The sequence below is a fragment of the Propionivibrio soli genome (assembly GCF_025770765.1).
GTDB classification, from domain to species: Bacteria; Pseudomonadota; Gammaproteobacteria; order Burkholderiales; family Rhodocyclaceae; genus Propionivibrio; species Propionivibrio soli.
Window position 1 is genome coordinate 1 of the sequence record NZ_JANZKY010000012.1, and the last position, 56579, is coordinate 56579.

Here is a 56579-nt window from a genome sequence, read left to right on the forward strand (position 1 = left end):
AAGGCAGCGCCAAACAAGCCGTCGACAGCATGGTCGCCGCCGTACGCGAAGTCGACGTCGGCGTCGAGAACGCCCAACGCGCCGGCGAATCCATCCAAAGCATCAAAGAAGGCTCCAACTCCGTCGTTGGCGCCGTCGAAGAGATCAGCGAAGCCGTGCGCGAACAGAGCGCTGCCAGCACCTCCATCTCCCAGCGCATCGAACAGATCGCCCAGATGACCGAGCGCAACACCGCGGCGGCCGAGAGCACCGCCCAGGCCGTGCATCGCATGAGCGAGATGAGCCGCGAGATCGCCCAGGCCCTGGCGGTGTATAAGGTCTAGACGACCGACGACCTGACTCTCGGCAAACGAAAGGGCCGCGGGAAATCCAAACCCGCGGCCAGGCAAGCCTACGGCCAGAGACTACGGAACGGGGCGGCGCGCGGGCGGGCCAGCTAGGGGGCTCAATCGAGCGATAGCCGGTGCCCCTGCCGCAACAGGTGTTCGAAGGCTTCCGGTGCGACGGGCGGGCTGAAGAGATAGCCTTGCAGCTGATCGCACCCGAGGTTGCGCAGGAAATTCATTTGCGCATGTGTTTCCACCCCTTCGGCAACGATCTCCTGGCGTAGCTGTTTGCCCATGGTCACAATGGCTTGAGCAATAGCGCAGTCGTTCTCGTCGTCGGGGACACCGATGACGAATGTGCGGTCGATCTTCAGCGTGGTGATCGGAAACTTCTTGAGGTAGGCCAAGCTTGAGTAGCCGGTGCCGAAGTCATCGAGCGCAAGAGTGAAACCCAGGGCGACCAAATCGTTCATCAGCGGGATCATCTTCTCCGGATCGCGAACCAGTAGGCTCTCGGTAATTTCAAGCCGTAATAGTTCGCACGGAATGTCGTAGCGCTCGGTCGCCACCTTTAGCCGCTCAGGCAACTGCGCATCGAATTGCCGAGCGGACAAGTTGATCGCGATCGGAACCAAGTCGAGCCCCGCATCAAGCCAAGTACGGATCTGTCGGCAGGCGGCGTCGAGAATCCAACCTCCCAGATCAAGGATCAGCCCTGTTTCTTCTGCTAGCGGGATGAACTTGGCCGGTGGAACCATACCGTGTTTGGGGTGGCGCCAGCGGACCAAGGCTTCGGCCCCGACAATGCGCCCGGTACGCAAGCTCACTTTTGGCTGGAAGTGCAGCAGGAGTTGCTGGGCAGCGAGCGCTTGCCTGAGCTCGGTCTCCAACTGCCATTGCTCCTTCGCCAGCACATTCATTTCGGGGCTATAGAAGAGGTGGCTGGATTCACTGGCGTGCGCGCGTTTCATAGCCACATCGGCGAAGCGCAACAGGGCGGCGGTATGCAGTCCATCCTCGGGGTAGATCGCGATTCCGATGCTGGCCCCAATATGGACCGCATGCGATTCAATGATGAACGGGGTTGCCAGCGACGCGAGCAGCTTTTCGGCCACTAGGCCGCTGTGTTCGCGCTTGTGGATCGTGAATAGCGCAACAACGAACTGATCACCGCCGAAGCGCGCGAGGATATCTTCTTCGCGCAGCACTTCACGGAACCGATGACCTACCTGCTTGAGGAGTTCATCTCCAACTTCGTGGCCCAACGTGTCATTTACCGTGGCAAATCTATTGAGATCGATGACCAGCAGGGCGCCGTGATCGTTATTCCGGCGGGCGGTCGTCAACGCCTGCTCGACGAGTTGTTGGAAGAGGGTACGGTTGGGCAGACCGGTCAGACTGTCGTAGTTGACGATCCGCTGCATGCGCTCTTCGGCGGCGCGAAGGACGCTGATATCGGAGAAAATGGAGAAGGCGTGAGTAATCCGGTCTTCAGCGTCGCGCACGACGCCAATCGATACTGACTGCGGAAAGAGTTCGCCGTTCTTCCGCTTGCCAATAATCTCTCCGTGCCAGGCGCCGGCGCCGCGCATGGCCGACATTACCTCGGCCCTGAAATCGGCGCTGTGGACACCGGAACGGAGGAGGTCCGGTGTCTGGCCGATGGCTTCGGCGGCCGTGTATCCCGTAATGCGCGTGAAGGCGGCGTTCACCGAGACGATCCGGTTGTTCGTGTCGGTGATCATGATGCCTTCTTCGCTGTTCTCGATAATGCTGGCGTGCAGGCGACGCTTTTCTTCAGCGGACAGGCGATCCTCGATTTCGTAATAGTGAGCCGTCATGCCGACGGGTTCCCCGTTCTCGTCGCGTACGTGCCCGAGCGAAAGGTTGACCCGGAAGGTCTCACCCGATTTCTTCCGGCGGCGCACTTCCATCAGCGAACTGCCGTGGTCGAGAAAGAGCTCGTGGATCCCATTGTCACGGTCTGCCGGTTCGTCGGCATACAGGAACAGGATATGTTGCCCGATTGCTTCTTCGGGCGTGTATCCGAAGAGCATCTGAGCACCACGATTCCAGCCGGTAACGTAGCCGGCCAAGTCGGTCGTAATCAGCGGTTCTTTGATCCACTGTTTCTCGGGACCGCTCAGGAACTCGGCAGGAACCCCATTGCGGTCGTGACTCAATAGTTCGAGTTCTTGCTTGAGTGAGTCGAGCGTTTGCGCGAGATCGTCGCCTTGCGCTTGCCGGGCCATGGCGCAGAGGTCCAGACAGCGATCGATGCGCGCGTCAGTCATCGGCCTCGTCCCGCTTGTCGTGCAGCACGCCGAGCATCCAAAGGTGCGCGGAGAGCACAAGCTCGTTATAGCGCGATATGGGTATGCCGGCTTGGTCCAGTTCTATCGCCAGCTTTTGGTCCTCTTGCTGACGGAGCTCCGTGATCTTCAGCAGGCGACCGATCGGACCATCGTGATGGAGCACGGCGGAGGCCAGCCCCTCTGGCAGCTTCAGGGGCACGAGCACATCAGCGAGCGGCATTCCAAACAAAACACCGATGAGCGAAAACATCCCGGCCATGAATGCCTGTTCCTGCGCGGAGCGATCCAGACCAACGAATTCAGCGGCGAGTTCAGTCGTGCGTGCGCGTACGGCAACGTGCGCGGTCAGCATGGCAGAGCGGTGATCGTCGCGGCTGGCAGCAAAAAGCATGAGGTGAAGCCAACGCTTTAGCTGCTGACGACCGAGGATAAGAATGGCCTGCGAAAAGCTGGAAATCCGCCGGGCCATGCTCACGCCCAGCGAATTTACAAGGCGGATGAGGTGGTAAGCGAGGACAGGATCCTGACGGAAAAGAGCTTCGATCTCGCCCGTCTCCGCGTCCGTTGCGACAAGATGCAGCAATTTGAGCGACAGGATGCGGGAGGCGCTCTGCGCGCTGGATACATGCACTGGGGGATTGAAGGGCCAGCTGCCCGCCAGCCATAGGGCGGAATCGGGAAAGGTAGGCTTTCCGCGTGCTTCGGAGCGATAGAGTGATTGTTTATTGAGCGCTTGGCACCCCGCCGCAGTTGCCAAGTGAAGAAGCCCCTCAGGCAGCCTTGCCATCAGGCCAGGAGCGATGAAGCAGGGAAACTCGGTCGCGAATGCCGAGAAACGGGTATTGTCGATAAGCGGCGACCATTCGTTCAGGTCTCCACTTCCTGCGTCGAGGAGGGCGGCTGCTGGCTGCAAGTTGCGATCAGCCAGTAGTTCGACATGAAGTATGGGCACGTCGCTCATAGCGCTCTCGTAGTTGCGTCTGCCGTCGCGTCTCGGTCTTCGTTGTTAATGAGGTTGGGCGATGAAACACAAGTTACGGTCGCCTACGGCAAAAAAACTCAAAGTTGTAACCGTAGAGTCTCGCTATCACCCCGCTTGGTTCCTTTTCTCAAATATACACTGGCCGGACCCTGGGCGCTTGAAGAAAAACCGCCAAACCGTACCGCGTGTACTGACGAGCAGTTACGAACGGGGTTCAACGAGCGGAAGAACAGGGGTTACATGTGTAGGAGGGAACGCAAATATCGTTTCGGCATCAACGAGTTGCCCGCCCTAAAAATCTTTGGTCATTTGCTGACCGCGGCTATATGGCCCCGTCATCGATGCAGAAACGGTTGCGACCGGTATCCCGTGCGTGAACCAGCAAGGCCGTGCTGCGCTCGACCAACGCCGCGCCGTGTTCGCCGGTGAATTCCGTGATGCCGCCGCTTATCGTTATGCGCTCGCCGGTCTTGGCGAGTATCTCAGTCTCGATGAGCGCACGTAGCCTTTCCAGCGCGCCAAGCGCGTCGGTAAGATGGGTATTGGGCAGAATCAGCAAGAACTCATCGGTTCCGATGCGGCCCACGATGTCGGTTTCGCGCAGAGCTTTTGACAACAGGTAGCCAAGTGCCGCTAGGATGCCATCTGCCACGCTTTGACCCCGCGTAGCCGCGAGTTCATGGAAGTGATCGACATCGATTTGCGCGAGCGTGAAGGGGGTGCCGTAGCGGCGCCCTCGCTGGACTTCGCTTTCCAGCAAACGCATCACTTGCCGCTCGTTGAATACGCCAGTCAAGGAATCGTGTACTGAAAGGCGTTCAAGTCGGCTCTCCAGGAATTTCTGCTCGGTGATCTCGGCGAGCACGAGCAGGGCTCGCCGGATGGTGCCGCGATCGTCAAGGATGGGTAAGGCATTGGTATTGAGCCAGGTTACATGGCCTTCGTTGTCACGGACGGCGACGATTCTCTCCAGCACAGGCTGTGTTGTCCGTAGAACCGAACACAATGGCATCTCGTCGTCCGAGAGTGATTCGTTTTTTTCGTTTTCCCAGGCGAGAGCTGGGTCGTGCAGGAGCTTCTCGGCGGTGGCATTGCGCCACAAGGGAGTTGCGTCAGCTGCGTGGACCGACAGTCCTATGCCGAGGATGTCGAGGAGAATGCCGTAGCGTTTGATTTCGTCATCGTCGGCATGTTTTCCGGGGAGGGGCTCGGGTGGAGTGGCCAAAGTCATGAAGAATTACGTCTAGTGCTATTACTTTAGTAATAGCACTAGGGTAACCGAAATTGCCCCGGCTGCGTGTGCAGTTGTCTGCACTTCATCGCAGGGCCCAGCGCCAAGCGGCGTCAGGCGGCGGCGAGCGCCTGATCGAGGTCTTCAAGCAGGTCGTCGATATGCTCGATGCCGATCGACAGTCGGATCATGTCTTCCGATACGCCGGACTTCACTAACTCTTCGGGAGAGAGTTGCCGGTGGGTCGTCGAGGCCGGGTGGCACGCCAACGATTTCGCATCACCGATGTTAACGAGCCGGGTAAACAGCTTGAGCGCGTCCTGAAAACGGGCGCCACCAGCCAAGCCGCCCTTGACGCCGAAGGTGAGAACACCCGAGGCATGACCACCCATGTATTTCTGGACCAGCCCATGGTCCTTGTGGTCCGGGAGTCCTGCGTAATTTACCCAGGAAACTTTCGCATGCGTTTTGAGGAACTCGGCGACCTTGACCGAGTTCTCGCAGATCCTTTCCATGCGCAGGGCCAGCGTTTCCAGTCCTTGCAGAATCAGGAATACGTTGAATGGGGAAATCGCCGCGCCCATGTTACGCAACGGGACGACGCGTGCACGGCCGATGAAGGCCGCTTCGCCGAGAGCCTCGGTGTACACGACGCCGTGGTAAGACACATCCGGCTCGTTGAGCCGCCGGAAACGCGCTTTGTGCTGAGCCCATGGAAATTTCCCACTGTCGACGATGATGCCGCCAATCGAGTTGCCGTGCCCGGCGATATATTTCGTCAGCGAATGGACGACGATGTCCGCACCGTGCTCGAACGGGCGACAAAGGTAGGGGGACGGCACGGTGTTATCGACGATTAGAGGGATGCCGTTGCGGTGGGCAATGTCGGCCAGCCTTTCAAAGTCGGTGATGTTGCCCAGCGGATTACCGACAGATTCGCAGTAGATGGCCTTCGTTTTCTCGTCGATCAGTTTCTCGAACGTCGCGGGATCGCGATAGTCGGCAAAGCGGACGGCGATTCCGTACTGCGGGAGCGTATGCGCGAAGAGGTTGTACGTGCCGCCGTACAAAGTCGAGGCCGAGATGACATTGTCGCCGGCCTCGGCGATCGTCATGATCGTGTAGGTTACAGCCGCCTGACCCGAAGCGAGGGCCAGAGCGCCGACCCCGCCTTCCATCGCGGCCACACGCTTTTCCAATACGTCCTGCGTCGGATTCATGATGCGCGTGTAAATGTTGCCGGCGACTTTTAGGTCGAAAAGATCGGCTCCGTGCTGTGTGTTGTCGAACGAGTACGAGGTCGTCTGGTAAATCGGCACAGCGACGGCTTTTGTCGTGGGCTCGGGAGAGTATCCGGCATGGATGGCGAGGGTTTCGATTTTCATTCTTCATCCCTTGGCGAAAGTGGGGGAGGGCCGCATCTTAGCATTCGGTTTCGCGTCCAAATAGAACGAGAATGCATATCCTAATTACCGCCTCTATAAAGGAAAAGCGCCCCGCTGGGGCGCTTTTTTGCGGTTCGGGCCTCCTTGCGGCCCGAGGGCGATTTTACAGCGCGACGAGTTGGCCGTTGCTGATCCGTACGCGGTCACCACGCTGCCATGTCGGCGCCTGCGATTGAGTGAAGAGACGCGTATTGCCATTTTCAAGACGTACCGTTACTTCATATTGTGTCGTGCTGCGCACACGCTTTTCGACTTCGTTCCCCGCGTAGGCTCCGCCCACGGCGCCGACCACGGCACCGACGATCTTGCCACGACCGCCGCCGATCTGATTACCAAGCAATCCACCGAGAACGCCACCGCCGACTGCGCCGAGGCCGGTACCGTCCCCGTTCTGTTTCACTTCGCGCACATTCTCTACGACGCCACAATCGCGGCAAGTATTCGCGTACGACGGATTCGACGTGCTGTTTTCTACATAGATGCCGCTATCGTTGATCGGGTAGCTCGGGGACGTGGCCGGGCGTTGCTCGTCGGATGTGCGGACGTAGCCAGCCGGACGTTCGCGAATCGGCTCACGGGTGGCGGTTTGCCGTACGGGAGCGGTTGTCTTGGCCTTTACCGATGCTTTGGCCGGTGGCTCGGCCGGAACGACGGGTACGGAGGGAGCAGCCGCGAGCGGTTCCATCTGAGTGGTCGTTGCTCCGCTTTGGGGAATCCAGCCGGCGAACGAAGCAGCGGCCGTCAAGCTTGCGATCGTTACGGCGGTCGCGGCGACGATAATCATCGGGTGCGGTCTGCGGGTTTGGTTTTCCATTGTGGCCTCACGCTGTGGTTGGTACTGAGCAAACAACGAACAGGCCGAGCCCCAGGACGACTGGGGAAACAAACGATTACAACTTTGGGGCCGCCGTTACGGCGAGGCCTGAAAAGAGGTGAGTACGAGACCCGGTAGTTCGATAAGGGCCGGCGGCGAAAAAAAACGCCTCGGATAGCCCGAGGCGTTTTTTTTACCTCTTGGTAATGCGAAGCTGCTGCCAGCTACTCCGGCCGCATCTGCGGGAAGAGGATCACGTCCCGGATATTCGGCGAATCGGTGAGCAGCATTACCAGACGGTCGATGCCGATTCCGCAACCACCGGTCGGGGGAAGCCCGTATTCAAGAGCGCGAATGTAGTCAGCGTCGTAATACATTGCTTCTTCGTCGCCCGCGTCCTTGGCTTTGGCTTGCGCCATAAAGCGCTCAGCTTGGTCCTCGGGATCGTTGAGCTCGGAGAAACCGTTGGCGATTTCCCGCCCGACGATGAAGAGTTCAAAGCGTTCGGTAATCTCAGGGTTCGCATCGCTCGAACGTGCCAGCGGGCTGATCTCCGCCGGGTAGTCGATAATGAACGTCGGATCCCACAGATCGGCTTCGGTCGTTTCTTCGAACATCAGGAGCTGCAGCGTACCGAGTCCCATACCGGGCTTCAGTTCGACCTTCATCGCGGTGAGCCTCTGACGGAGCCAGTCGGCGTCATTCAGTTGCTCCAGCGTGTACTGCGGACGGTATTTCATGATCGCCTCGACCATCGTCAGGCGATCGAATGGCTTGGAGAGATCGAGCGTACGACCCTGGTATTCGAAAACCTCAGCGCCCAGAGCTTCTCGCGCCGAATGGCGTAGGACGCCCTCGGTGAAATCCATCAGCTTGTGATACTCGCTGTAGGCCTCATAGAACTCCATCATCGTGAACTCGGGATTATGGCGCGGGCTCATGCCTTCGTTGCGGAAATTGCGGTTGAGTTCGAAGACCTTTTCAAAACCACCGACGACAAGCTTCTTGAGGTACAACTCCGGTGCAATGCGCAAGTACAACGGCATGTCGAGCGCGTTGTGGTGAGTCATGAATGGGCGCGCCGACGCACCACCGGGAATGGGGTGCATCATCGGCGTTTCGACTTCGAGGAAGCCGTGGCTGCACATGTAGTTGCGGATCGATTGCACAATCCGGCTGCGCGCGACGAAGGTGAAGCGCGACTGCTCGTTCATGATCAAGTCGAGGTGGCGCATCCGGTACTTCTGTTCCTGGTCCGTGAGACCGTGGAATTTCTCCGGAAGCGGGCGCAACGACTTTGACAGCAGGCGGATATCGTTGGCTTGCACGGTCAGTTCGTTGGTCTTCGTGCGGAAGAGCGGGCCGACGACGCCTACGATGTCCCCGATATCCCAGCGCTTGAATGCCGCGTATTCCTCCTCGCCTACCTTGTCGCGTGCCACGTAGATTTGGATGCGGCCACCGACATCGGAAATGGTGATGAACGATGCTTTGCCCATCACCCGTTTGAGCATGATGCGACCGGCGACCTTGACTTCGACAGGATTCGCTTCCAGCTCCTCACTCGTTTTCGAGTCGTACAGCTCAATGATTTTGCCCGAGATGTTTTCACGCTCGAAGTCGTTGGGATAAGCCTTACCCGTCGCACGCCATTCGGCGAGCTTCGCGCGACGCTCGGCGATGATATGGTTCTCGTCTTGTTCGGAGGCGGTGGTGGTCTGGTCGGACATGTCGTTCTCTTGGATGGATTAAATTCTTTGTTTCGCAGCGGACAGCGGGTCGTCAGACACCCTGTTTGAGGCTCGCTTCGATGAAGGCGTCGAGGTCGCCGTCGAGAATACGCTGCGTGTCGCCGAACTCGACGTTGGTACGGAGATCCTTGATCCGCGACTGATCGAGCACATAAGAGCGAATCTGGTGGCCCCAGCCGATATCGGTCTTGGAATCCTCCAGCTTCTGTTGCTCCGCTTGGCGTTTGCGCATTTCCGCTTCGTAGAGCCTTGATTTCAGCATTGCCATTGCCTCGGCCCGGTTCCGGTGCTGCGACCGGTCATTCTGGCACTGGACGACAATTCCCGACGGCATATGGGTAATCCGGACGGCCGAGTCCGTCTTGTTAATATGCTGCCCACCAGCACCCGAGGCGCGGTAGGTGTCGATGCGCAAATCAGCGGGATTGATCTCGATCTCGAACGAGTCGTCGATTTCAGGATAGACGAATACCGACGCGAAACTCGTATGGCGGCGCGCGTTCGAGTCGAATGGCGACTTGCGCACGAGCCGATGGATACCTGTTTCCGATCGCAGCATGCCAAAGCAATATTCGCCGGAGAATTTGATCGTTGCCGTCTTGATGCCGGCCACGTCGCCTTCCGAGTCTTCCAAAACTTCGACGCCATAACCCTTGCGTTCGCCGTACTTGATGTACATGCGAAGCAGCATCGATGCCCAGTCCTGCGCCTCGGTGCCGCCGGCTCCTGCCTGGATGTCGATGAAGCAGTTGAGTGGGTCCGCCGGATTATTGAACATACGGCGAAACTCGAGCGCAGCCACTTCCTTCTCGATGCCGTCGATATCGCCCGCAACGGCTTGCAAAGTGTCGTCGTCGTTCTCGTCGCGCGCCATGCCGAACAACTCCTCGGCATCCTTGAGATTGTCGGAGACCCGGTCCAGTGTTAGTACAACGTTCTCTAGCGATTTCTTCTCTTTGGATAGTTCCTGCGCGCGCTCGGTGTTATCCCAAACGCTTGGGTCTTCGAGTTCGCGATTGACGGCATTCAGTTGGTCAGATTTCTGATCGTAGTCAAAGATACCTCCGCAACTCGTCGGCGCGCTTGGCGATATCCGAGAGTCGGTTGGCGATGGCATTGAGCTGTTCTGCTTCCATAGCTTTAGGGGACGATAAGCGACAAACGTTGAATTATATACGGAGGCTGTGGCGTATTTCGGGAATGGCCGGGCAGCTTGTAAGATTTGATGCGCGGCTGCTACCATCCGCGCCATATTCGGATGAAGCGCGAGACATGCCAAGAAAAAAATCGGCGCCGCTTCCCCAGATCGGGGCCATCGTGACGTATGTCGGCAAAAGCCGAACGCTGGCGCGCGGTGGTTACAACGTCCGCGTCGTGGCGGAAACCTGTGGGGGCCGCATGATGGTCGAGGCGATCGGGCGCAGCGGACAACCTGTGCGCTTCTCCGTCAAGAATGAGAATCTCGCGCCGCTGCAACCCGGGCTGTTCGACTAAGAAGCGTCAAGTCGTTTCAGCGCCGCCCCCGCTTTAACGCTCAGGCTTGGTCCTCTCGTTCGCCGCCGAGCGCTTGCATTAGGTCATCCAGCAAGTGCGCGACTTCACCGGTCATGAGCGTGAAGTCGATGTCGAAGCGCTCATCATCGTTTTCAGCCTGCTCGTCTGCTTGTTCCTTGAGGATGTCGAGAAAGGCCAGACGCTTGATCTGCATTTTTTCGTCGAGCTGGAACGATACCTTGTCGTTCCATGTCAGCGCGACGCGCGTCACGACCTTGCCTTCGGCGATGTGTTTCGGAATCTCCTCGCCTTCGAGCGTGTGCTTGACGTAACGGACCTTGGCGTCCTCGGCCGAGCGGAGTTCAAGGTCCTGATCCAGCGTGAATCCTGCGGGAGCATCGCCATCCGCCAGCCAGCCCGTCATTGCGGCGGAGGGGGACTGGTTGACATTGACTAACCGCACGGGCAATCCGTCGACGGACTTGTGCAGGTGTTCAATGAATTCCTCGGCTTTGGCGCGTGCGGACGCGTCAATTACGAGCCAGCCGTTGATCGGGTCGATCCAGCCGTACGTGGTACGCCGGTGCGTGAACGCACGGGGCAATAGTTCGAGTGTAATCGCTTCGCGCAGGTCACGCATTTCTTTGCGGCCAACGCGGCGGCCCTCGGTTTCGGCAATCTCCTTGGCGCGTTCATTGGCAAAGTGCTTGACGACCGAGGATGGCAACAACTTCTTTTCTGTGCCGAGACCGATCAGCCACTGGCGATTCACGCTATGGACGAGCGGGCCGCCATCTCTGGGCGCAACCCAGCCGAGGCTCTGCGCGTCCGTGGCATTGCACGGTTGTAACGTGAACGAGGCTAGGCGTTCCTCCAGTTGGCCGACGTCCATTTCCCAGTTTTTCGGCAAGCGATACGCCTGCATGTTCTTGAACCACATGGTGCGATCCGGAAAAAATCGATCATTATAGGTCGGTTCGCGCACGAAGCCGACGCCCAGGCATAAACCCTGACTACATCGCGAGTATTGAACGAATACGCGCGAGTAGTTCATAATGTGCCTATGAATGATCCGCAACCAGTTGATTTACGCCGCCGAATTCGAGAACTTCAGGCGATTCCAGAGCGCGACCGTACCGATGAGCAGTGGGACGAGTTGAACGAGCTCGAGATCCGGACAGCGCCAGGCAATCGCGAATCGGAACGGCCGCTTGACCGGCAGACGGGCGCGCCCATGCCTGGCCGGCGACCGGAGCGCAATCAACCCAAGAATGGGGGAGGGCGCCAAGAGCCACGGCAGCCGCAAGAGGGCCGGCCGGAAGGGCGGCCGCCTAAGCGGCAGCATCGGCGCCCCAAACGGCAACCAGAAAAGGAAAACGCCGGCAATTCCTGAAGGAATCGATCAAGCGGAGAAGAAAACCCGGGATGTCAGCCCGGGTTTTTTATTGCAGCGCAGCCCCCGGGAACTAACGATCTCTTTCGGGCGCGAGAGTCGGCCCGAAGCCCCGATTCTCCGCTATGCAGTTACGCCGCGTTCTCCGTGCTTTCCGCCTCCAGCCACAGGCATTTTCCCTTGCTTTCCTTTTGTATGGCGGCCAGAAGCGCTTCGTGGGCAGCGATTTCGTCGACATCGGCACGGATAACGCATTGCGCTCGCCGTGCCACTTCAATGCCCACCTGGGTTCGTTCAAGGACTGGCGCATTCGCGAGGGCCTCTTCACCGAGGTCCATGATCAGGCTTTCCTGCCCGCGCGTCATCGAGACGTAGACTTCAGCCAGGATCTCGGCGTCGAGCAAGGCACCGTGCAGCGTTCGATGCGAGTTGTCGATTCCGTAGCGCTCGCAGAGGGCATTCAGGTTGTTTTTCTTTCCCGGGTGCAACTCCTTGGCAAGAACCAACGTGTCCTGTACGGCGTGGCAGACCGTCTCGATCGGCGCCATGTCGAGCCGAGCGAGCTCGGCGTTGAGGAAGCCGATGTCGAAGGGCGCGTTATGGATGATCAGTTCCGCGCCCCGCACGAAATCCAGGAATTCAGCGGCAATCTCGGCGAAACGGGGTTTGTCTTGCAGGAACTCGAGGCTGATGCCGTGTACCGCGAGCGCTCCGGCATCAATTTCTCGCTCCGGATTGAGATAGCGGTGAAAATGCCGATTGGATAACCGCCGGTTGCGCATTTCCACGCAGCCGAGTTCGATGATCCGGTGACCGAGCTTGTGTTCAAGGCCGGTGGTTTCCGTATCCAGAAAAATCTGACGCATATTTTGTCCCTTTATCTCTTCTCTAGCACCGAAGCGCCGCCGCTATACCATCGAGTCGGAACCGTGCTTTTTACGCCTCATGCCGCCAATAGTTCGTCTATGCCGCGGTTCGCAAGGCGGTCGGCGCGCTCATTGCCGGCATGCCCGGCGTGTCCCTTGATCCATTCCCAGCGGATCACATGGAGCTGGACCAGCTTGTCCAGTGCTTGCCAGAGGTCAGCATTCTTGACCGGTTTCTTGTCGCTCGTCCGCCAGCCGTTGCGTTTCCAATTGTGAATCCAGGCGCTGATTCCCTTTTGCACGTACTGTGAGTCGGTGAAGATCGTGACCGCGCTGGGACGCTTCAGGGCTTCCAGTGCCCGGATGACCGCGGTGAGTTCCATGCGGTTGTTCGTCGTCGGTGTCTCGCCGCCCCAGAGTTCTTTTTCGGCGCCCCCTGCCTGCAGGAGGGCTCCCCAGCCCCCAGGGCCCGGGTTGCCGCGGCAAGCGCCGTCCGCATAGATAGTCACTTCTGTTTCAACGGCCACGTTCGATTTCCTTTTGGGTTACGGCGGTAAAGGGTTTGCGCGCGAGTTTCTTCTGGCCCCATGGCGGCAGGATAAGCCGCATGCTGCGCACGCGTTTGACAGCTCGCAGCAAATAGACGCCGCCGGCAAAACTCCACCAGCGATCACCGGCCGCTTCCATGAAATGCCACCGCTTCAGCCAGCGCTGTTCGTGACACGGTGGCGCGTAGCATCCGAAATTTCCGCGGTCGACCTCGAAACTAAGCAATTGCAGCCAGTCCTTGAGACGTAAGACCGAAATGTAATTCCCATTCATGGGAAAACGCCGCGAATGCTTGGGAAGACGGCGGCGTAGGCCCCACAGCGAGAACGGGTTGAAGCCGGTAATGACTAATTGGCCGTCGGGGATCAATACCCGTTCGACTTCGCGCAGGATCTGGTGCGGGTCTTCGTAGAACTCAAGGACATGCGGCAGCACGACCAAGTCGATGCTGTTTGCGGCGAAGGGTAACTCGCGGAAATCGCAAAGGACGTCAACACCGCCGGAGTCACCAGCGCTTTGCCGTAGCGGGATGCGGTTTTGAGCGAGGAGATCGTATTGCGGCAAACCGAGCTGGAGCGCGTTGTATCCGAACAAGTCGGAAACGACGCTGTCCACCTTCTCCTGTTCCCAGGCCATGACGTAGCGACCTTGCGGGGTCTCCAGCCATTCGTCGATACCTGGGTTTGACATTTTTCGCGGTTCTTCCACAATCAGCGCATGTTCGACATCGTCAGGATTCCGGCTTTCAAGGATAACTACATCTGGCTGCTGCGGAAAGGCAGCGCGGCCGTTGTCGTTGATCCGGGAGATGCCGCACCCGTGCTTTCCTTCCTGCAGCGGGAAGGGCTAACGCTGACGTCGATTCTCATCACACACCACCATCGCGATCACCAGGGCGGCGTATCAGAACTGTTGGCGCACTATTCGGCGGAGGTCTTCGGGCCGGCCGCGGAGTCTATCACGGGTTTGAGCCAGCCTCTGCGCGGCGGCGAGACGATTTGTCTGACTTCCTTAGGCGTCGAAATGCAGGTCTTCGCCGTGCCTGGCCATACCCTCGGGCACTTGGCTTATTACGGGAGTGGCGTGCTGTTTTGCGGCGACACCCTGTTCGGGGCAGGGTGCGGCCGTCTGTTCGAAGGCTCGCCGGCCCAAATGCAGGCATCGCTCGCGAAACTTGCTTCGTTGCCGGATGACACTCGGGTTTACTGCGCACACGAATACACCGAGGCCAACCTGCGGTTTGCGCTGGCGGTCGAGTCGGGCAATCGAGCTCTACGCGACCGCGTCGACGACGTAGCGGTGGCCCGGGCCAAGGGCGATGCCACAGTGCCATTCACTATCGCCGGGGAAAAAGCCACGAATCCATTTCTACGCTGCCGGGAGCCGTCAGTCATCGCTTGCGCGAAAGAAAGAGGGGCCGCGTCGGACGATGCGTTGGCCGTATTCACGACGCTTCGTGCGTGGAAGAACGATTTTTGAGCGGTACGGTTTTAGCCCGAAAGACTCAGTTCTTCAAAACTCACGAAGCCGCTCAACCTCGCTCCTCGCTAAGCAACTTGCCAGGCGCGATCGAGGGTATCGAGGACTTTTGCCGAGTTGAACGGCTTCACGATGAATCCGTCGGCGCCGTTCTGTATGGACTCCTGCACATTCTCAACGCTCGGGTTGCCGGTAATCATGATGACGACCGTTTGCGGATACTTGCTCTTTATGTTCTGCAACGCTTCGAGCCCGTCCATCTCCGGCATCATGACATCGAGAAAAACGATATCGGGCTTTTCCTTCTCGATGAATTCGAGCGCGAGTGCGCCATTTTTCGTTTCGCCGATGACCACGTAGCTCTCGCTGCGCAGAATGCCACGCAAGAGCGCACGCATGAGGTCGTTGTCATCGACGATCAGGATTTTTGGGGAATTGGTACGAGCCATGGGGGCTGATTCAAGTAAGTTGGGGGTCGAGCGAGGCGATGTGGCAAACCTGATTGCCGCCGCGCTGTTTTGCCGTGTAAAGAGCGATATCGGCAACGTCGACAAGGTCTTGCGCGTACGTCTCCGGCATGGCTACTGCCGACGCGACGCCGAAGCTTAACGTCACGCGGCGATTGGACGCGTCGATATTCTCGAGTTCGAGCTGATTGACGGCCAGCCGCATCTGCTCGGCTACACAAGTCGCACCCGCCGCCGCAGTGGCCGGTAAAACGGCGGCGAATTGTCCGCCGCCGTACCGAGCGAGGAGGTCTCCGCCGCGGTCCGTCGACTGCGCCAGGGTCTTCGCTACTCGGCGCAGACAATCGTCACCAGCGGTCGTGCCGTAGGTCTCGTTATAGCGTGTGAAAGCATCGACGTTGCACATGAGAACCGATAGTTCCTCACCTTGACGCATGGCGCGCCGCCACTCGCGTAGAAGCATGATGTCGAACTGGCGCCGGTTGGCGATGCCCGTGAGGGGGTCGAGTCCGCTCACGCGCTTGAGTTCCTGGTTGGCTGACTCAAGCTCCTTGGTTAGGGTGACCAAATACTGGCGCGCCGCCACGATTCGCTGCGTGGCCCTGATTTTCGAGGCCAGGATCGTTTCGTTGACGGGCAGGCAAAGGTAATCGTCGGCCCCGGCCGAGATCGCTCGTTCGAGCCAACCGCTGTCTCGCGGGCCGAACAAGTACACCGGCGTCCATTCGCCAGCGCGTTCTGCATGACGTATTCGCTGGACGAGTTCCAGGCTGTTGATATCGGGGATGGTGGCGTCGAGAAGAACGAGGTCGGGCCGCTGCTGTTCAAAGAGAGCTATGCCTTGGTTGCCGCTCACCGCTGCAATCGGCGCAATTCCTATCTTGCGCAGGTAGTCGCAAAGGAGTTGCCGGCCGCTGGCACTATCTTCGATGACGAGGGTTCTCATCCATGGTCCAAAACAAAAGTCTGCTGCGCCGGCAATTCTAGCTTGAACAGCGGGGTGTTGCTCGCATCCTGGGGCCGAGCGTGATTTCAGGGCGTGTGTTCATGATAAATTGGGTATTCCCAAGGAAAATTACGGGTGGATAAGATGATGGACAAGGCAGATCTGCAACGAGCGCTCGCATCGCCAAGAACGCGTAAGTACGGTGTGCGCTTCCTGATCGCGCTGGTGGCTATTGGAGTCCTCGGTTTTCTTGTCTTGCCTCCGATCGTCAAGGCGGTTCTGGTCAATCAACTGAGCGCCGCTTTGCATCGACCGGTTGCCATCGAATCGTTGCGCATGAATCCCTACGCGCTCTCATTGACCGTGGAAGGATTCGCGGTTAAGGAGCGCGCTGGCGAAGAGACATTTCTAGGATTCGATCGGCTCTATCTCAATGTTGAGTCATCGTCGATCCTGCGCGGCGGCCCTGTTCTCAATGAGGTTCAACTCGTCAACCCACGTGTGCGTCTGGTACGTGGAAAAGACCGGCGGTACAACTTCTCCGACCTCCTTGACGAGTTTATGGCCAAACCGGCGAGTGACGAGCCGCCGCCCCGGTTTTCGGTCAACAACATCCAACTGTCCGGCGGTTCGGTCGAGTTCATCGATGAACTGGTCGACGAAAAACACATGGTGAGCGATATCGCCTTGACCCTGCCTTTTGTGTCGAGCATGGCTTACGCGACCGATACCTTCGTCGAACCGGCATTTTCCGCCAAGGTCAATGGCGCACCGCTTGATCTTTCCGGGCGTAGCAAGCCCTTTGCCGACTCGCTCGAGAGCGAGCTTGCTCTGGATCTGGCCGATCTGCAGCTCAGCAAATACCTGGACTATCTGCCGTTCGACCTCCCGATCAAAATGTCCGGCGCATTGGACACTGACCTCAAGCTCGTTTTTCGTCAAGAAAAAGACAAACCCGCCGCCCTGACGGTGTCGGGTATGGCGGTCGTGAAGAACTTCGACGTGAAGGAAGCGTCGGGTTCGCCATTGGCCGCATTCAAGAAACTTGAGATCGCGCTCGGTTCGGCCGACTTGCTGCACCGGAGATTTACCGTCGAACACGTACGCCTGGAGTCACCGGACGTCAGCGCAAGTGCGAGTAAGGATGGCACCCTCAACTGGCTGGATTTGCTTGAACGGGTCCAGAGCAGCGGAAGCCAGGCGGCCCAGCCGGCCGCTAATCCGCGTTCCCCGGGTGCGCCACAGGCATCCCCCGTGGAATGGTCTGTCGGTGAAGTTCGGGTAACGGATGGAGTCTTGCGTTGGCTCGATGAGTCGAATGGCGTGCCGTTCAAGGCGAGTGTCGAAGCGATCGACGTTGCGGTCAAGAAACTGTCGAGCAAAGGCGCGGCGCCGGCAACGTTCGAACTCGGCCTGCGAGCCGCTGCCGCAGAGTCGTTGGCGGTGGAGTCGTTGGCCGTGAAGGAGGGGCAAATCGATATCGCCAAACGGGAGGTCGTCGTCGGCGACCTGCTTGTTCGGGGAGTGCGCGGCGGTGCTAAACGTGATGCCAAAGGCAGCATCGCCTGGATAAATACGCCTAATTTACGGGCCAAATCGGCTTCGTCGATACCCGCACCCGCAACTCCACCAGAAGGTGAGGCGAGCCCGTGGAAAGTGAAGGTGGCCCACGCCGCGGGCGAGTCGATCGATCTTCGGTTCGACGACGCAGGAGTCTCGCCCGCGACGGCTCAGACCGTGAGCGGCCTCGGGTTTGAGGTACAGAACTTCAGTGTCGGTTCGACGGAACCTGCTCGAGTATCTTTGCACTTTAAGCTCAATGGCAAAGGCGAAGTCGCGGCAGAGGGGAACTTGACTCCTGCTCCATTGAACGCCGACATGAAGGTCGATGTGAAGACGCTCGAACTGTTGCCTTTGCAGCCGTATTTTTCAGAAAAGCTCAATGTGGCGGTAACAAGCGGCCACCTGAGCATGAACGGCGATGCCAAGTTCGGACTCCCGGAAAAGGCAAAGGGGGCGGAAACCTCCGCTGGCATGACGGGTGGTTTTTCCGGGCAAGTGACGCTCGGTGATTTCCGCGCCGTCGACAAGCTCAATGAAGCCGAATTCCTCCGCTGGAAATCGTTCTACTTCGGGAAGATCGAGGCCAAGCTCAACCCGGATTCCCTGGTAGTCGGCGACGTCGCACTTTCCGACTTCTTTGCACGCGTCATCGTGAGCCCGGAAGGAAAACTCAATCTCATGCAGATCGTGCGCAAGCCGGGCGATGGGCCAAACTCGGCACCGGTGGCTACGGCGGAGAAAACCGAGCCGGTCCCTGAAAAAAAGACGTCCGACGGCAAAGCGGCTGCTCCACTTGCTCAAGCTGAGGCGCCGGCGAGTCCTCTGCCGCCGGTCAGGATCGACAAGATCACTTTGCAGGGGGGCACGATCCGCTTTACCGACAACTTTGTGAAGCCCAACTACTCGGCCAACCTGCGTCAGATCGGGGGCCGCGTCACAGGGCTGTCATCTGCACCGGGTAGCGTGGCGAGCCTGGAGTTGCGGGGCAGTTATGACAACGTGGCGCCATTGAACATCACGGCGAAGATCAACCCGTTGTCGGCCAAGCCCTATCTTGACCTTCAAGCCGACATCAAGGGGGTGGAACTTACCTCCTTGTCGTCGTATTCGGGCAAGTATGCCGGTTATGCGATCGATAAGGGCAAGCTTTCGCTGTTCGTCAATTACAAGATCGAAAACGATCAATTGGTGGCGGAGAACCGGGTGTTTCTCGATCAACTTACTTTCGGTGACCCGGTCGACAGCCCGGACGCCGTGAAGCTTCCGGTGACGCTGGCGGTGGCGTTGTTGAAAAACCGTGCCGGTGAGATCGACCTGAATCTCCCGATATCGGGCTCGCTCAACGACCCGCAATTCAGCATTGGAGGCCTTGTCGTCAAAGTCATCATGAACCTGTTGGTGAAGGCCGTTACTTCCCCGTTTGCGCTGATCGGCTCGATGTTCGGGGGTGGCGAGGAACTGTCGAATATCGACTTCGACTTTGGCTACGCGGCCATTTCACCGGCGGCGGAAAAGCGACTCGAGCAGTTGGCCAAGGCGCTTGTCGATCGTCCCGCGCTGAAGCTCGAAATCGAGGCGCGGGTGGACCCGGATCGGGATCGTGAGGGTTTGAAGAAGGCACGCTTGGAACGCAAGGTTCGGGCGCTGAAGCGCGAGGATTTGGTCAAAGCCGCCGGGGACAAGGCCGTGCCGGAACGTGTGGAGGTGAGCGAGCAGGAATATCCGGCTTTGCTCGAACGTGTTTATCGCGCGGAGAGTTTTCCGAAACCGCGCAACATGATCGGCCTCGTGAAAACGTTGCCTGTCGAGGAGATGGAGAAGCTGATCTTCGCCAATTCGGTTGTGGACGACGACGATCTTCGATCCTTGGGGGACCGTAGAGCACGAGGCGTGCGCGATTGGCTCGTTGCGCGGGAGATTCCAGCGGATCGCATCTTCCTGAAACCGGTGGAACTCAAGGCTCCGGAAAGCAAGTCCGATTCGGATGAGAAGACGAAAACGAGCCGCGTGGACTTTTCACTGCGATAATTCCGGTTTCGACGGGCGACGCATCACCGGCAGGCGGTGTCCATCGCCCGTGCCTTCCCTTGAACTGTGAAGACGCGCGAACGATGAGTTGCCGCGCATCAGGGTTTTCTAATGACCGATTTCTTGCTTTACGCGGCAGTTGTTCTTCTCCTTGTCATCATCGGCTTGCAGATCGTGATCGCACGCCGCTCCGGGCAAAAGGACGTCTCGCTCGATCCGTACTTCCGCTCTCTTGAAACCGGAATCGAGCGTGTTGAACGCGAGTTGCGCGAAGAGTTGGCGCGCGGTCGGTTGGAATCTGCTAATACGGCGCGAGCCGATCGCGATGAACAGGCGCAGTCGCTTGATCGTCTGGCGAAGACGCTTTCGACACAAGTCGGCCAACTCGGTAGCCTGCAAGGACAACAACTCGAATCCTTTGCTCTGCAGCTCACCCGCTTGACGCAGAGCAACGAACAGCGTTTTGAGCAGCTTCGGCTTGCCGTTGAGACGCGCCTCGGCGCTATCCAGGCCGAGAATGCAGGCAAGCTCGAAGAAATGCGCAAGACGGTCGACGAAAAACTGCATGCAACGCTCGAACAAAGGCTCGGTGAGTCTTTCAAGCTGGTCAGCGAGCGGCTCGAACAGGTGCACAAAGGACTCGGCGAGATGCAGACGCTGGCGGCCGGCGTCGGAGACCTCAAGAAAGTGCTGACCAACGTGAAGACGCGCGGTACCTGGGGCGAGGTTCAGCTCGAATCGCTGCTCGAGCAACTGCTGACAGCCGAGCAATTCGACAAGAACGTCGCGACACGACCCGGTAGTAGCGAGCGTGTCGAGTTTGCGATCCGGCTGCCGGGGCGCGAGGCGGGTGACCATGCCAAGCGTCCCGTGTGGCTGCCGATCGACGCCAAATTTCCGATGGAAGACTATCAGCGTCTCGTCGAAGCGCAGGACCGTGCCGATTCCGGGGCGGTGGAGTTGGCGGCGAGGGCGCTCGAAGCACGGTTGCGCGATGAGGCACGGAAGATTCGTGACAAGTATGTGGAACCGCCGCATACCACGGATTTCGCCATCCTCTATCTGCCCACCGAGGGCTTGTATGCGGAAGCGCTGCGTCGCCCCGGTTTGGCTGACGGGCTGCAGCGTGATCTGCGCGTGAGTATCGCCGGTCCGACGACGCTCGCGGCGTTGCTCAACAGCCTGCAGATGGGCTTCCGCACGTTGGCGATCGAAAAACGCTCGTCCGAGGTGTGGGCGGTTCTTGGAGCGGTTAAGACAGAGTTCGGCCGCTTTGGCGAGGCGCTCGATTCAACGCGCAAGAAGCTTGAGCAGGCGACCAAGAGCATCGAGTCGGCGGGTGTGCGCACGCGACAGATCGAGCGCAAGCTCAAGGGCGTCGAGGCGTTGCCGCTGGGCGAAGCTCAGGCGCGCTTGGGAGCGCTGGAAGAACTTGAACCGGCAGACGATGAGGAGTGAGGCAAACGCTGCGAGCCCTCCGTGGAGATTGGTTGGAATGGCCGTTTCAATAGTGGTAGCGTCGACGTCCCCTAAAGTATGGTGCTAGATCACTCCGTGTCATTGCCGTCGTTCCGCCCCGTCATTTATATCATCGACGACGATGACATCGTCCTGTGGATGTTCGAGGAACTTCTCCAGGGCGCGGATGCCGACGTGCGCACTTTCTCGTCCGCACGGAAATTTCTCGATAGCTACGTGGCCGGTCCCTGCGAATGCCTCATCTGCGACGTGAAGATGCCCGAGATCGGCGGCCTCGAGGTTCAACAGGAACTGCTTCGCAAGGGCAGCCATCTCCCGATCATCCTCGTCTCAGGTTACGCAGAGGTTCCCTTGGCCGTTCAGGCGATCAAGGACGGAGCCTTCGACTTCCTTGAGAAACCTGTGGATGGCGTCGTGTTGCTCAGCAAGGTGCGCAGCGCACTCGAACGCAGCCGTCAGCTTCATGACGAACACATGGCGCGCGTAACGCGGGAAGCGCGCCTTGCGTTGCTTACGCCGAAAGAGCGGGAGGTTGCCGAGCGGGTCGTGGACGGGAAGTCGAGCCCGAAAATCGCACTGGAGCTGGATATCAGCGTGCGCACGGTGGAGAATCACCGTGCTCGCCTGATGGAAAAGCTACACGTCGAATCGGTCGCCGAGCTCGTCCGTCTATTTCTCTGAAGCTCGCTATGGCGATCGAGGTCAGTGCAGGCCGATCTCTACGTGACTTGCTTGGAGAATTCGAGTGAGGCCGTTATCCAAGGACTTCTGGCCGCGCATCGTTCTTGCCCTTCTGGCGATCGTGGTTCTTGTCGCCACCGGCACGGCGGTGCTTGAAGCGATCCTCAAGGAGTACCGGAGAAACATCTCCGATCACATCATCAGCAATCTTGAGACGATGTCGCGCGGCATCGTTCTCCTGCAACAGGATTCCGCCGCCCGCGCGCGCAAGATCGCCGACGAGCCTGCGCATAAGGAGTTGGTGGCCCGACTGATCGGGAACCCGGATGATCCGTCCGTACATAGCGCTTTCGAAGCATGGATCACGCCGCTCTACCAGAGCCGGGGCTTCGACGATTATTCGTTGATCACGCCCGACGGAAAGCGGGTGATGACGGCGGGGACGCGGGCCTACATCGGCCAGCTCCCGCTGCCATCCACGCGAGAGACCTTGCGTCGAGCCGAGTTGTTGCTTTCCGGTGCTGTAACACCGCCGATATCAGCCAGGCATCCGTTCTCCACCCTCATGGTTGAGAACCCGTCAGCCTATGCCTACCAACTGTCATGCGCACCGGTCGATCAGGACGGGCTGCGCATGGCGTTTCTTTGCTTGCACGAGAATCCGTCATTGCGTCTCTACCGGTTGCTACGGGACGGCCGTCCGGGGATTACCGGCGAAGCGTACGTGGTGGACCAGGAAGGCCGCATCCTGTCTCCGATTCGCTTCGAGAAAAGCCTTGTGGCCCCCGAGGGGGCCGAGCCTGGCTGGAGCCTTTTCCGGCTGCTGGCGCGGGTGACGCCAAATCGCGACGATGACGGGCGACCCGACCCCGATCTCGTCAGCACCGAGCCACTTACGCGAGTGGTGGAGAAGTTGCTTGAGTTCAGTTCCTTCGACACCGGCATGGTGGAAGATTATGCGGATTACCGGGGGCGGCGGGTCGTCGGTGCTGCCCGCTGGCTTCCCGACGCAGCATTCGGCCTCGTGGTCGAGGAAGACATGGATGAAGCCTTCCGTTCCTACTATTTTGCGCGGCATGCGCTACAGGCACTGATCGCGATTGGAACACTGCTCATTGTTGCGCTGACTGCCGCCGATTGGCGATCACGTCGTTCGCTGGCACGCAGCGAACAGCGCCTTGCCGCCTTTCGCGACTACATACCGGCCGGCGTGAACATGAAGGATGTTCACGGGCGTTACCTGATGGTCAACCCGGTATTCGAGTCGAGTTTCCATTTTTCCCCGGGATACGTGCTTGGTAAAACCGATGCGGAGGTGTTCCGTGCCGATGAGGCGCGTCTTCTAGAAGTCGAACACAAGGAAGTCTTGCGCACAGGGCGCCCGGTGTCGCGCAACCATACGCAACGTGAAGCGGATGGAACGGAGAAAACGTTCAGCACGGTGCACTTTCCTGTCAGGGGCGACAAAGACGGCCGCGTCGTGGCTGTGGGCATGGTGGCGCTGGATATCAGCACCTTGATTCGTACGCAGCGCGATTTGCAGGAACTCACTCAGACGCTGGAAAACAAGGTGGTACGGCGTACGGAAGAGTTGGCAGCGGCGCGTGACATGGCCGAATCGGCGAGCCGGGCCAAGGCGGAATTTCTTGCCAACATGAGTCACGAGATTCGGACTCCGCTCAACGCGATAATCGGCATGAGCGAACTGGCGGCGCATGTGAACAGCGATGCCCGCCTCGGGCGGTATCTAGGCCGCATTCGGTCCTCGAGCGAACACTTGCTGAGCATTGTTAACGACATCCTGGACCTCTCCCGTGTCGAAGCCGGCAAGCTGCGCATCGAAGCCGCCGAGTTTTCGCTCGCGGGCCTGATCGACCATGTCATCGCTCAGGTCGTGGAGCAAGCCGAAGCGAAAGGCCTGGCTTTGGTCGTCCAACCTCTGACGGACGTCCCCACCGCGGTGATCGGCGATGCCAAGCGGATCGGGCAAATCCTGATCAATTTTGCCAACAACGCGGTCAAGTTCACCGACCGGGGAAGCGTTACGTTGAGGGTGTTGGTTTGCCCCCTGGACACGGAAACAGTGCGTGTCCGTTTTGAAGTCGAAGATACTGGTATCGGCATCGCGGAAGACAAGTTGCCGCTGTTGTTTGCTCCTTTTCAGCAGCTCGACGGCTCGATGTCCCGGCAGTTTGAAGGGTCCGGCTTGGGTCTCGCGATCAGCCGAAACCTGGCTGAACTGATGAGCGGTGTCGTCGGAGTCTCGTCGCGGCCCGGGCAGGGCAGCGTATTTTCGCTTGAACTCCCGCTACGCCGGGGAGTGGCTAACACACCCGCATCAGGCGGTGTCTCGAGCGGATCTCGCGCGGATGCGGGCAATGTTTTGAGCGGCGGCGAATGCGTGGTCGGTCGATCGATCCTGCTCATCGAGGACAACAAGATCAACCAGGAGGTCGTGCAGGATCTGCTGGAAATCTTCGGAGCTCGGGTCACGGTGGCGGACGACGGTGAACAGGGCATTCGCCTGCTCGACGCGAAGGATTTTGATCTGGTATTGATGGATGTTCACATGCCCAACATGGACGGCTTCGAGGCGACCGCTGAGATTCGCAAGAACCCGCGGTTTGCGGCGTTGCCGATCGTGGCATTGACGGCCGATGCAATGGAAGGCGATCCCGAGCGTTGTCTCGCCGCGGGGATGAACGACTATATCGCCAAGCCGATTCAAGCGAATCGGATGTTCGCGACGCTCGCTCGCCATCTGCCGGAAAACACAGCGGGACAAAGGATCGGCGAAGCGACAGCCACCGATAACGAGAGCACCGAAACGGCCATTCTGCTTGCTCGCGTTGCGGATATCCCGGGGATTGAAGTGAAGCAGGCGTTATCTCGCATGATGGGGCGTCGGGGGCTTTACGCCCAACTCGTGCGCAGGGTAACGGGTGAGCGGATGGGAATGGCCGAGACGTTGCAGTCGGCTGTGATGCGGGGAGACCGAACGGCAGTGATCGAAACCCTGCACGGCGCCAAATCGATTCTCGGCATGCTCGGCGCCGATGATCTGCAGAAGCGTTGCGTCGTGTTGCACCAAAGCCTGAGTAACGGCAGCGCGGCGGAAGACGACGTTTCCTCTCTGGCCGACGACATCGCTGCGCTTCTACGTCGGCTCGGGGAAGCTGTTACTCCGTCCTGATTACCGCTCGCAATTCGTTTGGCCGCCTGAGTATTTTTACTCCCCCTGTTTTTTGCTCGCAGCAAGGCGATATGTCAATCTTCAGCGCCGCATTTTCATGCGCCGTCATCCAACTATTTCAGAGGAGGAGCAAATGAAGAGGATCCTGACCCCGATCGCACTTGCCGCTGCCATGATCATGGCCGTCGGCCCAGCGAACGCCGCCGACATCAAGGAACGCAACGTGAAGTTCCCGATCGTTAACGCGATCGACCACCCGCAAGGACTAGGCGCTCAAAAGCTCGTCGACGTCGTCGACAAGAAGAGCGGCGGCAAGATCAAGATCAAGATTTTCCCGAACGGGACGCTGGGCGGTGAGCAGCAGGTCGCAGCAGCAATGCAGGGCGGCACGGTTGAAGTATCAATGATGTCGCCGGCGCAACTCGTCGGTACGATCAAGGAGTTCGTCGTTCTCGACTTCCCGTTCTCGTTCGCCAATACGGCACAGGCCGACGCCGTGCTCGACGGGCCGTTCGGGAAGAAACTGATGGACTACATGCCCGAGAAGGGATGGGTCGGCCTCGGCTTCATGGAGCAAGGCTATCGCAGCATCAGCAATAGCAAGCGGCCGATCACGAAGCTTGAAGACATCAAGGGCTTGAAGATTCGCACGATCCTGAACCCGCTGTACGTGGACATGCTCAACACGCTGGGTGCCAATGCCGTGCCGATGCCGTTCCCGGAACTTTATTCGGCCATGGAAACGAAGACCGTCGACGGCCAGGAAAACCCCGAAACCACCGTCGATGCGAGCAAGTTCTACGAAGTCCAGAAGTACTTCAGCGCCACCCGTCACATTTACAATCCGCAGATGCTGATGGTCAGCAAGAAGTTCTGGGATTCGCTCTCGGCTGACGAGAAGAAGATCTTCGAAGAGGCCGCCGTGGAAGCCCGCGATGTGCAGCGTAAGGCCGCCCGTGCCATGACGGACAAGTCGCGCAAGGTGATGACAGACCATGGCATGCAGCTGAACGAAATCGCCCCGGCGGAACTCGCGCGCATGCGTGATGCAATCAAGCCTGTGACGGACAAGTACGCTGCCCAACTCGACCAGTCGTTGGTCAAGGCCTTCTATGCAGAGCTTGAGAAGACCAAAAACCTGAAGTAATCCGTCCATAGGAAAACGCCCGGGTGGTACCGGGCGTTCTTCACGCTTTTCGTTGCAGCGAACCCGAGTGATCGAATAGGGAGAAGCGGCCTAGCAAGGCCGCATCCAGCGTTCCGGTTCGCCTGGAGTACCGATGAAAACCCTCGACAAGTATCTGACGCAAGCCATGAACACAATCATCGTGGTCGCCCTCGCGATGATGGTCATCATGGTTTTCAGTAACGTTGTTCTGCGCTATGTCTTCAATTCCGGTATCACCGTATCCGAGGAATTGGCGCGATTCTGCTTTCTTTGGCTAGTCTTTGTTGGCTCTGTCGTTGCGATGCGCGAACGTGCGCACCTTGGGGTCGATTCACTCATCGCGCGGTTGCCGCGCGGCGGCAAGGTGGCATTCGTCCTGATCAGCAACGCGCTGATGCTCTGGGTGTGCTACCTCTTCTTCGTTGGCAGCTGGCGCCAGACAGTCGTCGGTTGGGGGACCCTCAAACCGGCAACCGGTATCCCGATGGCCTTCCATTATGGGACCGGCTTGGTGATGAGCGTCGGTATCGGAATCATTCTTGTAGGCAACACGTGGCGAGTTCTTTCCGGGAAAGCGACTGACGCCGAGTTGATCCAGGTTACCGAATCCGAAGAAGTGGAGACCAGCGAGGACGCGGAAACGGCGTTCAATCCAGAAACACGCGCGAATAACGATAAGCGCGCCGGAAACTGATCAGGGAGAACACCATGGTTGTAACCGTATTTTTGGCTTCGCTGCTCGGTGCGATGGCGCTGGGTATGCCGATCGCCTTCGCCCTGATGGTGTGCGGCGTAGCCTTGATGTTGCACATGAACATGTTCGATGCGCAGTTGATCGCGCAGAACACGATCGATGGGGCCGACAATTTTGTGCTGATGGCCGTGCCCTTCTTCATGCTTGCCGGTGAATTCATGAACGCCGGCGGCCTATCGCGCCGTATCGTTAACTTGGCTATGGCTTTGGTCGGACACATCCGGGGTGGGCTTGGCTACGTCGCCGTTTTTGCCGCGATCATCATGGCCAGCCTGTCCGGTTCGGCTGCGGCGGACACGGCAGCGATCGGCGTATTACTTATCCCGATGATGCGCGAAGCCGGTTACAGCGTACCGCGCGCGGCAGGTTTGATCGCCGCCGGCGGAATCATCGCGCCGGTCATCCCGCCGAGTATCGCTTTCGTTATGTTCGGCGTCATCGCGCAGGTCTCGATTACCAAACTGTTCCTGGCTGGGATCGTGCCGGGTGTCATGATGGGTGTGAGTATTCTGGTTGCATGGGCATGGGTTATTCGCAAGGACAATCTGAAGGCAAGTCCGCGCAAGAGTCTCGCCGAAGTGTGGCACGCTGCGGTCGACGGCATCTGGGCTTTGATCATGCCGATGATCATCATTGTCGGCTTGAAGATGGGTGTATTCACACCGACCGAGGCGGCTGTCGTTGCCGCTGTATACGCCTTGTTTGTCGGCATGGTGGTGTATAAGGAAATCAAGTTTTCCGATCTGTACGGGCTGCTGCTCAATGCCGGCAAGATCACTGCGGTGGTGATGTTGCTCGCCGGTGCGGCGATGGTGTCTTCATGGTTGATTACCGTTGCTGACCTGCCTGGTCAATTGGCGGCAATGCTCTCGCCATTCATGGGCAACCAGATACTGCTGCTGGTCGTGATCATGATCGTGATCGTCGTTGTCGGTACGGCAATGGACATGACGCCGACGATCTTGATCCTCACGCCTGTGTTGATGCCCATCGTCAAACAAGCCGGCATCGATCCCGTGTATTTTGGCGTTATCTTCATCATCAACAACGCCATCGGCCTGATTACCCCACCGGTTGGTACGACGTTGAACGTGATTTGCGGCGTCGCCAAGATCAAGATGGACGAAGTCGTCGTCGGTGTCATGCCCTTCATGATCGCTGAGTTGACGGTGCTGGCACTTCTAACGCTGTTCCCGTCGTTGGTCACAGTGCCGATGCGGTGGTTCTTCTGAAATAGGAGTGGAAAAGCAGCCTCGGCTTGATTTTCCGAGGCTGCCAAGCGGAGGTACGAGGTGAGAACGCCGACGCTAGAAGCCGCTTTTCATGCGACGACTTATTGTATCGATACGGGCAAGGAGATTTTCTCGCTCCGGATCGGGCAGTCTCACCCCGCCTTCGCCTCGTGGCTGGCACGACGAGGCCGCAGCACTTGGGGGATCGTGACGGCTTGCAACCCTGGGAGACAACTCCTCCCCTGTCTCAATGAGGCGCGCAATCTATTGCTGCGAGAAGCGCTTTTAGAGCGCGGTTGGTGCCAAATGCCTACGCACCACGTGGCGGATTCCGGCAACTGGCCCGACGAAGCCGGGTTCTGCGTTTTCGATGTTGAATCCTCGGCGCTGCAGACGCTGGCCCGGGAATATGGACAAGCGGCCATCGTGTATGGCGGTGTCGACGGTGCCGGACGCCTTGTCTGGCTGGAAAGAGAAAACGAAAAACCCACACGCGAGAAGTGAACGCCCGCCTGCTAGAATGGGCTAAAAGACACTTTGAACGGGGACGGGATGGCGAGTCAGATCGGTCGCTTCGAGATTATCCGCGAGTTGGGCCGGGGTGCCCAAAGCGTGGTTTATCTGGCCCGCGATCCTCAACTGCAGCGCGAAGTGGCGATCAAGACCGTCCACTTTTCGCGCCCCGATCCGAAGAAGAACCAACAACTTCTTGCCGAGGCGCGTACCGTCAGCCAGCTGCGCCACCCGAACATCGTCCCGATCTACGAAGCGGGTGAGGAGCAGGGCGACCTGTATCTTGTTTTCGAGTATGTTCCCGGCCAGAACCTTGGCGATTTTCTGCGCGCGAACGGGCGACTTACCCCGGTCAAGGCGATTTCCATTTTGCGGCCGGTACTTGATGCCATGGCGCATGCTCATGCGGCGGGGATCATCCACCGGGACTTGAAGCCGAACAACATCCTGATCGACAAGGACGGTACGCCTCGCGTGATGGATTTCGGCATCGCGACCCGTGTTGATGCGCAGGTTGAGGATCCTCAGGCGTTCATGGGAACGCCGTGCTATATGTCTCCCGAGTACATCGAGCGCCGCGAGAGCAATGCTTGTACCGATGTCTTCGCCGCTGGGCTCGTCTTCTACGAGATGCTCACCGGCAAGCAAGCGATCCATGGCAACTCGGTTTATGAGGTGATGAACCGGGTCGCCAACGAAGACGTCAAGCTGCCGGCCGGTATCGGAGCAGAGATCGACGACTTGCTTGCCAGCATCCTGTACAAAGCGGTGGCGCGTGACCCGGCACAGCGCTATGCCTCCGTGGTGCAGATGCGAGAAGCGCTCGATGCCTATCTGAAGCCTGAGGAGCCAGGGGTTTCAGAGGACGCCAAGCAGAGCACTATCGATTTCCTTCTGCGCAGGATGCGGCACAAGAGCGACTTTCCGGCGCTTTCGGAGTCAGTCAGCACAATCAACAAGATCACGGATTCAGACAAGGAGAGCATTTCGAATCTTTCAAATTCGATCCTGCGCGACTTCTCGCTGACCAACAAGATTCTCCGCCTCGTCAATTCCGCCTATTTCAGACAGGCGGGGGGCGGCAACATCAGTACGATTTCCCGCGCCGTGCTGGTTCTCGGTTTCGATGCCGTGCGCAATATCGCGATCACCGTGATGCTTTTCGAGCATCTGCGCAATAAGGCGAACGCTGAACATCTGAAGGAAGAGTTCGTGCGCGCCAACCTTTCGGGAATCCTGGCGCGCAGCATTGGAGAGAAAGCGTCGGTACGCGACATCGAACAGGTTTTTATTTGCTCGATGTTCCACAACCTAGGGCGGTTGTTGAGTCAATTCTATTTCCCCGACGAGAGCGAGGAGATTCGCCGCACGATGGAGCAGGAGTCGTGCAGCGAAGATGTTGCGACGCTTCGCGTGCTCGGTATCACGTTCGAGGATCTTGGGATCGGTATTGCGCGCACCTGGGGCTTTCCCAATCTGATCGTTAACAGCATGCGCCGGCTTCCGGCCGGAAACGTAAGGAAGGCAAATACGTCTGAAGAGCGGATGCGCATGCTTTCCGATTTTTCGAATGAGCTCTGCTCGATGATTTCGGATTTGGAGCCGGAACAGCGGCAGAAAGGGCTGCGGCAACTGACGGCTCGCTTCGGCGAGAACATTCCGCTCAGTGAACAGGCGTTACGCGAGACGATGGAAAAGTCGTTCAGTGAAGTCGCGCAGTTTGCCGGCATCATTGGGATCAACCTGAAGCAGTCTGCCTTCGGCAAGCAGATGAAGGCGTGGAACACCAAGCCCGGGGCAACGACATTGACGGAACCCGTCGCTTCTGTTCCTGGTGTGAGCGCCGAGACGGTGCTGTCCGACGTGGTACCCGCGGGAGCGCCAGGCAGTCCCGCTCCTGCAGAAGCAAGCGACAGCGAACCAGGTGCCGCCGCGGAAACCGGAAACCCGGAAGTGATCCTGATGGCCGGTATTCAGGACATCAGCAACACCCTCGTCGAGGGATTCAAGCTCAACGATGTGCTGCGCATCATTCTCGAAACCATGTATCGCGCCAAGGGATTCAATCGTGTGGTGCTTTGCGTGCGCGATCCGCGCAGCAAGATGATGATTGGCCGTTTCGGCTTCGGTCCGGATGCGCAGGATATCGCCAAGCGCTTCAATTTCGGGCTGGACTTCACGCCCGACATTTTCCACGCGGCGTTGTCGAAAGGCGTCGATATCCTGATCAGCGACACACGCGATACCAAGATATCTTCGCGTATTCCCGAGTGGTATCGGCGCGGAATCAACGCGGGAACCTTCGTTATCTTCCCGCTCTGTATCAAAGGCAACCCCGTGGCCATGATCTACGCCGACCGCGAGTTTGCCGGCGAGATTGTGATCCCGGAAAAGGAACTATCGTTGCTGCGCACCCTGCGAAATCAGGCGGTGCTGGCGATCAAGCAGTCCACCTGAGTGGGCGCCGTGTACTGACAAAAAAAGTGGTGGTCGATCGAACCGGCCACCACGTTCAGACACCGTTTTTGCGCCCGCCACCAAGTGTCGGGCACATCTATCACGACCCGCGATTTACCACAATCGCCACCACGCTTCCTTGGCCTGCTCCAGACCGCGCGTGTAATAGACACTATTGGGGAAATTCTTGCGCATGACACGCTCGGCGTCGTCGCGCAGATCGTTCATTCCCATCAGATCGTATGCTTTGACCATAATGAAGAGCGCCTCTTCGATCGCCGGTGCTTCCGGGTAGTTCTGAATCGCGAACTGAGCGCGATTGGTGGCTGCCACGTAGGCGCCACGCTTCATGTAGTAGCGCGCGACGTGTACTTCGAGCAGCGCCAGCGAATTGACGAGGTATTTCATGCGCAGGACGGCGTCCGGCGTGTACTTGCTTTCCGGGAACTTCGTCACCAGTTCGCGAAAGGCCTCGAACGATTCGCGGGCGCCTTTCGGGTCGCGTTCGGTCATGTCCTGATGGCTGACGTGGCCGAGCAAGCCCAGGTCTTCATTGAAGTTGATCAGGCCGCGCAGGTAGTACATGTAGTCCACGTTCGGATGGTTCGGATGCAGCTTGATGAAGCGTTCACAAGCCGCCAGCGCCGACGCGGTTTCCTTGTCCTTATAGTAGGCGTAGGCAATGTCCATCTGGGCCTGCTGCGCGAAGCGGCCGTAGGGGTAGCGGGACTCGAGCTTCTCGAAATACTTCACCGATTTGTCGTACGCTCCTTCATCGAGCGCCTGTTTGGCCTCGGAATACAGCCGATTAGCCGACCAGCCGACCGTTTCGTCCTTCACTTCGGGCAGTAATCCGCAACCGCCGAGGAGCGTGGAGACTAAAAGCGCTGCGATAACCGCTAAACTACGCATGATGAGAGTTCCGCAAAAGAAAACCGAGGGCCTTGCGCCACAGGCTTCCGACCTGAGCCACGAAAAGCGCGACGATTATAGCGCAAACGAAAGGCTGACCCTGACCGTGCCGGCGGCGTGCGCCGGGTTACGCCTCGACCAGGCGCTTGCCCAATTACGGCCGCAGCATTCGCGTAGCCGGCTACAGAATTGGATACGTGAAGGGCGAGTCAGCGTCGGTGGCGTGGCAGTCTGCGAGCCGAAACACAAGCTGTGGGGCGGCGAGACGATCGATTTGATCGAGGGACCCGACGAGCATGCCGAGTCCTCGGCACCCGAAGATATTGCGCTCGACATCGTGTTCGAGGACGAAGCGCTTATCGTGATCGACAAGCCCGCCGGCCTCGTCGTTCATCCGGGCAACGGCAACCGCCACGGCACCTTGCTCAACGCCTTGCTCTTCCATGCACCGGCGCTCAAGAACATTCCGCGCGCCGGCATCGTTCATCGGCTCGATAAGGACACCACAGGACTGATGGTGGTGGCAAAGACGCTTGAGGCTCAGACCAATCTCGTGCGCCAACTCCAGGCGAGGACCGTGAAACGTTACTATCAGGCCTTGGTGCGCGGGAACCTTGAACGGGGAGGAAGCGTCGATGCACCCATCGGTCGGCACCCGACGCAGCGTACCCGCATGGCCGTTGTGCGCACGGGGAAACCGGCGCGAACCCATTACCGGATCGTCGAACGTTTCCTGGATTGCACCCTCGTCGAATGCGCGTTGGAAACCGGAAGAACGCACCAGATCCGTGTGCACATGGCGCACATTGGACACCCCCTGGTCGGCGACCCGGTCTACGGAGGGGGCGCGAGTCGTGTGCCGCGCGGTCCCGAGTTCCATCGCCAGGCTTTGCATGCCCGAAAGTTGGGGCTGATTCATCCGATAACCGCAAAATCGATGCAGTGGCGTTCGGAGTTGCCCGACGATATGAGCGAATTGATCGAGGTGGCGCGTTCACTCGCCTTTGAGGCTCGCTTAGCCGCCGAAGCGGCTGCCGAGGAATGGGAGGACGAGTTCGAGGACGGCCCAGAAATCATTTACGCCTACGGAGACGAAGGCGCGCAGGCTGACGATACCGACGACATTGACGACGAAGACGATGTCGAATAGCCACTGGATCGAGCCCGATTGGCCGGCACCTGAACGCGTCCGTGCTCTGATTACTACTCGCCAGGGTGGCGTGAGCGAGGGACCGTACGCCAGCCTCAATCTCGGCCTGCATGTTGGTGACGATCCGCTTGCCGTTGCCGAGAATCGTAGGAGAGTGTTGGCAGCGCCTGGCGTTCCGGCCATATGGCTCAACCAGGTTCACGGTATTCGAGTGGTCGATGCCGCCGCTCTCGACAAAACAGCTCCGGCCCCGGACGCCGATGCGGCTTTCTCGCGTCAGCCCGGTTCGGCCTGCGCCGTGATGACGGCCGATTGCCTGCCAGTTCTGTTTTGTAGCGCCGACGGCCATGTCGTCGCGGCGGCGCATGCCGGTTGGCGGGGGCTGTTGGCCGGGGTGCTGGAGGCGACGGTGGTGGCGATGGCGACAGGCGGAAAGGAAATCCTTGCTTATCTTGGGCCGGCCATTGGTCCCAGGGCATTTGAGGTGGGCGACGAGGTGCGCGCTGCATTCATCGCCCGAGATCCGTCTGCTTCAACCGCTTTCACACCGGGAGTTCCCGGAAAATGGTTTGCCGACATCTACCTCTTGGCCCGCCAGCGTTTGGCACAGGTCGGCGTGGTCCGCGCCTACGGCGGGGACTATTGCACCGTCACGGAAGCCGAGCGCTTCTTTTCCTATCGGCGGGATGGGCAGACGGGGCGCATGGCTTCAATGATCTGGTTAGCGCCAACGTGACGGCGCTATCGGGTACAACGGCCACTTCCTACAGTACTCTGCCAAACCACCAAAGCGAGAGGAATACGGCGATCGTTGCCAGTAGCGCGCCGGCTGCCGCAAAGAGCGCGCTCACTTCGGTCTGTTTCTTCTCGAAAGCGATGCGCGCGTTGAGCGATTGGTAGATTTTCTTTAAATCGACCGCATTGCCCGCGTAGAAGTACTCGCCACGCGTCATTTCTGCGACACGTTTCAGGCTTTCCTCGTCCAGCCGGACGCGCATCGACCAGCCTTCGAACCCGATCGTTTCACCTTCCTTGGTACCCACGCCCACCGTATAGACCCGTACGCCCCGATCCGCCGCCATGCGCGCGGCATCGACGGCATCCGGGCCGGTCGTTCGCTGACCGTCGCTGAGCAGAATGATGGCCGCCGAGGCATTCGAGCCTGGAGCGACGGGCTTGAATGGCTCCTTCGGTTTACCGGGTTCGCCAATCGGGCCGCTACGGCTCTCGTCCTGCTTCGAGCGCCCGTAGATGAACTGGCCGACATCGATCCCGGCGTCCGGAAACAGCGTCGCCAGGGCGACGATCAGGCCGCTTCCCGTGGCGGTACCCCGCTGTAGCTGAAAGCGATCGATGGCCGCCACGAGATCTTCGCGGGAAAGCGTCGGTGCCTGTACCACGGACGCCGTGGCCGCGAACGCGACGACCCCGACCTTGGTTCGCGATGGAAGCTCGGCGACGAAAGACTTTGCCGCGGCTTGCGCCGCCTGCAAGCGATTAGGTTGCACGTCGGCGGCGCGCATGCTGCCGGAGACGTCCATGGCGAGAATGATCGTTTCCTGCTGCGTGGGCAGCGTCACCGTCGCGATTGGGCGCGCTGCCGCGAGCAGCACGGCGGCCAACGCGAGCAGCATCAACACTGGCGGAACGTGTCTTCGGATATGGCTGCCGGCGCCGATGGCCGCCCGCACAAGATCAAGATTCGCGTAACGGACGGCCGCCCGTTTGCGGCGCCGCAGAATGAAGATGTAGAGGACTACAAGCAATGGCAGGGCGAGCAGAAACCACAACATCAACGGCCATTCGAACGTCATCATCGCCGCACCTCGGTTGCTTGGCCGGCGCTGGCCGGCTGGGGATTTGCGATCGGCTGGATATGGGCGGGCAGTCCGCCACCGGACGAGGCACGGCTGCGTAGCTCGCGCAGGTCGGCAAATCGGAGCAGGGCGTCGAGGAGATCGCCTTCGGTGGACAGTTCGAGTGCATCGACGTTAGCATCGGCAAAGCGATTCCTCAGTATCACCTCGCGTTCCTCGGCGAGCTCAGCAAAACGCCTCCGGAACCGGCGATCATGGGTGTCGACGGTCAGCTGTTGTCCACTCTCGGCATCTTCGAAGAGTAGCATTCCGAGATCCGGAAGATCGTGTTCAAGCGGGTCGGAGAGCCGTACGGCAATTACCTCATGCCGCCTTGCGAGTTGACCGAGCGGCTTTTCCCAACCCGGCGTGCTGATGAAATCGGAGATCACGAAGACCAGCGAGCGACGCGGTACGATACGGTCGGCGTGCACAAGCAGCGTTCCGAGTTGGGTCGGCGATGGCGTGACCACCGGTCGCGTGGTTAACGTGTGCAGGATGCGCAGCACCTGCTGACGCCCGCTACGCGCGGGAATTACCGTGTCAACGCTGTTGCCATAGCATAAGGCGCCGACCCGGTTCCCGTGTCGCGTCAACAAGCGTGCGAGTACGCCCACGAATTCAGCCGACACGGCCTGCTTCTTGACCCGCGCACCGAAGTCGACAGATGCGGAAAGGTCGAGGAGAAACCAGGCAGTGAGGTCGCGATCCTCGTTGAATTCCCTGACGTACGGCATTTGCATGCGAGCGGTGACATTCCAGTCGATGTGGCGCACGTCGTCGTGGTACTGATACTCGCGCAGATCGGCGAGGTCCAGACCAGGGCCGCGGAAAAAGCTCCGGTAGTCGCCATGCAACAGCCCATCAAGACGGCGGATTACCGTCCACTCGAGCCTCAAGAGCAGTTGCTCGGCGTCAGGCCGGGACGCTGGCTCGTTCGGCGGTTGCATGAGGGGCAAGCGCCTTCGCGGGCGCGGGGATGTGCTGCATCAAGCGGGCGATCGCGGCGTCGGCCGTAACTCCGTCGGCGAGTGCCTGATAGGAGAGCACCAGCCGGTGACGAAGTACGTCGGGAACGATGGCGGTCATGTCTTCGGGTAGAACATAGTCTCGGCCGCGCAGGAAGGCGAGCGCGCGCGCGCCCTCAACGAGACAAATGGTCGCCCGCGGGCTGGCGCCGAAAGTAAACCACGGTTCGAGTTCGGGGAGGCCGTAACGCGCGGGTTCGCGTGTGGCGCAAACCAGGCGCACGGCGTATTGCACGAGAGCCGGTTCGACAAAGCTGCGCCGGCATTCGGCTTGTAGCGCCGCCAGTTGTTCGGTCGTGGCGATGGCCGAGATGACCGGAGCCTCGCCAGTTACCCGCTGGGCGATTACGAATTCCTCTTCCGGTGTTGGATAGCCGACGAGGACTTTCATCATGAAGCGGTCGACCTGAGCTTCGGGCAGTGGGTAGGTCCCCTCCGTCTCGATCGGGTTCTGCGTCGCCATGACCAGGAAGGGGGCTGGCAGGACATGAGTTTCGCCGGCGATCGTCACCTGTCTTTCTTGCATCACCTCGAGTAGCGCACTCTGCACTTTGGCCGGAGCGCGGTTGATCTCGTCGGCCAAAAGCAGGTGCGTAAAGACCGGCCCGAGCGTCGTCGAGAACTCGCCGGTCTTCTGGTTGTAGATGCGGTTACCGACCAGGTCTGCCGGTACGAGGTCGGGGGTGAACTGAATGCGCCTGAATCCGCCGTTGATCGTCTGAGCCAGCGTCTTCACCGTCAGCGTCTTGGCGAGACCGGGAACGCCCTCGACGAGCAGGTGACCTTGCGCCAGGATCGCTACCATGACCCGCTCCAGGAAAGCGTCTTGGCCGACGATCAGCTTTTTGACCTCGTACAACACCTGTTCCATCAAAGTGGCGACGTCGCCACGAGTCGTCAGCTCTTTCGTTTCCATGTCTCTTCCTGGAGAGGTTAGCCGGTTCAGAACGGATGCACGCCGACAGCAGCGGCGGCATTCTCGATCGGCACGGCAAAAGCGAGTCCGACGAAAAAGCCTCGTTGCAGCGGATTGAGGATTGCCGTGACGATGCCGAGGACTTCGCCCTGCGAATTCACCAACGGGCCACCGGAGTTGCCCGGATTCGCCGCGGCGTCGAACTGGATAAGGTTGCTCAGTACGCGTTGCCCGCCCGTCGACCGGAACTCACGCTTAAGGCCGGACACGACACCAGCAGACGCCGAGGGGCCAAAACCGAAGGGGAAGCCCACGGCAACGACTTCGTCCCCCGGGCGCAGGTCGCCGGTCGTGACGAGGGTTGCCGGTTGCAGATCGTCTGGTAATTTCTGGGCTTGCAGCACAGCGAGATCGTTGTCGGCGTCGACACCGGCGATGGCTGCTTCCGATTCTGTGCCGTCGGCGAACGTAACCGTGATGCGGCTCGTCCCTGAGACGACGTGCAGGTTGGTGAGGATCGCGCCCTTTTCGGTGATCACCACACCCGTACCGATGGATGCCCCTTCGCTTTCGCCCGCGTCTTTTGCCTTGCCGGTCTTCTTTCCGACCGGTTTGCCGGCCGGGTCGGGCAGCGATCCCGTCGCTTCCGGATGGTTCGCGCCGACGACGCGGACGACCGACGGCCGGATCGCTTCAAATGCTTTTGCAGATTGGGCCGGCAATGGCTTCTCCTCAAGGGAACGCCTTACCGCCTGATCGATGTGTTCCTGGGTGATCACCATCGCCGCAGGCTCCGCGAGTTGCCGCTGCAAGAGCCCACCACACACTCCGGCGACACCTACGGCGAGCAAGATCAACGGAATCCGGTAACCCGTAGTGAACCGAGCGAACCTTTTCCGCCAAGCGCGTTTGTCAGGCACGCTTTCATCAGTAAGAGGGAGTGCCGGGGCATCGGGGATGGCCGCGCGGCTCCGGGTAGAACGGCTATATAGCGCGGCTCGTTTCATACGTTCCTCGCGATCGGTGCTGTGGCGACAAGACACGAACCGGCACATGTCTCAAAGGCTTATGTGCCGCGAAGATTTGATCAACAAAGCGTTCGCCAAGTTTCAACGTAGAACAAAATCGATCTGCGGCAAGGCGTGTGACTTCAACAAAGCAGGCAGGTGTAAACAAAGAAAGCCGCCTTGCGGCGGCTTTCAGGTTTTCGATTACGGTGGCTAGTTAAGCGCTACGCCTACGGCGGATTACCCCCAGACCGATAATCCCAACCGCCAGGAGAGCCAGCGATCCGGGCTCCGGAACCCCGTTTTCGCAAGCCGGCGTACCGGGAACGCCGCATACTGGGGTGAGGCCAGCCGTGAACCAGGTCTTGTGGTACGCAACGGCATTGTTAAGGCCAGCGGTAGTCGATCCCTGCAGGACCACGCCGTTACCTTGCCCGTCGCCGAAACCAACCGCTGCCGTCTGGCTGGTGCCCGTGGCTTCCCAAGGCATTCCAAGCCAGAAGAAACCGATCGCGCCTTCCCCGCTCGGAATGTCGTAGCCGGAACCGCGAACGACCATCTGGAACGTGTTCAGCTTATCGCCGCGGTCGTTGTAGTAGCCGACGTGATCCCAGGTCAGGATTGTTTGATTCGGGGTGTCCTGACGAATATGCAGCACACCGCTCAACGGGTTGCGCGTGTCGACGTCGCCGAACCAAATCGAAATCGTCGGGAACGTCGCACCAATCGGGCCGTTGGGAACGTAACCCGAGTTACCGCCAGAGAAACTGATGTTGCCGTTGTTGTTGGCGTAGAAACTTGTGTAGTTGTTACCAAAGAAAGAGAGCGTGTAGCCAAAGTTGATCGGTCCGCTGAAACCATCATCGTTGCGGCCGGAAGGGTTTCCTGCGCCATTGGCGTTTCCACCCCCTGTCATGACGACGACAGACCCGATGCCTCCACCGATCGTATCGGTATAGAGCTGAGTGCTGGGTGTGAGCGACGCTTGCGGGAAGTATTCGATTGCGGCGTGTGCCGGGGCAATCAGGGCAGCAAGCGCGATGGCGGAAACGTACTTATGGAACTTCATGATGATTCTCCACTTATTGTTGAACTTGTGAGCAGAACCGGCGGTAAGCCTCGTTGTTCTGTGCCGCTCTAAGCACGTTTTGTGCCGATAAAATAACGTATTGAACTTAAAGTTTTTTTCTTCGATTGATTTCAGCTTGCGTTAACTTGTGTAAAGCTATCCGACGCACGGTAGGGGGGGCCACAAAGGTGTGATCAGGCGCAAGGGATTCCAGAGAAGACTTTCCTGAGGGCCGAGTGGATGAGCGGACACTGTGAAGGTGCTCACCATGGCGATGGGCGTGTACTTCGTGTTCTCTGAGAAAGTCGAAACCGGAGCTGTGTCGAGCGCGGTGACTTGTGAGGAAAAATTGGGAAGGCCCTAGCAAACAATCCCGCTAGGTGCGGCGGCATCCATTGGGTATGTGGGCTGTTCCGCCAGGAGGCGAGCCACAAGCGGTTCTTGAGCAAGAGCACCGCGAAGCACCATGTTTCCGCAATTGCACGTTGCGTCTCGTTCCGTGTCGTTTTTTCCAAACGACGTTTAAGCAAGGTTATCTAGGTGATTCACCTCGATGGAAATGTGAACGAGTTCTTCATGTACGCTGAGCAACCGCTTGAAGTCGTTCGGGGAGAGGTTGCCGGAGGTGAGTAAGGAGAGGATGCAGGCGTACTTTCCTTTGCCAACTCGCCAGATATGCAAATCGCAGATGGATGTCTCGGACGGGGCTGCGGCGATAACTTCACGGACTTCGTCTACGACCGGTGCATCCATTTCGGCGTCGAGCAGCACGCGCCCGGAATCGCGCAGCAGACCGTACGCCCACACGGCGACCAGCACTGATCCGACAATACCCATGGCCGGGTCGAGCCAACCGGCTCGCCATAACTTTCCACCACAGAGCGCCACGATCGCCAGGACCGACGTCGCGGCGTCGGCGATGACGTGGACGTAAGCCGCACGCAGGTTCAGATCGTGGTGACGATGCTCGTGTTCGCTTGACGCGCCGTGTCCGTGGTGGTGATGCTCATGGTGGTGACCACCACGGAGTAGCCAGGCGCAAGCAAGGTTGACGAGCAGGCCAACGATTGCAATGACGATTGCTTGGTCGTAATGAATCGGTTTGGGTTCGATCAGTCGCTCGACCGATTGATACAGCATGAGGAATGCGATCCCGACCAGCAACAGCGCGCTCGTATAGCTACCCAGGATTTCGATCTTCCAGGTACCGAAAGCGAAACGGTCGTCACTCGCGAAACGCCGAGCCGCGCTGTAGGCAAGAACCGACAGGCCGAGCGCGAGCGCGTGCGAACTCATGTGCCAGCCGTCGGCGACAAGGGCCATCGAGTTGAACCACCAGCCGCCAGCAATCTCGGCCACCATCATTATCGCCGTCAAGACAACGGCCCATCGCGTATTGCGTTCGGCGAGCGGGTCACCCTCATCGAATATGTGCGAGTGAGACCAGTGCTGGATGGAAGCGGCGGCAGACATGAGAGACCCTTGCTGTAGCGTTAAGATGATAGGGGAAATATACTATACCCCAGTACCGTACCGAGAAACGCCGATGCCGCATACCATCAAGGACAAGAGACACCTGTTGAGCCGCGTCCGCCGCATCAAGGGGCAGACGGAGGCGCTCGAGAAAGCGCTCGAGAAGGAAACGGAATGTGCTGCCATCCTGCAGCAGATTGCAGCTATTCGCGGGGCAGTCAGCGGCCTCATGGTTGAAGTGCTCGAGGGGCACATGCGCGAACACCTGGGGCCGAATGCCGTATCCGCTGAACAACGGGATGCCGACCTGGAACAAGTCGTCAAGGTGCTACGTTCTTATCTCAGATGAATGTGCATCGAGCCACCGCGGGAGGGTTGATCGCGTAAGACGGCTTCGGCGCAGGTAGCGAAGAATTGCCGAAGCTCTCTGTTGTTCCGCGGAGAGTCCCGTTCGCGGATTTCGCACCGTGCCCCTTGTGCGGGGATGGTCACGCAGGCAAGGCTGCAACGGCGCCGCGGAGTTGCAGCCAGTCGCTGACAACAGGATCTTGTTACCAGTACTGGCGCTTCTCAAAAAGGCGAGCGTGCGGCACTAAGTTGTCTGCGACTCCGCCCGGTCGCGACAGGCTGACTCAGTTTTCGAGATTCCGCTTTAGCCGCCACCGTTTGACCAGCGCGTAGATCGCTGGAATGACGGCCAGCGTAAGAACGGTTGACGACACCATGCCGCCGACCATGGGCGCCGCGATCCGGCTCATCACTTCGCTGCTCGGGCCGGAGCCCTACATGATCGGCAAAAGGCCGGCAATGATGGCAACGACCGTCATCATTCTCGGTCGCACGCGCTCTACAGCGCCTTCCATGATGGCACCATAGAGGTCGCCGACGCTCGCTGCCTGGCCGGCGACCCGCCGTTTCTCCTTGGCTTCTTCCCACGCGTGGTCGAGATAGATCAGCATGATCACTCCGGTCTCGGCGGCGACGCCGGCGGGTGCGATGAACCCAACAGCCACGGCCACCGAGAGGTTGTATCCAAGCGCCCACATCAGCCAGATGCCGCCGACGAGAGCAAACGACACTGACAGCATCACGATCAGCGTTTCCGTTAGGCGCCGTAAGTTAAGGTAGAGCAGCAGGAAGATCGCCAGCTGTGTGACGGGTGCGGCGACCTTCATTTTCTAGATAGCCCATTCCATGTTCTCGAATTGCCCGCTCCGGAGACCTACAGAAAGCTGACGGGAAGATTGCATTCTCGTAATCTTCGCCCTGCGGCGGTTGCGGGGAGCAAGATGTGCCGCCGAGGGACAAAAAGGAGATGGCAATGAAGATCCTGGTCGTCGAAGACGAGGCGAAGACCGGAAGTTATTTGAAGCAGGGACTGGCCGAGGCAGGCTTCGTCGTTGACCTTGCACGCGACGGTGAAGATGGCCTGCACGACGCGCTGACCGTCGACTACGACCTTGTGATTCTCGACGTGATGCTTCCGCGGCTCGATGGCTGGAGCGTTTTGCGCGGCATACGGGCCGCGGGTAAGGGCATCCCGGTGCTTTTTCTGACGGCGCGCGATCATGTCGATGACCGCGTGCATGGGCTTGAGCTCGGTGCCGATGACTACCTCGTCAAACCCTTTGCTTTCTCCGAGCTGTTGGCACGGGTGCGTACGCTGCTGCGGCGTGGCAACCGGGCCAAGGAGGCGGAGGTACTCCGCGCCGCCGATCTCGAACTCGATCTCTTACGCCGCCGAGTGACGCGTGCGGGTAAACGCATCGAATTGACGGCAAAAGAATTTTTGCTGCTTGAACTGTTGTTGCGCCGACAGGGCGAAGTGTTGCCCCGTTCGCTCATCGCGTCGCAGGTGTGGGATATGAACTTCGACAGCGATACCAACGTCATCGAGGTGGCCATGCGTCGCTTGCGCGCAAAGATGGATGACGAATTCGAACCGAAGCTGATCCGTACCGTGCGCGGTATGGGGTATGTGTTGGAGGCAGCGGGGTGAGGCCCGTCCGGGGTATGTCGATCACCCTGCGCCTGACGGCCCTTTTCGCCGTGGGCTCGACAATTGTGCTGCTCGTTCTCGGTTATCTGATCGGCGGCTCAGTCGAGCGGCACTTCGAGGAGCAGGACCTCGATGTGCTGATAGGCAAACTCAAGCTGACGCAGCGCATGTTGGAGAAGGTGCGAAGCTCGGCAGACCTCGACCATCTGGCACAGCAGCTTGACGACTCTCTTGTCGGGCACGAGGGGCTCGCGGTCGTGGTCAAGATTCCGAACGATCAGTTGATCTTTGCGACGAGCGGCGCGGATTTCCCCCGAGCCCTCCTGGAGAAACCACTGAGTGAATCCGAGGCGTTGCGTCCGGTCGTTTGGCAGGCGGATAGCGGACGTCCATTCCGCGGCGTGGTGGTACGTACCGGGACCGGCATCGAAGGCGCGCCGCAGGCGATTGTTGGCGTGGCGATCGATATTTCGCACCATCGGCATTTCATGGCTTCGTTCCGCGTCACGTTATGGTCGTTTGTTGCTTTTGCCGCGGTCCTGACGGGATTCCTTGGTTGGTTGGCAGTCCGTCGCGGGTTGGCTCCGCTACAAGCCATCCGGAAGGAAGCGGCAGCGGTTACGGCGCATCGGCTGGACGCGCGCATCGCCGAGGAATCGGTACCGGCCGAACTGGCCGATCTGGCACGGACGCTCAACGACATGTTGTCGCGCTTGGAAGCCTCTTTCCGCCGGCTTTCCGATTTTTCTTCCGACCTTGCGCATGAGTTCCGGACGCCGGTCAGCAATCTGCTGACGCAAACGCAGGTGATGCTCTCGCGGCCGCGCTCCGTCGACGAATACCGCGACGTACTGGCTTCGAACGTCGAGGAATTTGAACGGCTGTCGCGGATGATTGCCGACATGCTCTTCATCGCCAAGGCCGATGAAGGACAAATTGTGCCGACGCGGGAAGCACTTTGCCTTGCGGGGCTGGTCGACGAACTCGCAGAGTTTCATCGTCTTGCCGCTGAAGACAAAGGAGTTGAACTGGCGTGCTCAGGCGACGGCGTCGCACTCGGCGATTCGCTGATGCTACGTCGCGCGATCAGCAACTTGCTCTCGAACGCGATCCGACATACGCCGCCAGGCGGGCGCGTGAGTGTGACAGTGCGAAGTCCCGGTGGTCGACGGGTGACCGTCGATATCGCAAACACGGGCGAGACGATTCCTCCGGAGCATCTGCCGCGGCTGTTCGATCGCTTCTATCGGGCCGATCCTGCGCGCAGCGGCGATGGCGGACAGTCGGGTCTCGGCCTGGCGATCGTCAAATCGATCGCCGAGGCTCACGGGGGGAGCGTGAGCGTCGTGTCTGAGGAAGGAGTCACCCGCTTTACATTGACCCTGGCGACCGCCTAGAAAGGTTGCAGGGCGATCGCACATGTCTTGCCGAACCCATGGCGCCGAACGCTTGGATGGGCACCGTCCGGTTCTTGGCCGAAGACCGGGTTTTGTGCTCCGTCTACTGTCTCTCAAGCTGGTCGTACACGGCGCTCGCCACGCGCCCGAGCTCGTCTTTGCCAATCGTCGCCGATAGTGCGTAGCCGAACTTGCCGTCGACCCAGTAGAAGACGTTGACCTTGCCTTCTTGGGCGAAGCGGAACGCCGTTTCCCGGTTGGTTACGTTTTCGGTGGAAACGTACAGCGTAAGCCGCTGGCCGGTTGCATCCTGATACATGAACTGGGCAACCGGGGCCGCATTGCCCGGCAGCAAACGCCCGCCGACGAGTTCATAACCGAGCCCGCCGAGTTTCGGCGCCTTCACCTGCGCCCCGATGCGCTTCGAGAGCCAGGTAACCAATTGTTCTTCCTGGTCGCCGCGCACCTCTACCGGCCGGCGCACGTCCGGCGAATAAACGGCGTGTGCGACGGCCGCCTGTCGTGGCAAAGGAACCACGGCCGCGAGGCTTGGAGTTGGCGCATATCTGTCGCGCGCAAACCAGCCCGTGGCGCCGCCAATTGCCGCCACGAGAACGGCGGCGGCGATGCGTTGCCACCATTCGTACCGCCGTCGCGAACCTGACATCGCGCGCCAGCCGGCGGCGATCCCCTGCGGCGATTCGGGGTTCGGAGGGGAAGTGAGGCGACGCAGGTTTTCGGGGAGCGGCTCCTCTAGAACCGGGTCGAACAACGCCTTCAACGCGCGTTTCTGTGCCGCGTATTCCCGCATCCGGTCGGCGTCTCCGGGGTGCCTACGGAGAAAGCGTTCAACCCGCTCATGGTCCGCTTTCGGCAGTTCGCCGTCGACGTAGGCATGCAGGTCGCTCTCAGTAATTTGCGTGCGCGGACTCATTTGACGACTCGCAAATGCGTCACGGAATCTCCCGGCTTCCCGGCCAGAATCTGGCGTAAACGCTCGCGTCCACGGGCCAGGCGGGACATCACGGTTCCAACCGGGAGTTGGAGAAGTGTTGCAACGTCCGAATAACTCATATCTTCAAGAGCGACCAGCAACATGATCTCGCGTTGTTCTTCGGGAAGTCTATTGAGCGCGACGTCGAGGTCGAGCATTTCAAGGCGATCACTCTGTGTGGCGCGCACCGGGACATCGTGCGCACCTTCTTCGATCGGCTGCACAGGTATCGCGGCTCGCCGCAGCTGATCGACCCGGAGGTTATGCATGATACCGAACAGCCAGGCTCGAAGATCGCTACCGGAGCGCCATTGACTGCTACGCGCCCAGGCGCGCTCCAGCGTATCCTGAACCAGATCGTCGGCGGCCGAACGATCGCCGAGCAGCGCCCGCGCGTAGCGGCGCAGGCGCGGAATCTCGGCTTCGAGCGCTCGGCTGTCTACCATCGGTGCAGGCAGAGGCGATCAGGGTTTGGCCACTTGCCAAACGTTATTGACGCCATCTCCGGTCTTGTCGCCCGGTTTCTGATCCTTGACCCAGAAATACAACGGTTTGCCCTTGTAAGCCCATTGTTTGCTACCGTCGTCGCGGGTGACGACGCTGAAGTTGCCGTCGTTCATGCCATCTGCATTGGCCTTCAGCGGCGGCCAGTTCTTCGCACACGCGTCGTTGCATGTACTCTTGTTGCTCCCCGCGACGTCGCGGTCGAAGGTGTATAAGGTCATGCCGTTGGTGCCGGTCAGGATGCCGTCCCCGACGACCGCCGGGGCCTCCGCGGCATGGGAAATCGTTCCAGCGAGAGCAAACAGGGAAACGCAAACGACGTACGCGGCTTTCGAAATACGGTTTTTCACGGTGGCCTCCTTCGGTTGGTACGGTGGGTGACTGGGGATTGCACCTGGTAAACGCATCCCGATCCCGATTTATTCCCGTTTGCCGGAAAAAACTCATGCGTAGACCGAGCGGCCCCGTGCACGTTCCTCCTACGGGAAGCAAGCAGTGAAGGCCGCTTGCTTCGTTCCGCGGTGTTCGGGCGAGAGAGTCAAGGGGAAGAAGCGGTAGCGGCCGATGAAGGCCGAGTGACGTGGCGAGTCCTTTGCACTCGGACAGGAGCGACGCGGGGAAATGAAACGGGGCTGGTGTTCAGCGGTTTCCGCCTGTCGCTGTCCCGTGGCAAACGCAGCCTTCCTGATGCGCGGCGGCGACGAGTTCGTGCAGGATGCCGCAGTCGCCCGCAAGATGCGTCGTGCCGCAACGTCCGCGCAACGCGGTGAGTTGTCGCTCGAGCGCTTGCAAACTTTGTAACCGGGCGCGGACGCGGTCGAGTTGTGCGTCGATCAAGCGATCGATATCCCCGCAATCACTTTCGGGACGGGCGACGAAGTCAAGCAGCCGGGAAATGTCGGCCAACCCGATGTCGAGTGCCCGGCAGTGGCGTATGAAGGCAAGACGTTCCACGTGCTCCGGGCCGTACGCCCGATAGCCATTGTCGTGTCGCCCGGGAACAGGCAACAGGCCTGCTTTTTCGTAATAGCGGATCGTTTCCGTATCAACCCCGGTAGCCCGGCCCAACTCGCCTATGCGCATGCTTGGTCCCCTTGCAACGCCTCTGGTCCGCGTCTCGCTCGTTGCTCAACGTACTCCGTGATTTTACCCGCTTGACCTTGGAGCAACTACAGGGTGTGCAATGGCGCTATCAACGCATAGAACGAGGAGAACATCATGCCAGCCTGTAACTGCCATTCCGCGTGCGAAACGTCGGCAGCGGTCAGTCCGAGGTATCGCAAGGCGCTGTGGATTGCGCTCGTAGTCAACGCGGTTATGTTCGTCGTCGAGATGGTCGGCGGCTGGCAGGCGGGATCGGTATCGCTGTTTGCCGACGCCGTCGATTTTGCCGGTGACGCGGCCAATTATGGGATATCCCTCTTCGTGCTGGCCCTCGGCGCCACGTGGCGGTCGCGAGCGGCACTCGTAAAAGGAATTTCGATGGCGGCTTTCGGCATCTTTGTCATCGGACGTGCGGGATGGGCGGCCATTGCAGGTATTCCGCCAGAACCGGCGACGATGGGGGCGATCGGTTTTCTCGCGTTGGCAGCCAACGCATCGGTGGGCGTCTTGCTCTATACCTATCGCGAAGGCGACGCCAACATGCGCTCGGTCTGGCTTTGCAGCCGCAACGACGCCATCGGTAACGTGGCTGTCATGCTAGCCGCTGCCGGCGTCTTTGGTACTGGTGAGGGATGGCCAGACATCGTGGTGGCGGCGATCATGGCCGGATTGGGGCTTTCGGCCGGCATTTCTGTGGTGCGTCAGGCGAGACGCGAGCTTACGCCCGCCGCTGTTGCGGGTTCTCCGTCCGCTGGCGAGGCGGTAGTGGCGGTACCTGTTGCCTTCGCATCGAAGCGGAACGTGCCGCACTGATCAAGGAGGGGCAGGGCGTGACCCGCGCCATCCGTTCGTCAGCCAGGATTGATCGGACGACCTGACAGATGCGGAGCACCGACGGGTAGGAGGTAGAATACGGCCCATGAACGTTCTTGCTCTCGAAACCGCCGCTGATCCCGGATCGATCGCGCTGTGGCGGGATGGTGAAGTCGTCGCGCGCTCGTGCCCCGAAGGCCGGGCGAACTCCGAGACCCTATTGCCGCTCGCCGAGGCTGTGCTCACCGAGGCCAACTTGCGCTTTTCAGAACTTGATGCGGTCGCTTTTGGCGCCGGACCCGGCTCGTTCACCGGACTGCGGGTCGCTTGCGGTGTAGCGCAAGGACTGGCGATGGGCCGCGATTTGCCGTTGCTCGGCATCGGGACGCTCGAGGCGATGGCGTTAGCCAGTGCAGGCAAGCGCGTCTTGGTGGCGCTTGATGCGCGCATGGGCGAGGTTTATTTCGGAGTCTTCGAACATGGGCGGTTGCAGGGAGAAATAGGCGTTTTCCCACCGTCCGACGTTCCGCTACCCGATTCGCGCGGTTGGCTCGCGTGTGGGAATGGGATCGCGGCGTACCCTGTCCTGCGCGAGCGGCTGTCGCCCTACGTGAATGAGTGGCGGCCTGATGTGATGCCGTCCGCCGACGCCGTCGTCAGGCTTGCTGCTCCGCGTCTTGAGCGCGGCGAACGCATCGATCCGGCCGACGCTGCGCCTCTCTACGTTCGGGATAAAGTCGCCCGCACGGTTGCTGAACGCCTCGCTGAAGGGGGCCGCGCCTGATGAGCGCCGTGTTGCAGCCGCACATTGAGATGTTGCCGATGGCTCTATACGATGTCGACGAGGTATTGGCGATTGAATACGCCGTCTGCCCGTTTCCCTGGGGGCGCGGTAATTTCACCGACTCGCTCGCCAGCGGCTACAGTTGCTGGGTTTGCCGCGTCGACGGCGAAATGGTGGGTTACTTTGTTCTCATGATGGTGATCGACGAGGCTCACCTGCTAACGATCAGCGTGGCAAAAAAACGGCAAGGGATGGGCTTTGGCGCGCGGTTGCTGCGGCATGCGATGGAAACTGCTCAGGGCGGAGGCGCCAAACGCATGTTTCTCGAAGTGCGCCCGTCGAACGAGAAAGCGCAGACGCTGTACAGGCATTTCGGCTTTCGCCAGATCGGTGTCCGGCGCGATTACTATCCGGCCGTGGGCGGTCGCGAGAATGCGCTCGTGCTCGCCCGCGAACTGACGGAGAACGTGGCGTGAATCTCACGCGCGACCGAATTCTTGCCGAGATGGGTTTCGACCCTCTGTGGAAGCGGCGAGATGCGCCGCGCGGCAGCGGCGATATCCCTGCAGAAGTGCAGGATCAACCGATCGTTGTCGACGAACCGACGCACGCCGACATGGCGACGGGCCTGAATGTTTCCGGTTTACGCGGCGCCGATGAGGAACTCGGCTGGGACGAACTGATTTCGCGTATCAAAGGGTGTACCGCCTGCGGATTGTGCCGTGAACGTAAACAGGCGGTGCCTGGCGTCGGTGACCGGAACGCGGATTGGCTGTTCATCGGTGAGGGACCCGGGGCGGAAGAGGACGCGCGCGGCGAACCCTTTGTCGGCGCCGCCGGAAAGCTGCTCGACGCAATGCTGGCGGCGATCGACCTCAAACGCGGAGAGAACGTCTATATCGGCAATGCGGTGAAATGCCGGCCGCCAGGGAACCGTACGCCCGAGCCGGAAGAAATGGCGGCGTGCTTCCCCTATCTGAAACGTCAAATCGAACTTATCCGTCCCCGGTTGATTGTTCTTCTTGGTCGTGCCGCGGTGCACGCCGTGCTTGCCGAGGATCGGTCGCTTTCCGGCTTGCGCGGGAAGACGCTCTCCTATCGCAACGAAGGCGAAGGGCGCGATATTCCAGTCATCGTTACCTACCACCCCGCGTATTTGCTGCGAAATCTGCCGGACAAGGCCAAGGCTTGGGAAGACCTGTGCCGCGCGCGTGCGCTGATGCGGGAAACCAGCGGCGGATGATGCTTGTTGCGGAAAAAGCGCTAAAGCGCTTCTTCCGTAGAGTACGGTCCTCTGGCGTTTTCTAAGGCTTGGCGGGCGAGAGCGTATCCTCTGTTTTCACTTGGAAGTCATTCCGGACGTAGGCTGCCAGGCGCTTGTCTTCCTGCGTCGTATGCAGCGCGAACCATTGGAACAGATAATCGACGATAGGCGAGGCGCCGTGTTCGCGGTTATGTAGGCCGTGCATCTTGTTTTCCAGCTCGGCGAGCAGGTATCGGTGCCGTTGTTGGTGCAGAGCGCGTTCCGGATAGCCGCGGGTTTCCATGATGTTTTCTTCGCTCGTGAAGTGGAAATCGGCGTATTTGTAGATTTCGCGCAGCGTCCTCGCCATTTGCGCTTCCGGCACACCGATTTCGGACTGATGCGACAGGTCACGGATCAGGCTGAGAAAAACGCGGTGCTCGGCATCGATGCGCTCGTTTCCCACTTCGAACCTGGAATCCCAGGCGAGGTTGATAGCCATTTTTTTCTCCCTGCGAAAAACCGGGGCAGTTATCCCGGGCTTTGGGCTAACCATTTTACCGAGCATTGGTTTCACCGGAACGGTTGGACTGTGTGGATAGCGTACCAAGGGAGCCCTTCTCTTGTATTCTCATGCAGCGTACCCATATTCCGTGGTGCTGAACAAAGGCCCTTGCGGGTCTGTGTCCGATTCGGCCAAATTCTCAACAATGACGGAGAAAAACAGATGCGCCTTCGAATCGTCGCTGTTCTCGCCCTGCTTGCCAGTCTGCTCACCGGTTGCGGGTACAACACGTTCCAGACCGGGGATGAGGCAATCAAGTCCGCCTGGTCGGAGGTGCTCAACCAGTATCAGCGCCGTGCCGACTTGGTTCCCAATCTCGTCAATACCGTGCAGGGATATGCGAGCCACGAAAAGGATGTGCTGACCCAGGTAACGCAAGCACGGGCCCAGGTGGGAAGCATTCAGGCAACGCCGGAACTGATCAACGATCCGCAGGCGTTCTCGCGGTTCCAGCAGGCGCAAGCCGGATTGACGAGCGCTCTCTCGCGCCTCCTCGTGGTCGCCGAGAATTACCCGAACCTGAAGGCCGACGCGGCTTTCCGTGATTTGCAGGCGCAACTCGAAGGCACGGAGAACCGCATCACCGTGGCCCGGAACCGTTACATCAAGGCGGTAGAGGCTTACAACGTTTCGGTGCGTACTTTCCCCAACAATCTGACAGCGAAGATGTTCGGCTATGACGTGAAGCCGAACTTCAGCGTTGAGAACGAGAAAGCGATTTCCGTTGCTCCGAAGGTGGATTTTGGCGCCAAACCATAATGTGATGACCGCCTGGTGGAGGGCGGCGCTCGTCTTCATTTTCCTCGGTTTTTCCTTCGCGGCGGGGGGCCAGGAACGGCAGGCGATCCCCGCTTTGTCCGCACGCGTTACCGATTTGACTGGAACGTTGTCGGCCAATCAGCGCTCCACCCTCGAAGCCAAACTGGCAGGAATCGAACGTCAAAAGGGCGCCCAAGTGGCGGTTCTGCTCGTACCCACGGTGCAGCCCGAAACCGTCAGCGAGTACGCCGTGCGCGTTGTTGAAGCCTGGAAGCTCGGACGCAAGGGCGTCGACGACGGGGTATTGCTGCTCATCGCCAAGAACGACCGCAAACTGCGCATCGAAGTCGGTTACGGGCTCGAGGGAGCCCTCACCGACGCGGCCGCAAAGCGCATCATCAGCGATCTCATCAGCCCACGCTTCGCGCAGGGCGACTTCTACGGCGGCATCGAAGCCGGTGTGGACGCGATCGCCGGCGTTATCTCGGGCGAATCCTTGCCGGCTCCTCGAGAATGGCGATCCGATCATCGCGGGTTCAACCTGGCGGATGATTTCGAAGGATTGCTCGCCGGGGGATTCATTCTCGTGTTTGTCGTGGGGCGGCTGGTGCGGGCAATCCTCGGCCGTTTTCTGGGAGCGTCCTTGCTCGGTGGCGTCGCCGGAGTGATTGTGACCTTCGTGTTCGCCTCAACCGTCGTTGGTATCGTCGTCGGGGTACTGGCGTTCATTGTCTCGCTGCTTGCCGATGGCGTCGTCAATCGTGTGAGCGGAGTTCACGGTAGCGGCTGGCCGAGAAGCGGCTCGTCCGGATGGGGTGGCGGCTCGTCGTGGGGAGGGGGCGGTTTCTCAGACGGCGGAGGCGGAGGTTTTTCTGGCGGAGGCGGTGGATCCGGCGGCGGTGGCGCTTCAGGGGGCTGGTAATGGACTTAGGCAGATTCTTGCGTCACGTTCTTTTCCCTGATTGGTGGGTGCTGCGCGCCTTTCCGAAAACTGTACTTCGCAAGATTGAACAGGCGGTTAGGGAGTCGGAACGTCAGCATAGCGGTGAGCTCCGCTTCGTCGTCGAGGCTAATTTCCCGATGACCGACCTGATCCACGGGCGATCCGCTCGGGATCGCGCCGTCGAATTGTTTTCGTTGCTAAGAGTTTGGGACACCGAGGAGAACAGCGGAGTACTGATCTACGTGCAGCTCGTAGACCGTCGAGTCGAAATCGTTGCCGACCGCGGAATTACCGGCAAGGTGGACAACGCGTTCTGGACTGGCGTCTGCCGGGCAATGGAGTCAGCGTTTCGCGATAAGCGGTTTGACGACGGGAGCCTGCGTGCCGTCCGGGAAATCACTACGGCCTTGGCGGCCCATTTCCCGCCTGGAGAGCGAAATGACAACGAACTTCCAGACGCGCCTGTGGTGTACTGAGCCAACGTAATGCATTAAGGCACACCCGCAATAGCCGCCCGAACGGCGCTGGTCTGGAAAAGGCCTTGCGTGGCGCGGTTTTCAGTGTGCCCGATCTTCGAGATGCGAAACGTCGTCGTGAATCCGCTGGTTGGCTTCGTGCTTCTTCTTGATGAGCAGCATATTGCAGCTCACCAGAACGCCGAAAAGCGTGATGACCCAGTAGATCGAGACGTTGGCTTTTACCATCAGGTAATACAAGCCAGTCATGATCAAGATCGAGAGATTCTCGTTGAAGTTCTGGACGGCGATCGAGTGGCCGGCGCCCATGAGAATGTGGCCGCGATGCTGAAGCAGTGCATTCATAGGAACCACGAAGTAGCCTGACAACGCCCCGATGACGACGAGAAGCGTGACCGCAAGCCAAACGTGGGTCACGAAGTTCATCACGAGAACGATCAGGCCCATCACGATCCCGAGCGGGATCACGCTGACCGAACGGCGGAGTGTCACCATGCGGGCCGCCCCTGCGGCACCGAGTGCCACACCGACCGCTACGACGCCTTGCAGCATGCTCGATTTGGAAAGGTCCAGGTGGAGCGAAACTTCAGCCCATTTGATGACAATGAACTGCAAGGTGGCTCCGGCTCCCCAGAAAAGTGTCGTTACGGCAAGAGAGACCTGACCGAGACGGTCCCGCCAAAGCAGGACCAGACAGTGATTGAACTCGCGGATCAGATACCAGGGATTTTTGTGCAGCGGTTTGTGGTCCACGCCCGTGTCCGGCACACGGAGGTTGAACAATGCGGCGAGCAGATAGAAGAAACCGACAAAGCAAAGCGCCATCTCGCTGGTGCTGTCGATGCCGGTATCTATCAGCGGGAAATCGAGGGAGAGTATCTGATGAGCGATAGCCGGTTGAATCAATGTGCCGCCGATGACCACGCCGAGAATGATGGCGCCCACCGTCAATCCTTCGATCCAGCCGTTGGCCACGACCAGAAGCCGATGCGGGAGGTACTCAGTGAGGATGCCGTACTTGGCTGGCGAATAGGCTGCGGCGCCGAGGCCGACGACGGCATAAGCGACCAGCGGATGAACGGATAGGAACATCATGGCGCAACCGGCGATCTTGATGCCGTTGCTGATGAACATGACGCGCCACTTGGACATCGAATCGGCGAAGGCGCCGACGAAGGCCGCAAGGACAACGTAGGAAACGGTGAAAAAGGTCTTCAACAATGGCTCATACGCGGCCGGCGCATGCATTTCACGCAATGCGGCGATTGCAACGATGAGGAGAGCATTGTCGGCCAGCGCGGAAAAAAATTGCGCGGCCATGATGATGTAAAAGCCGAAGGGCATCAGGGCTAGTGAAGACAGCTCTTTTATTGAGTGCCGGAGTTATACCATGAAAGACCGCCAGGTGTTACCCGACTGCCCGAGGAACCGACTATGCAGAAAGTCATATTGAACTCGAGGCGCCTTGTGCTTGAGCAAAATGCGGCCGATACTCACGGTCTTTGAGCCACCATCAGCGAGAAAGCGTTTTTCCACATGCCTCGTCCGATCCAGGCGCGCATCGATCTTGGCGCGTTGCGACACAACTACCTGATTGCAAAGAACTGTGTTACCCGCCAAGGCGGTTCCGCGAAAGCCTGGGCGGTGGTCAAGGCCGACGCTTACGGCCACGGGTTGATGCGGGTGGCCAAAGCTTTGTGCGATGTCGCAGACGGCTTCGCGTTGCTTGACCCAGAAGCCGGCGTGGCTTTGCGCTATGCGGGCTTCCGGCAACCCATCCTGCTCCTAGAAGGTTTTTTTGACGAATCCGATCTGGCCGTTTGCGCGCAACACGACCTGATCCCTGCGGTGCACCGCGTGGAGCAGCTCATGGCCATCCGGGCGGCCAATCTGCCGAAGCCTCTGCCGATCTATTTGAAACTCAATACGGGCATGAACCGTCTCGGGTTCACGCTTGAGCAACTGCCTGCGGTGGGCAAGATACTGGCCGACTCTCCTGCGATCGGTCCGGTGACGCTAATGACCCATTTCGCCGAAGCGGACGGGGAACGCGGCATTGCCTGGCAAGTGGACCGGTTCGAGGCGATGCGGCGGACCTTGCCGGGGGGGATGGACTTGCCGGTATCAATGGCCAACTCTGCGGCTATCTTGCGTCACGCCGAAGTCGCGCACGATTGGGTACGTCCAGGGATCGTGCTGTATGGAGCCAGCCCCTTTGCCGATGCCGCTGCTTCCACCTTCGATGTGAAGCCGGTGATGACGCTGCAGAGCCGGATTCTTGCCGTACAGGATCTTGCTGTGGGCGAACGTGTAGGCTACGGCGGCATTTTTGTCGCGGACCGGCCGATGCGCGTAGGTGTGGTTGCCTGTGGTTACGCCGACGGGTACCCGCGGCATGCCCCGAACGGTACGCCTATTCTTGTTGCCGGTCGGCGCACGTCTACGGTGGGGCGAGTGTCGATGGACATGCTGGAATGCGATCTCACCGACCTGCCGGACGCCGGTGTGGGAAGCCCGGTCGTGCTGTGGGGCGAGGGGATGCCAGCCGATGAGGTCGCTGAGGCGGCCGGTACGATCAGTTATGAGTTGTTCTGCGCGCTCGCGCGGCGAGTGCCGGTGGTCGAGGTTTAGTCTTGGCCAAGGTCAAGACGGCAAAGACGGTCTACTCGTGCTCTGAGTGCGGCGCCGTTTCGCCCAAATGGCAGGGGCAGTGTCCCGGCTGTGGGGTCTGGAACACGCTTGTGGAGACGATCGCGGAAAGCGGCACCACGACACAAAGCCGTTTTGCGGCACTCGGCGGCACCTCTACACTGCAGACGCTCTCCGAGATTGAGGCGCGCGAAGAGGACAGGCTGCCGACCGGCATTGCCGAGTTCGACCGGGCGCTGGGCGGTGGTTTGGTCGCCGGCGGGGTTGTACTGCTCGGCGGCGATCCCGGCATCGGGAAGAGCACCTTGTTGCTGCAGGCGCTGACCGAACTTTCGTATGCCAGCCATGTACTCTATGTGAGCGGCGAGGAATCGGGACAGCAGATTGCGATGCGTGCGCGCCGCCTAGCGCTCGACACAAAGCAACTCAAGCTCCTGGCGGAGATCAATCTCGAAAAGATCCTCGGCACCTTGCAGGCGGTCAAGCCGCAAGTTGCTGTGATCGACTCGATCCAGACGCTCTGGTCGGAACAACTCAGCTCTGCGCCCGGTTCGGTAGCGCAGGTCAGGGAATGTGCGGCGCAGCTCACGCGGCTGGCCAAGCAGAGCGGAACGACAATCATCCTGATCGGCCATGTGACCAAAGAAGGCGCGCTCGCCGGGCCGCGCGTACTGGAACACATCGTCGATACCGTGCTCTACTTCGAGGGCGACACGCACTCCAGCTTCCGTCTCATCCGTGCCGTCAAGAACCGTTACGGAGCGGTGAATGAGATCGGCGTTTTCGCGATGACCGACAAGGGGCTCAAAGGTGTGAACAACCCGTCGGCGATGTTCCTGTCGCAACATGGGCACGAGGTCGCCGGTTCCTGTGTCATGGTGACGCAGGAAGGAACGCGGCCGCTGCTCGTCGAAATCCAGGCCCTCGTCGACCAATCGCATGGAAATCCGCGGCGCCTGACCGTAGGGCTCGATGCGCAGCGTTTAGCGATGCTGCTTGCCGTCCTGCACCGGCATGCGGGGATCGTCTGTTTCGACCAGGACGTCTTCGTAAATGCCGTCGGCGGCGTCAAGATTGGCGAACCGGCGGCCGATTTGCCGGTGCTGCTGGCGATCGTCTCGTCGATGAAGAACCGGCCGCTTCCGACCAAGCTCATCGTTTTCGGTGAAGTCGGCCTCGCTGGCGAGGTGCGCCCGGCACCACGCGGGCAGGAGCGCCTGAAGGAAGCGGCAAAGCTTGGTTTTACCCGGGCGTTGGTTCCGGAGGCGAACCGGCCGAAGCTGGCGATCGCGGGCCTTGAGGTGATCGCCGTGCGGCGCGTCGAAGAGGCCGTCGAGCGGCTGCGCGAACTCGAGTAACCCGCACGCGCGTATCGGCTTTTCGCGGGCCCAATTCACGGCGGAGAACTGGATACCATGACCGTACTTCCTTTCGCCCTGCGTATGCTGCGGCGCGATGCGCGCGCGGGCGAACTGCGCTTGCTCGTGGCCGCGCTGGTTGTGGCTGTCGCGGCGCTTACCGCCGTGGGATTTTTCGCCGATCGAGTGCATCAAGCGCTGGCGCGTGAAGCGAACCAGTTGCTCGGCGCGGATCTGCTGCTTACGGCCGATCACCCATGGCCTGCAGGGATTCGCGAAGAAATCGGTCGGCGTGGATTGGCGCTGGCCGAAACGCGAACCTTCCCCAGCATGGTGACGTTTGGTGAAGGGGACGCCTCGCGGGCGCAATTCGCCGAGGTCAAGGCCGTCTCCGCCGGCTACCCTTTGCGCGGCCACCTGCGCATTGCGCCGCAACTCAATGTGGCCGACGCAC

52 protein-coding genes and 2 pseudogenes (1 of these 54 running past the window's edge) are annotated in these 56579 nt (G+C 59.7%); 27 read left to right on the forward strand and 27 right to left on the reverse strand.

All coding sequences use genetic code 11. The features are described from left to right. Nucleotides 1-323: pseudogene (locus NZ453_RS14485) on the forward strand (methyl-accepting chemotaxis protein); the annotation flags it as partial. Nucleotides 324-445: 122 nt separating this feature from the next. Here the strand turns inward: NZ453_RS14485 and NZ453_RS14490 are convergent. The 7 genes from NZ453_RS14490 to prfB form a co-directional block, all read right to left on the reverse strand. Further along, nucleotides 446-2620: a putative bifunctional diguanylate cyclase/phosphodiesterase gene (locus tag NZ453_RS14490; protein ID WP_263771393.1), complete on the reverse strand. Its 2175-nt coding sequence runs from the start codon at nt 2618-2620 to the stop codon at nt 446-448. Continuing rightward, nucleotides 2613-3602 (reverse strand): EAL and HDOD domain-containing protein, encoded by a 990-nt coding sequence (locus NZ453_RS14495; RefSeq protein ID WP_263771394.1) that lies wholly within the window; start codon nt 3600-3602, stop codon nt 2613-2615. Before NZ453_RS14495 ends, NZ453_RS14490 begins: the two co-directional genes overlap by 8 nt. Nucleotides 3603-3945: 343 nt before the next feature. Next, nucleotides 3946-4854 (reverse strand): GGDEF domain-containing protein, encoded by a 909-nt coding sequence (locus NZ453_RS14500; protein WP_263771395.1) that lies wholly within the window; start codon nt 4852-4854, stop codon nt 3946-3948. A 113-nt stretch (nt 4855-4967) separates the two neighbouring features. Then, entirely contained in the window at nt 4968-6239 is a 1272-nt protein-coding gene (locus tag NZ453_RS14505; RefSeq protein WP_263771396.1) for an O-acetylhomoserine aminocarboxypropyltransferase/cysteine synthase family protein, read from the reverse strand. 163 nt (nt 6240-6402) lie between these two features. Continuing rightward, nucleotides 6403-7113, reverse strand: coding sequence for a glycine zipper 2TM domain-containing protein (locus NZ453_RS14510; RefSeq protein ID WP_263771397.1), 711 nt, complete (start codon nt 7111-7113; stop codon nt 6403-6405). A gap of 224 nt (nt 7114-7337) precedes the next feature. Beyond that, nucleotides 7338-8843, reverse strand: a complete 1506-nt coding sequence (lysS, locus tag NZ453_RS14515) for a lysine--tRNA ligase (protein WP_263771398.1) — start codon at nt 8841-8843, stop codon at nt 7338-7340. A gap of 52 nt (nt 8844-8895) precedes the next feature. Further along, nucleotides 8896-10000 (reverse strand): peptide chain release factor 2 gene (gene prfB, locus NZ453_RS14520; RefSeq protein ID WP_263771399.1). Its coding sequence is split into 2 segments (ribosomal slippage): nt 8896-9918 and nt 9920-10000, totalling 1104 coding nucleotides; the frame shifts between segments, so codons are not numbered across the junction. A 136-nt stretch (nt 10001-10136) separates the two neighbouring features. Between prfB and NZ453_RS14525 the strand changes: the two genes are divergently transcribed. Beyond that, entirely contained in the window at nt 10137-10358 is a 222-nt protein-coding gene (locus NZ453_RS14525; RefSeq protein WP_263771400.1) for a hypothetical protein, read from the forward strand. 40 nt (nt 10359-10398) lie between these two features. On the opposite strand, the gene NZ453_RS14530 is transcribed toward NZ453_RS14525, so the two are convergent. The 4 genes from NZ453_RS14530 to NZ453_RS14545 all read right to left on the reverse strand — a co-directional run bounded on the left by NZ453_RS14530 (nt 10399) and on the right by NZ453_RS14545 (nt 13856). Further along, nucleotides 10399-11298, reverse strand: a complete 900-nt coding sequence (locus NZ453_RS14530) for a recombination-associated protein RdgC (protein ID WP_263771401.1) — start codon at nt 11296-11298, stop codon at nt 10399-10401. A 584-nt stretch (nt 11299-11882) separates the two neighbouring features. Further along, nucleotides 11883-12617, reverse strand: coding sequence for a DNA polymerase III subunit epsilon (dnaQ, locus tag NZ453_RS14535; protein ID WP_263771402.1), 735 nt, complete (start codon nt 12615-12617; stop codon nt 11883-11885). Between the two features lie 77 nt (nt 12618-12694). Then, nucleotides 12695-13144 (reverse strand): ribonuclease HI, encoded by a 450-nt coding sequence (gene rnhA / locus NZ453_RS14540; RefSeq protein WP_263771404.1) that lies wholly within the window; start codon nt 13142-13144, stop codon nt 12695-12697. Beyond that, nucleotides 13134-13856 (reverse strand): class I SAM-dependent methyltransferase, encoded by a 723-nt coding sequence (locus NZ453_RS14545; RefSeq protein ID WP_263771406.1) that lies wholly within the window; start codon nt 13854-13856, stop codon nt 13134-13136. The genes rnhA and NZ453_RS14545 overlap by 11 nt, the downstream gene beginning before the upstream one ends. A 27-nt stretch (nt 13857-13883) precedes the next feature. On the opposite strand from NZ453_RS14545, the gene gloB reads away from it, so the two are divergent. Next, nucleotides 13884-14645, forward strand: a complete 762-nt coding sequence (gloB, locus tag NZ453_RS14550; protein WP_263771407.1) for a hydroxyacylglutathione hydrolase — start codon at nt 13884-13886, stop codon at nt 14643-14645. 68 nt (nt 14646-14713) lie between these two features. Here the strand turns inward: gloB and NZ453_RS14555 are convergent, their stop codons facing one another. After that, complete coding sequence (locus tag NZ453_RS14555; protein WP_263771409.1) at nt 14714-15094, reverse strand: response regulator transcription factor; 381 nt, start codon at nt 15092-15094, stop codon at nt 14714-14716. Between the two features lie 10 nt (nt 15095-15104). Next, nucleotides 15105-16058 (reverse strand): GGDEF domain-containing response regulator, encoded by a 954-nt coding sequence (locus tag NZ453_RS14560; protein WP_263771410.1) that lies wholly within the window; start codon nt 16056-16058, stop codon nt 15105-15107. A 144-nt stretch (nt 16059-16202) separates the two neighbouring features. Between NZ453_RS14560 and NZ453_RS14565 the strand changes: the two genes are divergently transcribed. The 9 genes from NZ453_RS14565 (at nt 16203) to NZ453_RS14605 (ending at nt 31126) form a co-directional block, all read left to right on the forward strand. After that, entirely contained in the window at nt 16203-19649 is a 3447-nt protein-coding gene (locus NZ453_RS14565) for a DUF748 domain-containing protein (protein WP_263771558.1), read from the forward strand. A gap of 111 nt (nt 19650-19760) precedes the next feature. Beyond that, a complete protein-coding gene (locus tag NZ453_RS14570) occupies nt 19761-21107 on the forward strand; it encodes a DNA recombination protein RmuC (protein ID WP_263771411.1) in 1347 nt (448 codons plus the stop codon). Nucleotides 21108-21203: 96 nt separating this feature from the next. Further along, entirely contained in the window at nt 21204-21809 is a 606-nt protein-coding gene (locus tag NZ453_RS14575; RefSeq protein ID WP_263771412.1) for a response regulator transcription factor, read from the forward strand. Between the two features lie 64 nt (nt 21810-21873). After that, entirely contained in the window at nt 21874-25002 is a 3129-nt protein-coding gene (locus NZ453_RS14580) for a PAS domain-containing hybrid sensor histidine kinase/response regulator (RefSeq protein WP_263771413.1), read from the forward strand. 133 nt (nt 25003-25135) lie between these two features. Next, nucleotides 25136-26149 carry a TRAP transporter substrate-binding protein gene (locus NZ453_RS14585; RefSeq protein WP_263771414.1) on the forward strand — a complete coding sequence of 338 codons (1014 nt, stop codon included), beginning with the start codon at nt 25136-25138 and terminating at the stop codon, nt 26147-26149. A gap of 133 nt (nt 26150-26282) precedes the next feature. Beyond that, complete coding sequence (locus NZ453_RS14590) at nt 26283-26864, forward strand: TRAP transporter small permease (RefSeq protein ID WP_263771415.1); 582 nt, start codon at nt 26283-26285, stop codon at nt 26862-26864. A 14-nt stretch (nt 26865-26878) separates the two neighbouring features. Continuing rightward, entirely contained in the window at nt 26879-28156 is a 1278-nt protein-coding gene (locus NZ453_RS14595; RefSeq protein ID WP_263771416.1) for a TRAP transporter large permease subunit, read from the forward strand. 207 nt (nt 28157-28363) lie between these two features. Next, nucleotides 28364-28660, forward strand: coding sequence for a DUF3293 domain-containing protein (locus NZ453_RS14600; protein WP_263771559.1), 297 nt, complete (start codon nt 28364-28366; stop codon nt 28658-28660). Nucleotides 28661-28708: 48 nt separating this feature from the next. After that, on the forward strand, nt 28709-31126 hold the full coding sequence (locus NZ453_RS14605; protein ID WP_263771417.1) for a serine/threonine protein kinase: 2418 nt from the start codon (nt 28709-28711) through the stop codon (nt 31124-31126). A gap of 114 nt (nt 31127-31240) precedes the next feature. Here the strand turns inward: NZ453_RS14605 and NZ453_RS14610 are convergent, their stop codons facing one another. Then, on the reverse strand, nt 31241-32038 hold the full coding sequence (locus NZ453_RS14610) for an outer membrane protein assembly factor BamD (protein WP_263771418.1): 798 nt from the start codon (nt 32036-32038) through the stop codon (nt 31241-31243). Nucleotide 32039: 1 nt separating this feature from the next. Here NZ453_RS14610 and rluD point away from each other — a divergent pair, with 1 nt between their 5' ends. After that, nucleotides 32040-33188, forward strand: a complete 1149-nt coding sequence (gene rluD / locus NZ453_RS14615; protein ID WP_420851671.1) for a 23S rRNA pseudouridine(1911/1915/1917) synthase RluD — start codon at nt 32040-32042, stop codon at nt 33186-33188. Next, nucleotides 33178-33924, forward strand: coding sequence for a peptidoglycan editing factor PgeF (gene pgeF, locus NZ453_RS14620; protein ID WP_263771421.1), 747 nt, complete (start codon nt 33178-33180; stop codon nt 33922-33924). Before rluD ends, pgeF begins: the two co-directional genes overlap by 11 nt. 28 nt (nt 33925-33952) lie before the next feature. Here the strand turns inward: pgeF and NZ453_RS14625 are convergent, their stop codons facing one another. The 6 genes from NZ453_RS14625 to dmeF form a co-directional block, all read right to left on the reverse strand. Continuing rightward, complete coding sequence (locus NZ453_RS14625) at nt 33953-35005, reverse strand: VWA domain-containing protein (RefSeq protein WP_263771422.1); 1053 nt, start codon at nt 35003-35005, stop codon at nt 33953-33955. Next, on the reverse strand, nt 35002-35994 hold the full coding sequence (locus tag NZ453_RS14630) for a DUF58 domain-containing protein (protein WP_263771423.1): 993 nt from the start codon (nt 35992-35994) through the stop codon (nt 35002-35004). The genes NZ453_RS14625 and NZ453_RS14630 overlap by 4 nt, the downstream gene beginning before the upstream one ends. Continuing rightward, complete coding sequence (locus tag NZ453_RS14635) at nt 35960-36988, reverse strand: AAA family ATPase (protein ID WP_263771424.1); 1029 nt, start codon at nt 36986-36988, stop codon at nt 35960-35962. The genes NZ453_RS14630 and NZ453_RS14635 overlap by 35 nt, the downstream gene beginning before the upstream one ends. A 26-nt stretch (nt 36989-37014) precedes the next feature. Then, nucleotides 37015-37839 (reverse strand): S1C family serine protease, encoded by an 825-nt coding sequence (locus NZ453_RS14640; protein ID WP_263771425.1) that lies wholly within the window; start codon nt 37837-37839, stop codon nt 37015-37017. A gap of 373 nt (nt 37840-38212) precedes the next feature. Further along, complete coding sequence (locus NZ453_RS14645) at nt 38213-39064, reverse strand: PEP-CTERM sorting domain-containing protein (RefSeq protein ID WP_263771426.1); 852 nt, start codon at nt 39062-39064, stop codon at nt 38213-38215. A gap of 522 nt (nt 39065-39586) precedes the next feature. Next, on the reverse strand, nt 39587-40537 hold the full coding sequence (dmeF, locus tag NZ453_RS14650; protein ID WP_263771427.1) for a CDF family Co(II)/Ni(II) efflux transporter DmeF: 951 nt from the start codon (nt 40535-40537) through the stop codon (nt 39587-39589). 73 nt (nt 40538-40610) lie between these two features. Here dmeF and NZ453_RS14655 point away from each other — a divergent pair, with 73 nt between their 5' ends. Continuing rightward, nucleotides 40611-40886 carry a metal/formaldehyde-sensitive transcriptional repressor gene (locus tag NZ453_RS14655; RefSeq protein WP_263771428.1) on the forward strand — a complete coding sequence of 92 codons (276 nt, stop codon included), beginning with the start codon at nt 40611-40613 and terminating at the stop codon, nt 40884-40886. Nucleotides 40887-41169: 283 nt separating this feature from the next. Here NZ453_RS14655 and NZ453_RS14660 read toward each other — a convergent pair. Beyond that, nucleotides 41170-41751, reverse strand: a pseudogene (locus NZ453_RS14660) (efflux RND transporter permease subunit); the annotation flags it as partial. Nucleotides 41752-41858: 107 nt separating this feature from the next. Here NZ453_RS14660 and NZ453_RS14665 point away from each other — a divergent pair. Together NZ453_RS14665 and NZ453_RS14670 are read left to right on the forward strand one after the other, a co-directional pair. Then, nucleotides 41859-42536: a heavy metal response regulator transcription factor gene (locus NZ453_RS14665; protein ID WP_263771429.1), complete on the forward strand. Its 678-nt coding sequence runs from the start codon at nt 41859-41861 to the stop codon at nt 42534-42536. After that, entirely contained in the window at nt 42533-43933 is a 1401-nt protein-coding gene (locus NZ453_RS14670; protein ID WP_263771430.1) for a heavy metal sensor histidine kinase, read from the forward strand. The genes NZ453_RS14665 and NZ453_RS14670 overlap by 4 nt, the downstream gene beginning before the upstream one ends. Before the next feature lie 103 nt (nt 43934-44036). On the opposite strand, the gene NZ453_RS14675 is transcribed toward NZ453_RS14670, so the two are convergent. The 4 genes from NZ453_RS14675 to cadR form a co-directional block, all read right to left on the reverse strand. Next, complete coding sequence (locus NZ453_RS14675; protein ID WP_263771431.1) at nt 44037-44867, reverse strand: anti-sigma factor family protein; 831 nt, start codon at nt 44865-44867, stop codon at nt 44037-44039. Then, nucleotides 44864-45373: an RNA polymerase sigma factor gene (locus NZ453_RS14680; RefSeq protein WP_263771432.1), complete on the reverse strand. Its 510-nt coding sequence runs from the start codon at nt 45371-45373 to the stop codon at nt 44864-44866. The genes NZ453_RS14675 and NZ453_RS14680 overlap by 4 nt, the downstream gene beginning before the upstream one ends. Before the next feature lie 18 nt (nt 45374-45391). Then, a complete protein-coding gene (locus NZ453_RS14685) occupies nt 45392-45781 on the reverse strand; it encodes a COG4315 family predicted lipoprotein (protein ID WP_263771433.1) in 390 nt (129 codons plus the stop codon). Between the two features lie 289 nt (nt 45782-46070). Then, entirely contained in the window at nt 46071-46514 is a 444-nt protein-coding gene (cadR, locus tag NZ453_RS14690) for a Cd(II)/Pb(II)-responsive transcriptional regulator (protein WP_263771434.1), read from the reverse strand. A 135-nt stretch (nt 46515-46649) separates the two neighbouring features. Here cadR and NZ453_RS14695 point away from each other — a divergent pair, with 135 nt between their 5' ends. The 4 genes from NZ453_RS14695 (at nt 46650) to NZ453_RS14710 (ending at nt 49375) form a co-directional block, all read left to right on the forward strand. Then, complete coding sequence (locus tag NZ453_RS14695; protein ID WP_263771435.1) at nt 46650-47348, forward strand: cation efflux transmembrane domain-containing protein; 699 nt, start codon at nt 46650-46652, stop codon at nt 47346-47348. A 106-nt stretch (nt 47349-47454) separates the two neighbouring features. Then, nucleotides 47455-48132: a tRNA (adenosine(37)-N6)-threonylcarbamoyltransferase complex dimerization subunit type 1 TsaB gene (gene tsaB, locus NZ453_RS14700; protein ID WP_263771436.1), complete on the forward strand. Its 678-nt coding sequence runs from the start codon at nt 47455-47457 to the stop codon at nt 48130-48132. Further along, nucleotides 48132-48608, forward strand: coding sequence for a ribosomal protein S18-alanine N-acetyltransferase (rimI, locus tag NZ453_RS14705; RefSeq protein ID WP_263771437.1), 477 nt, complete (start codon nt 48132-48134; stop codon nt 48606-48608). Before tsaB ends, rimI begins: the two co-directional genes overlap by 1 nt. Next, a complete protein-coding gene (locus tag NZ453_RS14710; protein WP_263771438.1) occupies nt 48605-49375 on the forward strand; it encodes a uracil-DNA glycosylase in 771 nt (256 codons plus the stop codon). Before rimI ends, NZ453_RS14710 begins: the two co-directional genes overlap by 4 nt. A gap of 61 nt (nt 49376-49436) precedes the next feature. Here the strand turns inward: NZ453_RS14710 and NZ453_RS14715 are convergent, their stop codons facing one another. Further along, entirely contained in the window at nt 49437-49877 is a 441-nt protein-coding gene (locus NZ453_RS14715) for a bacteriohemerythrin (protein WP_263771439.1), read from the reverse strand. Between the two features lie 225 nt (nt 49878-50102). Between NZ453_RS14715 and NZ453_RS14720 the strand changes: the two genes are divergently transcribed. From NZ453_RS14720 to NZ453_RS14730, 3 genes are read left to right on the forward strand one after another with little or no spacing between them, the layout of a single operon-like run. Further along, the gene (locus tag NZ453_RS14720; protein ID WP_263771440.1) at nt 50103-50699 is read left to right on the forward strand and encodes a LemA family protein; all 597 of its coding nucleotides are present in this window, start codon (nt 50103-50105) and stop codon (nt 50697-50699) included. 4 nt (nt 50700-50703) lie between these two features. Next, on the forward strand, nt 50704-51621 hold the full coding sequence (locus tag NZ453_RS14725; RefSeq protein ID WP_263771441.1) for a TPM domain-containing protein: 918 nt from the start codon (nt 50704-50706) through the stop codon (nt 51619-51621). Beyond that, nucleotides 51621-52118: a TPM domain-containing protein gene (locus NZ453_RS14730; protein WP_263771442.1), complete on the forward strand. Its 498-nt coding sequence runs from the start codon at nt 51621-51623 to the stop codon at nt 52116-52118. Before NZ453_RS14725 ends, NZ453_RS14730 begins: the two co-directional genes overlap by 1 nt. Nucleotides 52119-52199: 81 nt before the next feature. On the opposite strand, the gene lplT is transcribed toward NZ453_RS14730, so the two are convergent. Next, nucleotides 52200-53462 (reverse strand): lysophospholipid transporter LplT, encoded by a 1263-nt coding sequence (gene lplT / locus NZ453_RS14735; RefSeq protein ID WP_263771443.1) that lies wholly within the window; start codon nt 53460-53462, stop codon nt 52200-52202. Between the two features lie 192 nt (nt 53463-53654). On the opposite strand from lplT, the gene alr reads away from it, so the two are divergent. The 3 genes in view from alr to NZ453_RS14750 are tightly spaced (at most 57 nt apart) and all read left to right on the forward strand, a layout consistent with a single transcriptional unit that may run on beyond the window. Beyond that, entirely contained in the window at nt 53655-54749 is a 1095-nt protein-coding gene (gene alr, locus NZ453_RS14740) for an alanine racemase (protein ID WP_263771444.1), read from the forward strand. Between the two features lie 2 nt (nt 54750-54751). Then, entirely contained in the window at nt 54752-56125 is a 1374-nt protein-coding gene (radA, locus tag NZ453_RS14745; protein ID WP_263771445.1) for a DNA repair protein RadA, read from the forward strand. Between the two features lie 57 nt (nt 56126-56182). Further along, nucleotides 56183-56579, forward strand: partial view of an ABC transporter permease gene (locus NZ453_RS14750; protein WP_263771446.1) — the 5' portion only. The gene runs 2132 nt beyond the window's last position; the window shows 397 of its 2529 coding nt (coding positions 1-397); it begins with the start codon at nt 56183-56185; the stop codon falls past the right edge of the window.

What these genes read in the sequence shown, in the direction of transcription:
- NZ453_RS14490 (WP_263771393.1), bottom strand. Translation starts at nt 2,620, where the DNA reads ATGACTGACGCGCGCATCGATCGCTGTCTGGACCTCTGCGCCATGGCC.
- NZ453_RS14495 (WP_263771394.1), bottom strand. Translation starts at nt 3,602, where the DNA reads ATGAGCGACGTGCCCATACTTCATGTCGAACTACTGGCTGATCGCAAC.
- NZ453_RS14500 (WP_263771395.1), bottom strand. Translation starts at nt 4,854, where the DNA reads ATGACTTTGGCCACTCCACCCGAGCCCCTCCCCGGAAAACATGCCGAC.
- NZ453_RS14505 (WP_263771396.1), bottom strand. Translation starts at nt 6,239, where the DNA reads ATGAAAATCGAAACCCTCGCCATCCATGCCGGATACTCTCCCGAGCCC.
- NZ453_RS14510 (WP_263771397.1), bottom strand. Translation starts at nt 7,113, where the DNA reads ATGGAAAACCAAACCCGCAGACCGCACCCGATGATTATCGTCGCCGCG.
- lysS (WP_263771398.1), bottom strand. Translation starts at nt 8,843, where the DNA reads ATGTCCGACCAGACCACCACCGCCTCCGAACAAGACGAGAACCATATC.
- NZ453_RS14525 (WP_263771400.1), top strand. Translation starts at nt 10,137, where the DNA reads ATGCCAAGAAAAAAATCGGCGCCGCTTCCCCAGATCGGGGCCATCGTG.
- NZ453_RS14530 (WP_263771401.1), bottom strand. Translation starts at nt 11,298, where the DNA reads ATGTGGTTCAAGAACATGCAGGCGTATCGCTTGCCGAAAAACTGGGAA.
- dnaQ (WP_263771402.1), bottom strand. Translation starts at nt 12,617, where the DNA reads ATGCGTCAGATTTTTCTGGATACGGAAACCACCGGCCTTGAACACAAG.
- NZ453_RS14545 (WP_263771406.1), bottom strand. Translation starts at nt 13,856, where the DNA reads ATGTCAAACCCAGGTATCGACGAATGGCTGGAGACCCCGCAAGGTCGC.
- gloB (WP_263771407.1), top strand. Translation starts at nt 13,884, where the DNA reads ATGTTCGACATCGTCAGGATTCCGGCTTTCAAGGATAACTACATCTGG.
- NZ453_RS14555 (WP_263771409.1), bottom strand. Translation starts at nt 15,094, where the DNA reads ATGGCTCGTACCAATTCCCCAAAAATCCTGATCGTCGATGACAACGAC.
- NZ453_RS14560 (WP_263771410.1), bottom strand. Translation starts at nt 16,058, where the DNA reads ATGAGAACCCTCGTCATCGAAGATAGTGCCAGCGGCCGGCAACTCCTT.
- NZ453_RS14565 (WP_263771558.1), top strand. Translation starts at nt 16,203, where the DNA reads ATGATGGACAAGGCAGATCTGCAACGAGCGCTCGCATCGCCAAGAACG.
- NZ453_RS14570 (WP_263771411.1), top strand. Translation starts at nt 19,761, where the DNA reads ATGACCGATTTCTTGCTTTACGCGGCAGTTGTTCTTCTCCTTGTCATC.
- NZ453_RS14585 (WP_263771414.1), top strand. Translation starts at nt 25,136, where the DNA reads ATGAAGAGGATCCTGACCCCGATCGCACTTGCCGCTGCCATGATCATG.
- NZ453_RS14590 (WP_263771415.1), top strand. Translation starts at nt 26,283, where the DNA reads ATGAAAACCCTCGACAAGTATCTGACGCAAGCCATGAACACAATCATC.
- NZ453_RS14595 (WP_263771416.1), top strand. Translation starts at nt 26,879, where the DNA reads ATGGTTGTAACCGTATTTTTGGCTTCGCTGCTCGGTGCGATGGCGCTG.
- NZ453_RS14605 (WP_263771417.1), top strand. Translation starts at nt 28,709, where the DNA reads ATGGCGAGTCAGATCGGTCGCTTCGAGATTATCCGCGAGTTGGGCCGG.
- NZ453_RS14610 (WP_263771418.1), bottom strand. Translation starts at nt 32,038, where the DNA reads ATGCGTAGTTTAGCGGTTATCGCAGCGCTTTTAGTCTCCACGCTCCTC.
- rluD (WP_420851671.1), top strand. Translation starts at nt 32,040, where the DNA reads ATGAGAGTTCCGCAAAAGAAAACCGAGGGCCTTGCGCCACAGGCTTCC.
- pgeF (WP_263771421.1), top strand. Translation starts at nt 33,178, where the DNA reads ATGTCGAATAGCCACTGGATCGAGCCCGATTGGCCGGCACCTGAACGC.
- NZ453_RS14625 (WP_263771422.1), bottom strand. Translation starts at nt 35,005, where the DNA reads ATGATGACGTTCGAATGGCCGTTGATGTTGTGGTTTCTGCTCGCCCTG.
- NZ453_RS14630 (WP_263771423.1), bottom strand. Translation starts at nt 35,994, where the DNA reads ATGCAACCGCCGAACGAGCCAGCGTCCCGGCCTGACGCCGAGCAACTG.
- NZ453_RS14635 (WP_263771424.1), bottom strand. Translation starts at nt 36,988, where the DNA reads ATGGAAACGAAAGAGCTGACGACTCGTGGCGACGTCGCCACTTTGATG.
- NZ453_RS14645 (WP_263771426.1), bottom strand. Translation starts at nt 39,064, where the DNA reads ATGAAGTTCCATAAGTACGTTTCCGCCATCGCGCTTGCTGCCCTGATT.
- dmeF (WP_263771427.1), bottom strand. Translation starts at nt 40,537, where the DNA reads ATGTCTGCCGCCGCTTCCATCCAGCACTGGTCTCACTCGCACATATTC.
- NZ453_RS14655 (WP_263771428.1), top strand. Translation starts at nt 40,611, where the DNA reads ATGCCGCATACCATCAAGGACAAGAGACACCTGTTGAGCCGCGTCCGC.
- NZ453_RS14665 (WP_263771429.1), top strand. Translation starts at nt 41,859, where the DNA reads ATGAAGATCCTGGTCGTCGAAGACGAGGCGAAGACCGGAAGTTATTTG.
- NZ453_RS14675 (WP_263771431.1), bottom strand. Translation starts at nt 44,867, where the DNA reads ATGAGTCCGCGCACGCAAATTACTGAGAGCGACCTGCATGCCTACGTC.
- NZ453_RS14680 (WP_263771432.1), bottom strand. Translation starts at nt 45,373, where the DNA reads ATGGTAGACAGCCGAGCGCTCGAAGCCGAGATTCCGCGCCTGCGCCGC.
- cadR (WP_263771434.1), bottom strand. Translation starts at nt 46,514, where the DNA reads ATGCGCATAGGCGAGTTGGGCCGGGCTACCGGGGTTGATACGGAAACG.
- NZ453_RS14695 (WP_263771435.1), top strand. Translation starts at nt 46,650, where the DNA reads ATGCCAGCCTGTAACTGCCATTCCGCGTGCGAAACGTCGGCAGCGGTC.
- tsaB (WP_263771436.1), top strand. Translation starts at nt 47,455, where the DNA reads ATGAACGTTCTTGCTCTCGAAACCGCCGCTGATCCCGGATCGATCGCG.
- rimI (WP_263771437.1), top strand. Translation starts at nt 48,132, where the DNA reads ATGAGCGCCGTGTTGCAGCCGCACATTGAGATGTTGCCGATGGCTCTA.
- NZ453_RS14715 (WP_263771439.1), bottom strand. Translation starts at nt 49,877, where the DNA reads ATGGCTATCAACCTCGCCTGGGATTCCAGGTTCGAAGTGGGAAACGAG.
- NZ453_RS14720 (WP_263771440.1), top strand. Translation starts at nt 50,103, where the DNA reads ATGCGCCTTCGAATCGTCGCTGTTCTCGCCCTGCTTGCCAGTCTGCTC.
- NZ453_RS14725 (WP_263771441.1), top strand. Translation starts at nt 50,704, where the DNA reads ATGACCGCCTGGTGGAGGGCGGCGCTCGTCTTCATTTTCCTCGGTTTT.
- NZ453_RS14730 (WP_263771442.1), top strand. Translation starts at nt 51,621, where the DNA reads ATGGACTTAGGCAGATTCTTGCGTCACGTTCTTTTCCCTGATTGGTGG.
- lplT (WP_263771443.1), bottom strand. Translation starts at nt 53,462, where the DNA reads ATGCCCTTCGGCTTTTACATCATCATGGCCGCGCAATTTTTTTCCGCG.
- alr (WP_263771444.1), top strand. Translation starts at nt 53,655, where the DNA reads ATGCCTCGTCCGATCCAGGCGCGCATCGATCTTGGCGCGTTGCGACAC.